Raw genomic sequence first — 56,190 nt, forward strand, 5'->3', positions numbered from 1 at the left:
CGGCCCGCGCTCCAGTGCTGCAGCATGGCGTCCAGCAGAGCCGCGCGGTCGCGGAAGCGGCGGTAAAAACCGCCCTTGGTGACGCCGAGGTTCTTGGCCAGCACCTCGACCCGTACGCCCTCGACGCCGGTCCGGGCGATTTCCTCAAAGCCGGCCTCGATCCAGCTCTCGTGGCGAACCTCGCCGGCGCGCGCCTCTCCGGTTCGCGCCGCTTCTTTGGCATTGCTCATGGTCCGGTCCCACCGAGTGTCGATACGGTACCGTATTGCTAACCTGGAGAGGGCCTGATACGCTACCGTATCAAGAAACAAAAGAGCGGGAGCAAACGATGGAAACGGACGCGACCTATCGCGGCACGGTCTATCCGTGGCAATGCGATCATGTCGGGCACATGAACATCATGTGGTATGTCGGCAAGTTCGACGAGGCGAACTGGAATCTGTTCGCCCGGCTCGGGCTGACAATGCGGCATCTCGAACCGGCGATGGCGTGACCATGCCGCGCTTCGAGCCGAAGAACCCGGATTATCGCGCGCTCGCCACCGCCATGTTCGAGCAGCAGCGCGCGATGAAGACGCTCGGCATTTCGATCGCGCGGCTGGAGCCGGGCGAGGTCGATCTCGCGATGGATTATGCGCTCGACCTCACCCAGCAGCACGGCTTCATCCACGCCGGGATCATCACGGCCGCGCTCGACAATGCCTGTGGCATCGCCGCCTTCACGCTGATGCCGCCGGGTGCGGGGATTCTCACCGTGGAATTCAAGACCAACTTGCTGGCGCCGGCGCGCGGCGAGCGGTTCGCGTTCCGCGCCAGCGTCGTCAAGCCCGGCCGCACGCTGACGGTGTGCGAGGCCCGCGCCTATGCGGCGGATGACGGCAAGGAGACGCTGATCGCGACCATGACCGGCACGCTGATGGCGCTGACCAGCCGCGAGGGCGCATCGCCAGAGAGGGGGCATGTCGCAGCCTGATCGGCTGATGCGCATTGCAGTGCAGCTTTGTGCTGCGGCCATGGCGATCTGCAGAAAATTCTTCTATGGTTGCGCCGTGCAACTGAGTCTTTCAACTTGATCATCTCCACGGCGCAAGGTGTGCTGGGACTGGCGTCGGGGATGCTGGTCGGCTTCTCGCTTGGCCTGGTCGGCGGCGGCGGCTCGATTCTGGCGGTGCCGCTGATGGTCTATGTGGTCGGCGTGGCAGAGCCCCATATGGCGATCGGCACCAGCGCGATTGCGGTGGCCGCCAACGCCGCGCTCAACCTGTCCAACCATTCGCGCGGCGGCACCGTGATCTGGTCCTGCGCGCTGATCTTCGCCGCGGCCGGCATGGCCGGCGCCTTCGGTGGCTCGATCCTCGGCAAGATGATGGACGGTCAGCGGCTATTGGCGCTGTTCGCGCTGGTGATGATCGTCATCGCGCTGTTGATGCTGAAGACGCGCTCGCGGATCGGCATGCCTGACGTCAAGGTCTCGATGGCGAACATGCCAGCTATCGTCGGCCTCGGCCTCGCCACCGGAACGGTGTCGGGATTCTTCGGCATCGGCGGCGGCTTCCTGATCGTACCGGCCCTGATGCTGGCGACCGGCATGCCGATCATGAACGCGGTGTCCTCCTCCCTGGTCGCGGTCACCGCATTCGGCCTGACCACGGCCGCCAGCTATGCCTGGTCCGGGCTGGTGTCGTGGGCATTGGCGGGACTGTTCGTGGCGGGCGGCCTCGCCGGCGGACTGGCCGGCACGCGTTCGGCGCGGCACCTCGCCGAGCGCCGCGGCGCGCTCAACATCGTGTTCGCCGTGGTCATTATTGCCGTGGCGCTCTATATGCTGGCGCGTAACATATCCCTATCTCAGCCGTAGACAGGAAATGCGGCCCTTGGCGAGACCCAGATGAAGCGATTGAATAATCCGGCCGGGACGATCCCAGGCCCGACGCGGCGCGAAGCGCTTGGCTTGCTCGGCGCGGGCGTGGCCCTGTTCGGCGCGGGCATGTCGCGTCCGGCGTTCGCGCAAGGCGACGACATCCTGACCGAAGCCCTGGTGCTCCGCGACCCCGACGCTCCCGCGACCGGCAATCTCGACGGCGACATCAACATCGTCGAATGGTTCGACTACAACTGCCCGTATTGTCGCAAGATCGCGCCCGAGATCCAGCAGGTGGTGCAGGACGACGGCAAGGTCCGCCTGGTGCTGAAGGACTGGCCGATCCTGGGCGACGTCTCAAAATACGCGGCGCGGGTGGCGCTCGCCGCTAAGTATCAGGACAAATACCTGCCGGCGCACGAGGCGATGATCGGCGTCAGTTCGAAATTGACCGAACCGCGCATCCGCGAACTGGTGGCAGGCGCCGGCATCGATATGGACCGTCTCAACCGCGACCTCACTTCGAATGCGAAGGCAATCGACACCATTCTCGCCCGCAACCACGATCAGGCGGTGGCCTTCGGATTCAAGGGAACGCCGTCCTTCATCGTCGGCAAGTTCCGCGTGCCGGGAATCCTGACCATGGCGGAATTCGAGATGGTGATTGCCGACGCGCGCAAGGCGAAGAAAAGCAATTAGCTAGAGCGCCAAAACGCCGTCGTTCGGGACGACGGCGTTCGAATGTTGCGATTGATCTCGCCAGGAGATTATCAAGCAATTATCGCGACGAGAGCTTGACCCAATCGTCGTGAGCGCGCGTTTTCAGCGCCTTCCAGTCCTCTGCCACGACATCCCAGTTGACGAGGGTGCGATTGGCCTGCGCGACCTGGCCGCTGGCGACGCTCGACGTCCGCATGGAATCGTAGACATAGACGCCGAAAACTAGCAGCAGCGCGCCCAAAATCATTCCGACAAACGTCCGCATGCGATACCTCCGTGACCGCTCACTAACGCGCAAGACGAGGGATGGTTCCCCGATCTAGGATCGCGCCTTCGGCGGCGCCGGGCGGGGAGCCGAGGCGGAAGGTGCCGCCCCCGTGGCTGTGCCGGTCGCCATCAGCTTGCGACGAGATTGTGTCGGCAGCATCATCGGTGGTCAGGCATGGCTGTTCAGCCATTGCAATATCTCTGCATTCATCTCGCGCGGATAGGTGTGGCTGAGATCGTCGAGCTCGCGATAGATGACGTTGGCACCAGCGGCCGACAGCGCTTGGGCTGTCTGCCGCGCCACCTGTACAGGAAACATCCAGTCGAGCCGGCCGTGCACGATGTGAACAGGCAGGCCACGTAGCCGTCGGCATCGGCCATTTCGGCCATCAGCGGATGAAACGTTGCCGAGACCGGCGCGAGGTGAGTGAAGGGCGAGGCGCTCTCGAATCCCGTGACATAGCAGAACGTGCCGCCGTCGCTCATCCCGGTCAGCAGCATCCGCCTGGGATCGACGTTCCAGCGTGAGCGTACGGCGTCCATGATGCGCATCAAATTCGGCGTGTCGGTATCGTCGCCCATCAGCGCCCAGGTCGAGCCGGTCGCGGTCGGGGCGACCAGGATCGCGCCGCGGCTGCGGGCATCGCGCAGCCAGCTCCACAGAAAGCCGCGGCCATTGCCGCTGCCGCCATGCAGCGCCATCACCAGCGGAAGCGCGCGGTCGGGGGTGTAATGTTCCGGCACGTAGGCGGAGAAGCCGCCGCGGCTGCCCGACTCGTTATGATCGTGAAAGACGCCGGTATTTGGATTGGCTGGCGCCGCCAGCCGCGCCGCGAGATCGTCGTCGTCGCGCAGCGACGGGTCGACGAAGAACTCGCTCACCGGCGGCAATTTTGTAGCCAGCGCATATAGTGCCTCCTGCGCACGCGGAGCGTAGCGAAGTGCGCGAAACACGCTAACGAGATCGCCATTGCCATTTTGCACGACGCGCAGAGCAGCGAACGCGGCGAGCGCCGCATCGCTCGCCGCGTCGAGGGAGGTCTTGATATCTGCGAACTCCGCCGGCCATTCTGCGAGCTTCGACCGAACCGCGCGCAAGGCCTCGTCAGGCTGGCCTGCGGCCTCCATCACGCGGTCGAAATCGGGCGGGTTCAGGTAGCGCGCGATAAAGCCGAGGGCTTCGAGCGACTGCAGCAGTGGCGGCAGCACGGCCACGATGTCGTCCACCACGGCCTCACTCATCACGCCATCCCTTATTGCAATGCAGCCTCAATCCAGTGAAGTCTTCATCTAGTGAAGTCTTGGCGCCTTCAATAGCGTGGCACGGTCGGTCGAAGCCAGCACCACGTCGAAGGTGAGGCCCTCGTGGTAGACCGTGAGCGGTACGTCGACGCCGGCGCTGCCGAGCGACCAGAGCTTGCGATAGAAGCCGGTCTGGCTGGTGATCTTGTCGCCATTGACAGCGAGAATGACGTCGCCGGTCTTCAGTTCGGCGAGTGCCGCGGGTCCCTTGCCGGCGATGCCGACCACCACGACGCGGTTGTCGATTTCGGTGGTGAACATGCCGAGCCACGGTCGCGCCGGCTTGTTGACGCGGCCGAATTTTCTGATGTCATCGAGTACCGGCTTCAACAGATCGATCGGCACGATCATGTTGACGTGCTCGGCCTTGCCGTCGCGCTCGCGTTCAAGCTGCAGCGAGCCAATGCCGATCAGTTCGCCGCGGCTCGAGATCAGCCCGGTGCCGCCCCAATTGGGATGCGCGGGATGGGTGAAGATCGCCTCATCCAGCAGATATTCCCAATAGCCCGCGAATTCCTGTTTTGCCGCGATCTGGCTGGCGACCGAGCGCGTGCGCCCGCCCGCGCCGCCGACCACGACGCGGTCGCCGATCGCAGCAGTGGCCGAAGAACCGAACGGCAGCGGATCGAGGTCAAGGTCGCCGAGCGCTTGCACCAGGCCGAAGCCGGACTCGAAATCGAAGCCGAGCGCGTGGCCTTCCACCACGCGGCCGTCGCTACGGTGCAGCCAGACGGCCTCCGCCTCGGTGATGAGGTAGCCGATCGTCAGCACCAGCCCGTCATCGATCACGACGCCATTGCCGGCGCGTTCGGTGCCGAGCGTCTCGGCGCTGAACGCATCGGGTGGAATGATCGAATGTAGCCCGACCACCGACGACAGGGCTTTGTCGAGGTCGAAGGCGTAATCGCCCGGGCGCGGCTGGTTTGCGGGCGGCACTCTCCATTCGGTCAAAGAAGGCATGGATGGTCTCCTGGCGAACCGGAGCGCGTTTCGGACGAAAGCGCGGGAAATTCATCACAGTCTATGCTGCAAACGGCCGTCTTGAAAGTGTCCCCCAAATGGGCCGGTATGCGACTTATAAGGCGGGCAGATTCACAATTGTTCCAGGGCCAGTTAAGGATCATTCCACATTTGCCCGCGCGCGGGCCGGCACAATCCGGAAATCGCGGTTCTCCTTCAACCAGCCGACGCGTTCGTCGCGCAGCAATGTGCGGCGGACCTTGCCGGAATCGTCGCGCAGGCCGACATCAACGGCCTCGAAACTTTCCGGGTGCTTGTAGCGGCTGAGCCGGTCGGCCAGGAACGCAGCCATGCCGTCGGCGATCGCCTTCGCGTCTGCGCCCCGGTCGAGTTCGAGGATAGCGTGCACGCGCTGCCCGAACTCGGGATCGGGCAGGCCGACCACGACGCAGGAGCGCACATCGGGATGCGCCGATACCGCAGCCTCGACTTCGGCCGGATAGATGTTGGCGCCGCCGCGCAGGATCATGTCGGCGAGCCGGTCGCCGAGATAGAGATAACCTTCTGCGTCGAGCCGGCCGATGTCGCCGAGCGATTCCCAGCCGTCAGGCCGGCGCTTCGGCTCGGCTCCGAGATAGTGATAGGTGGAGCCCGGGCCGTCATTGGGCAGGAAATAAATCTCGCCGGTCTCGCCCGGCGCTACATCGTTGCCGTCCTCGCCGATGATCCTTAAGCGACAGGTATCGCCGATCTTGCCGACCGAGCCGTGGTGTTCGAGCCATTCAACGCCCGATATGATCGTGGCGCCCTGTGCTTCGGTGCCGCCATAGAGTTCGTAGATGCGCTCGGGGCCCAGCCACTCGATCCATTTTTCCTTCAGCCATGGCGGCATCGGCGCGGCCATGTGAAACACGATCTGCAGGCTCGACAAGTCGTAGCAGTTGCGCACCTCCTCGGGCAGCGCCCAGATTCGGTGCATCATGGTGGGCACGAAATTGACCCACTGTACCCGGCTGGCCTCGATCAGGCGCAAGCATTCCTCGGCGTCGAATTTGACGAGGCCGGTGACGCGTCCGCCGTTGAACAGCGCGGTGTGCGAAACGATGAAGGGCGCGTTGTGGTAGAGCGGGCCAGGGTTGAGCACGGAAGCGCCGAGTGGCATGCCAAGCGCCGCCGGTCCGGCGGTATCGACCACGGCGGGCCGGTGATCGAGGATCACCTTGGGCCGCCCGGTCGAGCCGCCACTGGTCATCGCCTTCCAGTAGCGTGCTACCGGATTGGTTACCGGCTCGTCCGAAAAACCTTCGGGGACGAAATCGGCGGGCAGCGAATTCGGCGCATTCCAGTCCGCCTGGCCGCCGACCACCAGCGATGGCTTGAGGATATCGAGCACGGCTGCGGCCTCGCCGCGCGGCAGCCGCCAAGTCAGCGATGTCGGTGTCGCGCCGCACTTCCAAACCGCAAACGTAGTTTCGAAAAACACGTTGCTGTTGGGAAGTCCGATCGCGACGAAATCGCCGGGCTTGACGCCCTTGGCGGCGAAGGCGCGGGCGCGGCGGTTGGCGTTGCGTTCGAGCTGCTCCCAAGTGATGGCATCGGCGCCGTGACTAACCGCGATCGTATCCTTCGGCTTTCGTTCGGCATACCAGCGAGGCACGTCGGCGATAGGAATGAGCATGGGACGTTTCCGTTGGAGCGTTGATGTCGCTCTTGTGGTTGTGACGAGGCGGGCGCCTCAAAAAACTATCGTGACAGAATTGGACGGTTGAGTGAAGGCGCCGCTTGCGTTCCAAGATTGCGCGCGCCGCCTAGTCCTGCCCAACCGCTCCTCAAGGAATTCGACGGATCGGCGCGCGGCGCGAAAAGAAAAGGCCCCGCCTCGGCGGGGCCCTTCCAACGCAGGCGTCGGGCTTCTACGCGATGGGCTCACCAGTCGGAAATGCCATAACCGACTTCCGTGGTGTAGCCGTAGGGTCCGTAGTCGACAGGCACCGGCGCGCCAAACGCAGGGTTCGGCACATAGGCCCGACGGCTGACCACGACGGTGCGTGGCCGCACAATCGGCGGTGCCGCGACAACCGGCGCCGGTGCGACGTAGACGCTGCGGGGAGCCACTGCCACGGGATAGGGGTCGACGTATCTATCGACATAGATTGCCTGCGCGGATGCACTGGTGATGCCAAGGGCCAACGAGCCGGCGATCGCCATGCCGGCCATCGAGCAAATGCGCGACTTGTTTGTCATGTTCCGCAATCTCCTTTGCTGCTTGTTACGGCTTCCAACGAACCCACACCGCGCACGGGCGTTCCGGTGCTCACGAAGTTTTTTGGACGCAGGCTCCGTAATGACGCGCCCCCCCGCTCACGGACCGGCCAGGATCTCGGTATCCAGCGGGCTGTTGTGAGAAGCAAACCATTCGGCGCGAAGCACTGCACGGCGGCGACCGCGATCGTTGATTGGCAGCTTCAACGCCTCGATCAGGCCCTGAACCTCGCGGCGCGCGGGGAGACGAGATGTCTCCTCCCCGTCGGTGTCGGGCATAGTCTCGCTTAGCTCGTCCAGCGCGGTGAGCCCGCGGGGAAAAAGATCGCGATACATCGCCCGCTCCTGAAGGCCAGTCGCGGCCCGGAAACCTGCATTGAGAGCCAGTTCCTGCAAGCAGCCGCAAAGAACCGGGGCGGTAGATGATCGTTGCGCCGAAATGCGATTGCGCACGACCACCCAATCGATGAGGGCGCCGTCAACCGGCCGGCGATGCCGGCGTATCTCGCGCACCAACTCGCCGTAATGGCCGACCCCGGTGACCGTCAACGTAACCGGATCGAGTGTCGCCAGCACGTCGAGGTCGAGAAAACTGTCGTTCAGCGGCGTCACCAGGGTGTCCGTGATCGAATGGGCGAGCCGCATCAGGTAGCTGTCATGCGGGGGCGTATCGATCACGACGAAGTCATGGCGATCCTGCGCGGCGGCAACGGCCCGCTGGAAATCGGAGCATTCGGCGGCCTCGTTTTCAGCCACCATGGGGCCTTCGACGCGTGCGATGCAGAAATGCGTCGGCAGTTCCAGATCGACCTGGCTCCGCCGCGCCCAACCGCGCCGGCTCTCGATGTAGTGGGTGAGGGTCCGTTGCCGCCCGTCGAGGTCAATGGTTGCGACGCGCTGGCCGGCCTTCAGCAGCGCAACGGCAACATGCATCGCGATTGTGGTTTTACCCGAGCCGCCCTTCTCGTTTCCGACCACGACCACATGCGGCGACGGGCGCAATTGATATGTAGGCGCGGTAAGCACGGCTGCGCCTCCACGAACCGTCGGTTGCTTTTCAAGCCTGCTCAGGACGGGCGCTCTGCAAAGGCGCGGCAGTCCTGTGCGGCAGGCAACGACATAACAGACGCGTGGAGCCGTTTGTTCCTGGAACGCCTGCAACCCCCGCTGTCGTCAATCATTTTTTTGCAAGTCCCTTGAAGCGCAATTCTGACCCACCTAGGTCGCATGTGTCAGCCGTAGACTTCCGCCTGTCGCAGACTTCCGCCTGTCGACGGCTGTGATTTCCTGTCATCTCCACAAGCAGCCGAGGAGGAGCGCAATGAAATTCCGTCCGCTTCACGATCGGGTAGTCGTCAAGCGCATTGAGGCCGAGGAAAAGACTGCCGGAGGCATCATCATCCCCGATACCGCCAGGGAGAAGCCGCAACAGGGGGAGGTCGTGGCGGTCGGCCCCGGAGGGCGTGACGAGGCCGGCAAGCTCGTTCCGATCGACCTTCAGGTCGGCGATCGCGTGCTGTTCGGCAAATGGTCGGGCACCGAGGTCAAGATCGACGACACCGAGTATTTGATCATGAAAGAGAACGACATCATGGGCGTGCTGGTGGAGTCCGGCGCCAGTCGCAAGGCCGCTTGAAAGCCCGCCCGATGTAATGGGTAACCGATGAACAGTATCTTAGGAGCAAGACCATGGCTGCCAAGGAAGTCAAATTTTCGGTCGATGCCCGCGAGAAGATGCTGCGCGGCGTCGACATTCTTGCCAATGCGGTGAAAGTAACGCTCGGCCCGAAAGGCCGAAACGTCGTTCTCGAAAAGTCGTTCGGCGCGCCGCGCATCACCAAGGACGGTGTCACCGTCGCCAAGGAGATCGAGCTCGAAGACAAGTTCGAGAACATGGGCGCCCAGATGGTGCGCGAGGTGGCGTCCAAGACGTCCGATCGGGTTGGCGACGGCACCACCACGGCCACCGTGCTTGCCCAGGCGATCGTGAAGGAGGGAGCGAAGGCTGTCGCCGCAGGCGTGAATCCGATGGACCTCAAGCGGGGTATCGACCGCGCTATCGATGCCCTGATAGGCGATATCGAGAAGAACTCGAAAAAGATCACATCGAACGATGAGATCGCGCAGGTTGCAACCATTTCGGCCAACGGCGACGCCGAGATCGGCCGCTTCCTCGCCGACGCCATGAAGAAGGTCGGTAACGACGGTGTAATAACAGTCGAGGAGGCGAAGTCGCTGCAGACCGAGCTTGAAGTGGTGGAGGGCATGCAGTTCGACCGCGGCTACATCTCGCCCTACTTCATCACCAACGCCGAAAAGATGCGGGTCGAGCTCGAAGACCCCTACATTCTAATCCACGAAAAGAAGCTGTCGGGACTGCAGCCAATGCTGCCGCTGCTCGAATCCATCGTGCAGTCAGGCAAGCCGCTGCTCATCATTGCCGAGGACGTCGAGGGCGAGGCGCTCGCCACCCTCGTCGTAAACAGGCTGCGTGGCGGATTGAAAGTCGCGGCGGTGAAAGCGCCCGGCTTCGGCGATCGTCGCAAGGCGATGCTCCAGGATATCGCGATCCTTACCGGCGGCACCATGATTTCCGAGGATCTCGGTATCAAGCTGGAGAGCGTGACCATCAAAATGCTCGGCCACGCCAAGCATGTGAGGATCGATAAGGAAAATACCACGATCGTTAACGGCGGCGGCAAGAAGGCCGACATTGAAGCTCGCATTACCCAGATCAAGGCCGAGATCGAGGAGACCACCTCCGACTACGATCGTGAGAAACTCCAGGAGCGGCTTGCCAAGCTCGCGGGCGGTGTCGCGGTGATCCGTGTCGGTGGGGCGACCGAGGTGGAGGTAAAGGAGCGCAAGGACCGCGTCGACGACGCGCTGCATGCGACCCGCGCGGCAGTCGAGGAAGGCATTTTGCCCGGCGGCGGCGTTCCCCTGCTCCGCGCCGGCAAGGCGCTCGACAGGCTGAAACCAGCCAACGAGGACGAGCGCTATGGCGTCGAGATCGTCAAGAAAGCGCTTTCGTGGCCGACCCGCCAGATCGCGATCAACGCGGGCGAGGATGGTTCGCTCGTGATTGGACAGATCCTGGATAAGGATACGTACGCCTTCGGCTTTGATGCCCAGACCGGCGAGTTCGGCAACCTGATCTCAAAGGGGATTATCGATCCCACCAAGGTGGTGCGAACCGCGCTTGAGGACGCAGCATCGGTAGCTGGCCTACTCGTCACCACGGAGGCAATGGTTGCTGAACTTCCGAAGAAGAAGTCGCCGCCGACAACTCCGGGTGCGGGTGCGAGCATGGCCGATATGGATTACCAGATCTAACTCGGGAGTGATTGGCGCGTCTTCGACCGCGCCAATCATCGTTTCGTCGGCGATGGGTATCTCGCTCTACGAATTCTGAACCGCTCCGCCTATGGATCGGGGCTCGGCGTGCCTCCGATCAGGCGACCATCAACAACAGCCCGCGGCGGTCTGCTACGGATCGAGCTCGGTGTCCCAGTAAAGATAATCCAGCCAGCTATCGTGCAGATAGTTCGGCGGAAATAATCGCCCGTTGCGGTGCAACTGATGCACGGTCGGCGCGAACGGGTGTTGCCGCGGAAACATCTTTGCCTGCTGCGGGGTTAGATTGCCCTTGCGTAAGTTACATGGCGAACAGGCTGCGACGACGTTCTCCCAGGTGGTCTGGCCGCCCTTGCTGCGCGGAATGATGTGATCGAAGGTCAGGTCGTCATGCGCGTTGCAGTACTGGCAGACGAAGCGGTCGCGCAGGAAGACGTTGAAGCGGGTGAAGGCGGGATGCGTGGTCGGCTTGACGAAGGATTTGAGCGACACCACGCTGGGAAGCTGGATCTCGAAGCTCGGGCTGTGCACCGCGCGGTCGTAGTGCTCGACGATGTTGACGCGATCGAGAAACACCGCCTTGATCGCGTCCTGCCACGACCAGAGAGACAGCGGGTAATAGCTCAGCGGCCGGAAATCCGCGTTCAGCACCAATACCGGCCAACCGCCCTGCGAGACATGTGCGTTCAAGTAACGCTCCTGACCCCCATGTTAGCTGCGAAGCAGCGTGTGCCCTGCATACTACAGGCAGCGTGACGGGATTGTGAAGAGCGTTCCAAGGCTTATCCAGCAGCGGGAACGCGTGATTCTCTGCCGTGACCCTGGAAAAAGCCTCGGTTCCTGACCTCGCCAATGCCGGACATTCGCGGTCAATCCATCGTGATAGGCGGCCCGGGCCGGGCGATTCGCCTCCGGCGTGGGCTGTATGGCGCGACTATTCGGTGTGCGGCGGAGCTTCGACCGCCCAGCTCGGATCGGCACCGAACGGGTGATCCATGAAGAATACCCATGTGCCGTCAGGCATCCTGCGGTGAACCTCCATACCATGGTGATGCACCTCGGTGCGCTTGCCGTTTTCGTCGGTGCCCTTGATCAGCCACTGCGACCGCGTCATCGCGAAGTCGCCGGAAACCGTCGTGTGATGGGTCACGACGTCCATGTGCGGCTTCAATCCGACATAGGCCGCCATCGTCTTGCGGATGCCGTCGGCGCCGCGCGCGACGGTGCTGCCGCCATGGACCTCGTCGACCTGAACGATCGAGGCGTCGGGGTGGTACATCGCTGCCGCGGCGTCAACGTCCTGCGCATTGAACGCGCGTGCCAGCCAGAGATTGCAAAGTTCGGGGGACGGAGCACCCATTTCTTGGACTCCCATGTGTTGAAGGTTGTCGATGCGAGGAGGCCGTGGCCTCACGCTCCGGTGCAAGGCCGGATCGGTGTCACCTGAAGTTCCTCATCTCGCTTCCCGTTGCGGTAGGTAACGTTTGGCGCGGCGGAAAGCACGTTGGAGGTACGCCAGCGTCACTTGCGAAACTGCAAGCGGCGCTTACGTCTGCGCCATGGAGGACTGGAACGAGCCCCAACTCGTGTTGGCGGTGCATCGGGCAAGCAGCCTTACCGGCGCCGCCAAGGCGCTTGAGATCGATCACTCGACCGCGTTTCGGCGCTTGAATGCTCTGGAAACGCGGCTCGGCGTGCGTCTGTTCGAGCGTCTTCCCGGCGGAGCGTATCAAGCGACGCCGGCCGGCGAGCGGATGGCGGCAGCGGCCGAGCGGATGGAAGATGAGGCGCTCGCCATCGACCGCGACATTGCGGGGCGGGATCACCGTCCCTCCGGCCGCCTGCGCGTAACCTCCTCGGAAACGCTGGCGTATCGAAAGCTGACCAGCCATCTTGCCGCGTTCCGGCGAACCCATCCCGGCATCGTCGTCGAGCTCGTGGTCGACAACCGCGTCCTCAATCTCTCGCGCCGCGAGGCTGATATCGCGCTTCGTCCGATGCGGCCGAAGGAAGGCGATCTCTGGGGTCGCAAACTCGCCGACGTCGCGTGGACCGTTTACGGCGCAACCGGCTATCTCAAGGAAAGAGGCGGGGCCGTTTCATCCCCCGAAGACCTCGGCCGTCACGCCCTGATCGGATGGGAAGAAACCGCAGTTGGCATCATGGCGGCCGACTGGCTCAATCGAATGATGCCAGATGATGCCTTCGTCTACCGGACCAACAGCCTCGTCAATCAGTTCATCGCCGCGAAGGCCGGCATCGGTCTCGCGCTGCTTCCTTGCTATCTCGGTGACGACGATCGCGATCTCGCCCGCGCGCTGCCGAATGCGGTGCCGGATCTGGTTGGCGAATTGTGGATCGTGACACATGCTGATCTGAAGAAGACGGCGCGCGTGCGTGCCTTCTTCGATATCGTTGGAGAAGGCCTCGCGCGTGAGCACAGCCTGTTTGACGGGCGAGGCCGGTCCCGCGCCGCCGATCGCCAGTAGCGACGCACGTTGCGGTTCGCGCCCGTCCATAGCCTGATGACTCTTGGTTAGATCGATTTGGCCGCGGACTTGCTTCACCTCTCCCGCTTGCGGGGGAGGCGTAGGCCACCTTCAGTGGCCGTCCTCTGAGACGCCGAGGCAAAGCCTCGGCTATGCCGGAGCGCCGGGTGGGGACTCTCTCCACATGGGGAGTGTCAATTGTGGAGGCACCCCCACCCATAGCCGATGCTACGCATCGGCGTTCTTAAACCAAGGACGGCGGCCGTAGGCCGCCTACGCCTCCCCCGCAAGCGGGAGAGGGGGTGCAATCCCGTCGCGGCTGCAATCCGACCTAATCTCATCATGGTCTAGATCTTCTCCAGCTTCTGCAGGCAGCGCGTCACCCCGACCTCCGGCGGCATCGGTGTGTCCGGAAAGCTGGTCTTCCAGTCGGTGACGCCGACCTCGCCGATATAGATGTCGCCCTTGGAATCCAGTGCGATGCCGTGCGGGGCGAGAAATTTGCCGGCCTCCAGCCCCGGGCCGTTTTCGCCGCCGAGCCGAGCAATGCGCCTGCCTTTCGAATCCACGATCGAAAGCCGTGGACCGAGATTCGGTACCTTGCGGTTGACGGCCATGCCGGGGCCGAGCTCGCCGACGATGAAATTCGGCTGCTTGCCGCCGCAGCAGCACAGTGCGCACGGCCGGTGCAGATAGTTCCACTGCGTCTCGTATTTGCCGTTACCGTCGAACACCTGCACGCGGTGGTTCTCGCGGTCCGCGACATAGACCCAGCCGTCGGCGTCGGTGGCGATGTTGTGAACGATGTTGAACTGGCCGGGATCGGTGCCGGGCTCGCCCCAGGTCTTCAGGAGCGTGCCGTCAGGCGAATATTTGTGGACGCAGGCATTGCCGTAGCCATCGGAGACGTAGATCTCGCCCTGCGGCGACAGCGCCGTATGCGTGCAGCGATGAAACGGCTCGCCGCTCATGAACGGCGCGGGCTTGTTCGGGATGCCGATGGTCAGCAGCACCTTGCCGTCGGGGGAGCACTTGCGCACGGTGTGGTCGCCGTCGTCAGTGCAATAGAGATTGTCGTCGGCGTCGATGTGCAGGCCATGCGCGCGGTTGAACAGGCCTTCGCCCCAGCTCTTGATGAAATTCCCCTCGCGGTCCAGCACCACCATCGGATGGGCGCCGCGGTTGAAGACGTAGATGCGGTCCTTGCTGTCGACGGCGACCGAGGCGACGTCGGTCAGACTCCAGCCATCGGGCAGTTTCGCCCAGTTTTCGACGACGCGGTAACGGTGCTCGCCCGAGCCGAGAATGGCCGACATGCGCTTCTCCCCAATCCGATATTTTTGTTGGCCGGGAGTGTTGCAGAGACCTGCCCGAAGCACGAGGGGGATTTGCGCATGGCACGTTTCTTCCAGACTAGAGCCCGGTTCTGATCGAATCAGAACCGGGCTCCAGATTCTTGTTTTGACGCGTTTTCTTGACGCGAACCGGTGTCCACTTCGCTGGAAAACGCTCTAGCTTCCCATATCCTCCGCCGCGATGATCCGCTGGCGAAGCGCCAGGCGCACCAATTCGATGTCGGAGGCGACGCCGAGCTTGGCGCGGATCTGATAGCGCGTGTTGGCCGCGGTCTTCACGCTGATATGCAGCGTGTTTGCGATCTCATCCACGGACTTCTCCGCCAGCAGCATGCGCAGGATTTCGAATTCGCGTGGGCTCAGTGCGTCGACTGCCGAAGGCTCGTCGGCGAGCCGGTTGATGGCGAGTTCGTGGTCGATGTCGGGGCTGAGCGCGATGCGTCCGGCCATGACCTCGGCGATCGCGCGCAGCAGCGCGTCGGGCGGATTGCTTTTTGTGACAAAGCCACGTGCGCCCGCCTTGATCGCCTGGACCGCATAGGCCGCGCTCTGGTGCATCGTGAAGACCAGGATGCGCGCCGACTTGTCCCATTGCCGGATGCGCCTGATAGCCTCGACCCCGCCAATTCCCGGCATCGACAGGTCCATGATGACGAGGTCGGGCCTGGCTTCCTTGTAGACGCGATAGGCGTCGGCCCCATTGTCGGCTTCAGCGACGACTTGCAGGCGATCCTGCTTCTGCAGCAGCGAGCGATAGCCCTCGCGCACGATGGCATGGTCGTCCACCAGCATCACGCGCGTGCGGCCTGCGGTGTCCGCCAAATCTAAGGCTGCCATCTCTAAGACTCCACCCGCATCGTGGGAATGCGCGCGACAAGTCGGGCACCGCCCGCCTCTTGCCGCTCGAATTGCAAGGACCCTCCGAGCGAAACCACGCGCTCTTGCATGCCGAGAAGTCCCATGCCGGCTTTCGGCTTCAGGTTGGGGCTGGCCGCTTCGCCGTCGTCCTCGACGGTCAGGACGATCTCGGCGTCTCCGGCCTCGAGACGCAATTGCACGCACCTAGCCTGTGCATGCTTTGCTGCGTTGGTGATCGCTTCTTGCGCGATGCGATAAAGACTGGCGCTGACACCGGGCGGCAAATCGTCGGCCTTGCCACTGACGGCAATCTCGAATCGGGTGCGGCCCTTCTCAAAGCCATTCCAGCTCGCGACTAGGCTTTCGAGGCTGAGGGTGAGGCCGAGTTCCTCGACGTCGGGCGGCCGCAGACGCACCAGCGCGCCGCGCAAGGTTTCCATCATATGCGCCGTAGTACGCGAGATGCCCCGGCATTCCTCGTACAGTGGCGGGCATTGGCGCTCCGCGGTGTGAGCGGCGGCGGCAGCCTGCGCCGAGATGGCGGAAAGCGATTGGCCGAATTCATCGTGCAGCTCGCGCGCAAGATGGCGCCGCTCGTCGTCCTGCACTTCGATCAGTTTTCGCGTCAAGGCGTTGCGTTCGGCAAGCGTTGCCTGCAGCCGCTGTGCAAGGGTGTTGAAAACGCCGGAAATTGCCGACAATTCCGCAAGGTCGAAACGCGGCAGGCGCGCGGAAAGATCGTTCGCCGCCAGTTGCCGCAGTCCCGTGGCAATGGCCTGGGTAGGCCGCAGCGCCCGCGCCAGCGCGGCATAGACCGCGACACAAAGCCCGGCCAGCGCGAACGCCATGATGGAGAGCAGCCGGCTCACCTCGCGCCAACTCTGGCCGATCTGCGTGGCGGGGTCGACGGTTGCGACCGCCATGCCCCGAGCGCTGCCGGCAACGAGGACCGGCATCGAGACCGGTTCACCCGGACGAAAGACGGCGCGATAGAGGGAGGCGAAGCTTTCGGGCGCGGCCATTTCGTCTGCGGGCGCTCCGCTGCAGACCCCTTGCCGAAACGCGCCGGCATTGTCGCGGTAGGCAATGCAAAGGCCCGGCTCCATCAGCGCCGCGATTCCCTGCAGATCCGGCGTTGCGTTGATGGAGACGGAGAGCCATTGCGCCTGCGATTGCTGCAACGAGAGATCCCGGGCAACGATCTCGGCGATTCGGCTCGCTTTGGCCTTCGCGGCACGGTCGCTGTCGAACAAGGCGTAGGCCGCGACGGCGATGAAGCAAGCTGCCGCAAGCGCCGCGACGCGTAACGCCAGCCGCAGCTTCAGATCGATGGCGGGCATAGGCCTCGCCACGGAGTTGGATGCCTGTCGCAAGCTCCCTCCCATAGGCTTAGACTATAGAAGCAAATTTCCCCGGGAAGAAAGCGGGGCAAGCCAAGATCGGGTATTTCACCCGGCCGATGCAGGGAAAGCTGCCGTTTCGGCGGGGCAGCAGATCGGGCGAAATCGCGGGCGGGTAAGGCAGCTCCGCGTTAGCAGTTCCGAGGTGATCCATGCGCTCCATCGCCACCATCCTCGCTCCGGCCATTTTGCTGACCACGCTCGCGACGGCTGAGGCCGCTGAAACACCCGCGCCGCCTCCGATCAAAATTGCAGTCTTTCCCTTCGAACTGGAGGATTTCAGTGCCGGGGCCGCCTACGTCCCTCCTGATGACGTCGACCGCGAGCAATTGCGGCTTTCGACGGAGGAGGCCCGTCGGCTGATCGCGGCGTCCGGGCGCTACAAAATCGTCGATGTCAGCGCGGCGAACGACCCAGCGGCGAACGCAGGCAGGTTGCGGAATTGCGAGGGCTGCGAAGCCAGGATCGCCGCCGGCCTCGGTGCAGATCAGTCGATGATCGGGATCGTCACGCGAATCACCCGAACGGAATACGCGGTCACCTTCAAGATACGCGACGCCAGATCCGGGGCGATCGTCGCGGTCGAGCAGACGGATTTGCGCATGGGCGCCAATGTGGCCTGGAGCCGTGGGGCGCGGTGGCTGATCCAGAACCGTCTGCTGGATCGGGCGCAGGACAAGCCGCTCATCTTCGCAGTCGCCGAAATCGAATATATCGACACCTCGGGCGAGGTGATCGATCAAAGCGCCGACCATTTGCGGCGCCGGCGCACCTTCGAAGCCTCGCTACGTACCGATCTGGCGGCGAGCGGAAAGCTGCGAAGCGCCGATCTCGATTGTCCGGCAAACGCCTGTTCGGTCGGCGACCTCACCGTCGCTCAGTTGCTCGGCAAGGCGCAGGCGGCCGGCGCCGACCTTCTCCTGATCGGCAGCGTTCAAAAGATGAGCACGCTCGTGCAATGGGCGAAATTCGACATCATCGACGTGAAGGCGCGGAAGGTGGTATTCGAACGCCTCGTCAGCTTTCGCGGCGACAACGACGAAGCCTGGCGTCGCGCGGCAGCCTTCATCATCAGGCAAATCAGCGATCGCGAGGCGGAACTCACGCGCCTCGCGGCAACAGCCCTTCCTCGATCGCCTTGATCTGCAGCGCCAGATGTTTTGAGCCGATGCGGCATTGCGCGAGGCCGCCGGCGATGAACCACAGGCCGGGCTGACCGGTCCGCCTGTACATGTTGCGCAGTTCCTGCTCCTCGCCAAATCCCCAGATCGTGCCGACGCGCTTTTCCACCGCCTCGCCGAACAGTTTTCGCACCAGCTCTTCCTGGCGCTTGTAGCCAGTCGCCAGCACCACGAGATCGGCGGCGATGGTCTCGCCCTTCTTCATTTTCGCGCCTGCGGCCGTGAATGTGGCGAGATCGGCAAATTGCTTCAGCGCGATGTCGCCCTTGATGATCAGGTCGGAGCAGCCGACGTTGAAATAATAGCCGCCGCCGCGGGTGAGATATTTGAACTGCCAGCCGGTATTGTCCTCGCCGAAATCGAGCTTGAAGCCGACGCGTTCCAGCCCTTCGAGCAATTCCGTGTCGAGCGCCTTGGATTTCTCCGCGGTGATCGCATGGCTCTTGCGTGCCAGTTTGAGCGGCATCGAGGTCACGATCAGGTCGTTATCCTCTAGCGTGCCTTCGTTGTAAGGCGCGTAGACCAGTTGCGCCGACGGCTCGATGCTGACGACCAGCGTGGAGGAGCGCTGGAACAGCGTGACTTTTACGCCGCTGGAATGCAGGTCCTGCGCGATGTCGTGGCCGCTGTTGCCGGTGCCGATCACGATGGCGCGCTTGCCCCTCCAATTCTCACCGTCGTCATACTGGCTGGAATGCATCACCTTGCCGGCGAAATCCTTCAATCCCGGAATGTCAGGCACGCTCGGAATGCCGCTGACGCCGGTCGCCAGCACGACATGGTGTGGATGCATGCTGCGCTTAGCTCCGTCGGCGCAGCGCAGCGTCACCGTCCAGCGACCTTCCGTCTCGTCGTAGCTGCCGCCCTCGAACTCGGTCTCGGTCCAAAAATTCAGCTCCATGGCCTCGACATAGGCTTCGAACCAGTTGGCCAGCTTGTCCTTCGGAATATAGGTCGGCCAGTTCGGCGGGAAGGGCATGTAGGGAAGATGATTGACCTGCACCTGGTTGTGCAGCGTCAGCGCATGATAGCGCTTGCGCCAATTGTCGCCGATGCGCTTTTCGCGATCGACGATCAGCGTATCGACATTCAACTGCTTCAGCCGCGCGGCGATGGACAGCCCGGATTGCCCGCCTCCGATGACCAGCACGGTGGGATCATGATCCGAATATCCGGCTGAGGCCTTGCGCAGGTCGAGCCAGTTCGGCCCGCGAAAGTCCCGCGAATAGGCGTTGCCGCGCGGGCGATTCACGCCGAGCTGTTCCTCAAGGCCTTTCAACTCGCCAAGCTCGGTCAGCAGTGTCCAGGCCTTCAACCGGTTGCCATCGTCCGCATCTGATATCAGGCGGATGATGCCGTTGCCGCGCCCGACCCTGGTTTCGAACTTGAAGATCGCCTCGATTGCGCTGGTGCCGGCGCGCATCACCTTGCGCGGTGCAGCGCGACCGGGGGCGATCGCGAAGCCGCAGGGCTCAGCGCCACGGGCCAGCGGCGGCAGCGCCTTCAGGATGGTGTCTCTGCCGTTCAGGGTCTGGATGTTCCAGCTCAGTGCCAGCACGTCGCGCCAATAGCTGTCGGGATGGAACAACGTTTTCAACAGAGCGTCATCGGGTTTCCCGAGCGCTTCCTCGAATTGCGCAAGCCAAGTGTCGGCGGCAACCGAACTGTCGTCCGTTCTGTCGAGCATGGGCGTTTCCCATCACCGGCCGTCTTCGCGGCGTTTTCCTGTGGGCGAGCCTATACCTATTCCGGACGGCGCAGGAAGGGCGCAAGGAGATGCCGCCTATTCCGAGAGCGACAGGATCAGCCCCTGATCCGGCGGCACGCGGCCGTTGAGGGTGTCGAGATAGGCGCGTTGAACCGCCGCGGGCCCATGGTTCTCGGTCACCTTCATCCAACGTTCCAGGTTCGGGACGAAGCCAGACCATGCGGCGCCGAACCGGATGTCGACGCCGCCCGGTCCCCACTCCTTGGCGCGCTTGCGGATGTAGTCCGGCACGAAGAAGAATTGCGGCTTGGCGCCGGGTAGTGCCTGTGCCGAATCCGCGGGCGACGACTTGCGATGCGTCAGCCCAACGATTCCGCTGTATTTCATTTGGTCGCCGAAGTGCTGGTGCAGCGTTGCACGTAATGGAGTATTGCCGGCCATGTCGACATAGGCGACCGCAGAGTTCGTCGGCAGCGAGCTTACGTCCTCATAGGTCACGACCTCGTCGTAACAGCCGAGCGATTTGACGAAGGTCGTGTTGCCCGGCGAGGTCAAGCCGATCGTCTTGATGCCGTTGTCTCTCGCATGCAGGAGGTGCGCGAGCCCGTAGGCGGTCTTGCTGGAAGCCGACGACAGCACTACGCCTTTTGCGCCATAAAACTCGTTCTCGGCGAGAAAGTCATCAACCAGGAACGAGAGCATGAACAAGGGGCGCAGCAGCGCCTGATAGTCGCCCTGCCTGCCTGCGAAGGAGGGATCGCCGCTGACGCGCGCATAGGCATTATAGACCGGCGCCACGCCCTGCCGGTGCGCGGCGGCATCGCGTAAGGCTCGCTTGGAGACGTCGGCAGCCTCGATGACGAGATGCGTCGACATCGGGAAGTAGCCGAACAGTATTTCGCCTGCGGCAATGCCGGGATGCTTCGAGGCGATCACCTCGCCAAATCCCCATACCGGAACGTTGCCGAAACCTTCGGGCGCCGGAAACAACTGCCAATATTTTAGATGATCGCCCAGCACGGCATAAGTGATGTTGTTGGCGGTGAGGGCGAAGCGCGTCACCTTTACCAGTAGCGTCTCGTCAGGCAGCGCGGCCGCGTCGGGCAGTTGCGTCTCGATGGTCTTGCATTGCTGCAGATCGTTGCGGGCGACGACGAAGTCGGTGGATGGCATTGTTTCGATCCCTGCTTCACCTGGCAGCGATCTTTGCGCCGTCTAATGACCGTTTTGCAACAGCAATTATGTTTAAAACGCTGTTCGGATTTGGTTGCAGGAAGGCTATCCTCGTCATTGCGAGGAGCGGAGCGACGAAGCAATCCATCTATCCCCGCGGGGATAGATGGATTGCTTCGCTTCGCTCGCAATGACGTGGAGGGAGCGGAGGGTTAGCCCTCACCCAATCGCCCGCAGCTTACCCTCGGCATATAGATCGCGCAGCTTGCGCTTAAAAATCTTGCCGGTGGCTTCGCGCGGCATGGCGTCCATGAACTGGATGTCTTTGGGCACCTTGAAATTGGCGAGACGTCCGCGCAAAAATTCCTGCACGGCGGCCGGGGACAGCGCCGCATCCGCTTCCGGCTCGATGCACGCAAAAAGCCGCTCGCCGAATTCGTCGTCGGGAACGCCGAACACCGCGCAGTCGCGCACGCCGTCCATGCCGATCAGCGCGTTCTCGATCTCGGCGGGATAGATGTTGACGCCGCCCGAGATCACCATATCGCGCTTGCGGTCGCACAGGAACAAATAGCCGTCTGCGTCGAGATAGCCGACGTCGCCGACGCTGACGAGGCCGTCGCGGCCGGCCTCGGCGCGGGCCTCGGCCTTGCCGTGATAGTCGAAATCCGGCACGGACATTTGCCGCATGAAGATTTCGCCGGGCTCGCCAACGCCACACGGCTGGCCGTCGGGGCGGAAAATTTTCACGACACCGCCTTCGATGGCGCGGCCGACGGTGCCGGGCTTTGCCAGCGCCTCTTCGGCCGAATGCCACACCGGGATGCCGGTCTCGGTCGAGCCGAAATATTCGTTGATGACCGGTCCCCACCAACCGATCATGGCGCACTTGACCTGCGGCGGGCAGGGCGCCGCCCCATGCACGACGAAGCGTAGCGACGACAGATCGTAGCGGCGCTTGACGTCGTCCGGCAGCCGCAGCAGGCGCACGAACATCGTCGGCACCATGTGCATGTGGGTAACACGATGACGCTCGATCAGTTGCAGCATGTCCTCGGGATCGAAGCGCGGTTCGAGCACGATTGTGCAGCCGCTGCGGAATGCCAGCATGCCGTAAGAGTTCGGCGCCGAATGGTACATCGGCCCGTTCATCAGGATGACCTGCTCTTCGTTCGGTTTGACGCCATAGGCGATGCCGCCGACCCGCGCCGAAGCCGCAGCCTGTTCCGGCGTCATCGGCTTGCGGCGCACGCCCTTCGGCAGCCCGGTGGTGCCCGAGGTATAGAACATCGGCGCGCTGCCGATCGGCGATTCCTGCGAGGGCGCATGCGTGTCGCGCCAACGGTCCCAGTCGGTCATACCGTCGGGGACTTGCGTCAGTGCGGGCGCGACGTTGAAGGCGGCCGCGATTTCCGGCGGCGTAGCCACCACCAGGAGCCGCACGTCGGCGGGCAGGCCATCGCTGATCTGCGGCAGCAGGTCAGCATGGCAGACCAGGATTTTGGCGCCGCTGTCGGCGAGGATGTAGGCGACTTCCTCGGCCTTCAAATGCCAGTTGATCGGCACCACTGGGCTGCCCAGCGCCGCGGCGGCGCTGGAGACTTCGAAGAACGCAAAATCGTTGCGCAGCATCATGCCAACGGGCACGCCGCCGCTGACGCCGAGCGCCTTGAAGCCCGCCGCCGCCCGCGTGATGCGGGCGTGGATGTCAGGGTAGCTGATCTGGCGTTCGCCGCTGATGATCGATGTCAAATTATCCTCCCCGGCCGGCCGAAGCCCTCAGCCCTAGCCATCATCCAGAATTTCGTCGAAGCCGATCCAGCTTTTGCCGTCGAAGCGACGCAGCCTCAATTGCTGGAACGGCAGATAGTCGTCGGCATCGGTCGATACCGTGATGCCCGGCAGCAACAGCGGCAACGGCACCTCGCGCAGCGACGCCGCCTGTTTAATGATGTTCTCGCGGCTGAGATCGCCCTTGCAGGCCATCAGAACTTTCACCATGAGGTTGGCATAATGATAGCCGGCGGCGTAGTTCGAATTGGTCAAATCCGCATTCGGCAGATGCTGCTTCATGAAGGCGAAATATTCCTTCACGCCGGGGTCATTGGCCCATTGCGCGTCCAGCGTGTCCTTCACGTTGCTGGATGAGATCAGGCCGACGGCGTTCTCCAGGCCAGCCGGTTCCAGGAACGAGATCGATGAGGCTGAGGTCGGCACGAACAACAGCTCAGGCTTCCAGTTGATCTCGGCCACGCCCTTGATCATCTGCGAGGTGAATTTGCCGAGCACGACGCCGAACATCACGTTGGCGCCGGAGGCCTTCAGCGTCGCAAGTTGCGAGCTGATGGTCGGCGCGCTGGTTTCGTAAGTTGCTTCCGACACGATCATGGTCGCGGCCTTGTCTCCCAGGCCGCGCTTGAAGCCGGCGACGTAATCACGGCCGAAATCGTCGTTTTGCGAAAGGATGGCGATTTTGGCGTCAGGCTTGGTCCGCAGGATATGCTTGGCATAGACGACGCCTTCGGACTGGTAGGCCGCCATTCCCGGCATGGTCCAGCGGAAATTCTTCGGATCGGCCCATTTGGTCGCGCCGCTGAGCACGAAGAGTTGCGGCACCTTCTTGCCGTTGAGGTAGCGATGCACCGCGTTGTTGGTGGCGGTCCCGAGCGAACCGAACATCAGCAGCACTTCCTCCTGTTCGACGAGTTTTCGGGTCTGCTCGACCGTCTTGGGCGGCGAGTAGGCGTCGTCGAGGCTGATGAACTTGATCTTGCGGCCGTTGATGCCGCCTTCGGCATTGATCTTCTCGAAATAGGCCTCCTGCGCCCGGCCGATGATGCCGAAGCCGGATGCCGGGCCGCTGTAGGGCAGCGTCTGGCCGATGCGGATCTCGTCTTTGTCGCCCTCGGCGAGAGCGGCAGTAGTTGCCAACACCGCGAATGCGATCGTCACTAAAGGTCGCGACACCCTCATTGTTTCCGTCCCTCTGTTTTGTTTTATTTGATTGGCTGTTGAAACCGGCGCGTCTTAGGCGCGCGCTCGGCTGAGAAAGTCACTGCTTGCGTCGGCGAATTCGCACCTGAGGCGCTCCACCAGTTCGGCGACCGGCGGCGCATCCGCAATCTGGCCGATGCCCTGGCCGGAGCCCCAGATGTCGCGCCACGCCTTGGCCTTGGTGTTGCCGCCGGAGCCGAAATTCATCTTCGACTTGTCGCTTTGCGGCAGATTGGCGGGATCGAGCCCCGCGGCCACGATCGACGGGCCGAGATAATTGCCGTGCACGCCGGTGAACAGGTTGGAATAGACGATGTCATGGGCGGCGTGGTCGATCAGCGCGGCCTTGTAGGCCGGATCGGCATTGGCCTCCCGCGTCGCGATGAAGCGCGTGCCCATGTAGGCCATGTCGGCGCCAAGCGCGAGCGCGGACGCGATACCCCAGCCATCCGAGATCGCACCCGACAGCAGCACGGTGCCCTTGAACCACTGCTTCACTTCGCGCAGCAGCGCGAACGGCGACAGCGTGCCGGCATGGCCGCCGGCGCCGGCGCAGACCAGGATCAGGCCGTCGACGCCGTGCTCGGCCGCCTTCCGCGCATGCTTGACGTTGATCACGTCGTGGAACACGACGCCGCCATAGGAATGCGCGGCCTCGACGATTTCGATCGGCGGGCGCAGCGAGGTGATGATGATCGGGACCTGGTGCTTCACGCAGGCCTCCATGTCCTTCATCAGCCGGTCGTTGGACGAATGGCAGATCTGGTTGACCGCGTAGGGCGCGACCTTCTTCTCCGGATGCAGCGCCTTGTACTCGCCCAGCTCGTTCTCGATTCGGCTCAGCCATTCGTCGAGCTTTTCGACCGGTCGCGCGTTCAGCGCCGGAAACGAGCCGACGATGCCGGCCTTGCACTGGGCGATGACGAGCTCGGGCCCGGAGACGATGAACAAGGGGGAGCCGACCACCGGCAGTTCGAGCGAATTGGCAAGCGAAGCGGGCAACGGCATTCGGTCTCTCCCTTGCAACGCAAAGCCGGGACTTAAAATCCGGACTGCGTCGATGATGTTGATTGAGGGCGCCGTACCGCGGGCGGAGCCGCCGGCCGGGCGCTGTTGTTGCCGCCACTATAAGGCTGGACGGCAGCCGCCGTCCGTTCAATATTGAACAGATGTTTATCCAGCTATGAACAGGCCGATCTAAACCGCGGGGAGCACCGATGGACTGGGACCTGTGCAAGACCTTCGTCGCGGTGGCCGAGACCGGCAGCTTCGCGGCGGCCGCGCGCCGCTTGCGCTCCAGTCATCCGACGGTTGGGCGCAAGATCGCCGAACTCGAAGGTCAGCTCGGCATTCCCCTGTTCGCCCGGTCCAACGAAGGTCTGTCGCTGACTTCGCACGGGCAGAAATTTCGCGAGCATGTCGATGCGATGGCCGCGGCGGCGTTGCGCGCCGAAGCCGCGGTATCGGCGACCGGTGCGCAGGCGCGCGGCGTGGTCAAGCTGTCGATCGGCGCCACGCTCGCCTCACACTGGCTGATGCCGCGGCTCGGGCCGTTCCTGCGCCAGCACGACCATATTCAGCTCGAGATTATCACCCATCCGTATCCGGCGAGCGTCCGCCGCCGCGAGGCCGACGTCGTGCTGCGCCCCGTCGACAGCGGCGAGGAGAATTTGATCGGCCGCAAGATCGGCCGGCTCGGCACCGGCTTTTACGCCTCGCGCGATTATGCCGCACGGCGGCGCCTGCCTGAGCGGCGCGACGAATGGAAGGGCCACAGCGTCATCGGCTTCGCCGACCGGTTGTCGAACGAGCGGCTGGCGCGCTGGAGCGACGCGATCACGCGGCAGGGTTCAATGGTGATGCGCTGCTCCTCGCAAGGCGACATGCTCGCCGCCGCACGCGCCGGTCTTGGAATTTCGACGCTGTCCTGTTTCGTCGCCACCGCCTATCCGGAACTCGTCCGCGTCGCCCCGCAAAAACTCGTCAGCGTGGCCGATCTCTGGCTGCTCGCCCATCCCGATCTCGTCGACCTGCCCGCCGTGCGCGCCGTGATCGATTTCGTCACGGTTTCCGCGCGGGAGGATCGGGTGAGGTTGCGGGGATGAGTTTGTCGGGAAGCACGCCTTCCCGTTTCTTCAGCACGCGATAATAGCTCCACCACAGATGCGCCGCCGCGCCGCGCAGGGGACGCCACGGTTCGGCCAGCGGCGCCATCTGCTTGGCGGTCGGACGCGTTTTCAGGCCGAGTCCGATTTTGACCGCCTCCTGCACCGCGAGATCGCCGGCCGGCCAGGCGTCGCCGTGGCCAAGGCAGAACAACAGATAGATGTCGGCCGTCCACGGGCCGATGCCGGGCAGGGCGGTCAGCGTGTGGTGGGCGGCATCCGCATCCTCTTCCGCCAGCACTTCGAGATTGAGCCGCTCGGCAGCCAGTTCGCGCGCGATGTTCTTCAGCGTCTTGATCTTGGCGGCCGAAAGCCCGAGCCGGCCGAGGCGGTCGGCGCGGGTCTTGCGGATCACCTCGTGATCGAACGGATCAAACGCCGCCGTCAGCCGCGCCCAGATCGCTCCGGCGCTGGCGATAGACAATTGCTGGCCGCAGACGATTGCAGCTAACCCCGCGAACCCTGGCGCGCGCTGCCGCAGCGCCGGCATGCCTGTGAGATCAAAAATCGGCTTGAGCCTTGGGTCTTGTTTGACCAACACATGGACGGCGTCTTCGAGATCGGACTGGCTGTTGAGGTGGATGGTCATTTCGAATGCTGTCAACTCACTGTCATGCGCGGGCTTGCCGGCTTCGCTAAGCTTCGCCGGCCTGACGCTGGTGCGCCCGGCGAAGCATTGGCGTAGCCGGGACCCGCGCATCCATCATATATCGTAAAAGGTTCTTGAACGATGGATTGCCGGAGCAAGCCCGGCAATGACAGTGTTGATAACTGATGCCGCCACCCGTTTTCCGATTTGCCCCCAGCCCGAACGGCTACCTCCATCTCGGCCACGCCTATTCGGCGCTCCTGAATTTTGACCTCGCGCGCGAGCGCGGTGGGCGGTTTCTGCTGCGGATCGAGGATATCGATGCGACGCGTTGCCGGCCGGAATTCGAGGCGGCGATCTATGAAGACCTCGCCTGGCTCGGGATTTCCTGGGAAACGCCGGTGCGGCGGCAATCGGAACATTTTGCGCGCTATCGCGAAGCGGTTGAAAAATTGGCAGGCTTAGGCCTGATCTATCCGAGCTTCGAGAGCCGCGCGGAAATCGGCCGTCTGATCGCGCAACGCGAGGCCGGGGCGCCCTGGCCGCGCGATCCCGACGGCGCGCCGCTCTATCCGGGCGTCGCGAAATCGCTGCCGCCGGACCGGCGCCAAGAGTTGATCGCGCAAGGCGCGCCTTACGCGCTGCGGCTCGACATGCAGGCGGCGCTCGCGTGCACGAAGGAACTGGCCTGGCAGGAGGAGGGTGCAGGGCCCGGTGGCGAGACCGGCGTCGTCGCCGCGCGCCCTGAAGCGTGGGGCGACGTCATCCTGGCGCGCAAGGAGACGCCGACCAGCTATCATCTCTCGGTCGTGATCGACGACGCCCTGCAGGGCGTGACCGACGTGGTAAGGGGCAGGGACCTGTTCTGGTCGACGAGCGTCCACCTGCTGTTGCAACAGTTGCTCGGTATCCCGCAACCGGTGTATCGGCATCACCGCCTCATCGAGGATGCGTCGGGACTCAAGCTGTCGAAATCGACGCAAGCCACGGCCTTGCGCGAATTGCGAGGGCAAGGTGTCACCCCTGCGGGTATTCGCAGTCTCGTCGGCTTGTCCAACGATTCCTGTAGTACTACTGCCGGTTGTTGAAAACGTCTCCGTGACACCAGCCGCCATCGCGTGTCATGCTGGTCGCGGCAGAGGAAGGGGGACCATGGCGGCAAAGCGGCGCTCACCAGGCACCACGGGAACAGTCAAGAAGCGGCGAGCGAAAAAGCGCGTATCCGGCGCCGCGGTCAAAAAACGCGGCACGCGCAAGTCCGCCATCGCTGCGCCCGGCATGGTCGAGACCGCACTGGCGGCCTTTGCTCACGAGGTCCGCACGCCGCTGACCGGCATTCTCGCGATCAGCAATCTGCTCGCGACCTCGGACCTCGACGAACGCGAACGGCGCTGGGTCGACACCATCAAGGCGGGCGCGGAACATCTGGCGAGCCTTGCGACCCTGTTCGTCGACGCCGCGCGCAGCGGCGGTCCGGGCCTCGAGGTGCGGCAGGACTTCTTCGACCTGCAGACGCTTGCCCGCAATGCCGGCGATTCGCTGACCGGGCGCGCCGCGGCCAAGGGCCTGCAGTCGTCGGTCGATATTTCCGAAAAGCTTCCAGGGTTTGCGATCGGCGATCCCGTCCGCCTGCGCGCCGCACTGGAGAACCTGATCGACAATGCGGTAAAATTCACTGAACAGGGCAGCGTTGGGCTGCAGGTCACGCCTGTGCGGGGTCCGAAGGGCAAGGTCGCTGTTTCATTCGCGATCTCCGACAGCGGGATCGGCCTTGCGCTGAGCGAAATCAAGCGCCTGTTCCGGCCGTTCTCGCAGGCCAATGCCTCCATTGCATCGCGCTTCGGCGGCGCCGGGCTCGGGTTGTCGTCGGTCAAGCAACTGGCGCGTGCCATGGGCGGCGACATCACCGTGACGCAACGCCGCGGCGGCGGCACCACCTTTACCCTCAACGTCGTAATGTCGCCCGCAAAGGACGTCGTGACGGCGGCGCCCGGTGCCGATGGCGAGGTATCGATCAGTTCGCCTCGGCCATTGCGCCTGCTCAGCGTCGAGGACAATCCGTTCGGCCGTGTCGTGCTCAACACGATCCTGACCGAACTCGGTCATCAGACCGACTTCATCGGCCAGGGCGAGGCGGCGCCCGAGCGGCTCGCGCAAGGCGCATTCGATGCGGTGTTGATGGACATGGTCCTGCCGGGAATCGACGGGGTCGAGGCGATCAGACGCATTCGCGCGCTGGAGCCGCCGCTCGGGCGCATTCCGATCATCGGCATATCAGGCCGCAGCGAGGACGAGGCGGCGTCGCGCGCCGCCGGCGCCGAGATCTTTCTGGTCAAGCCTGTGAGCCCGCGCGCCCTGGCGACTGCGCTGCATGCAGCGACATCCCCTTCGGCAGTTGCGACTTCATGATGGCTGCGTTCAGTTCGCCGCCGAAGACGAAAATCGCCGAAATGAAATACAGAAACACCAGCGCGATGATGACCGAGGCAAGCCCCGCATACATCGTCACGTAATTGCTGGCGAAGCGCGCCAGATACTGGCCGAACACGACGCCCGAGATCAGCGATCCCACCATCGTAAAGACGATGCCCGGAAGGATCTGCAGAAAACTCCGCCGGCCGCAGGGCAGCCAGGCATGCAGCACAAACAGCGCCACTGTCATCGCCGTGATCGTGATGCCATAGCGGGCGAAGGTGAGAAGGCTTTCGTTGGACTCGACGAAGAACGGAATGTGGCGGCGCGCCGTCTCCAGGATCAGCGGACCGAGCACGATCAGGAACGCCATCAACAGCGACGTGACGGCGGCGACCAGCGTATAGCCGATCGATTCCAGCCGCAGCCAGTACCACGCCCGCGGCTCGACCACCGAATAGGCGCGGTTCAGCGCGACCCGCAGCGCCTCGACGCCGTTGGAGGCGAAATAGACCGCCAGCACCGCACCGACGGTCAGGATGTCGCCGCGCGTCGTCGTCAGCACGTCGTGGATTTCGCCTGACAGCGCGTCGGCGACCTGTTGCGGCCAGGTTTGCAGCAACAGTCCGACGGCCCCATCGGCCAGTTCCTTGGAGCCGAAAAAGCCAGCCAGCGACGTCAGCACGATCAGGAACGGAAATAGCGCCATCAACGTCGACAGCGCGATGTGGCTCGCGATCGCCCAGCCGTCATCGGCGAGGAACGTATAAAACGCCTCCATGACGACGAGGTAGACGTAGCGAATGAGCTTCACATCTCACCTCGATCGGGGTATCGCGGTCCGGTCCTAAAGCCGGGGCTAGCATCTGATATTATTGGGTTAAAAGCCAGATCGTCGAGCAATAGTGCGAGAGTTGTGATCGTGTGGAAGTCAGCGCCTCGCGGTGTTATGTACCGCCGATGATATCCTTTCTGAGTTCGATCGTCCTCCCCATCGCGCTTGCGGCCGTGGCTATCGTGCTGTTGCTCGGCCTCGTCAACATGATGCGGGGCGGCTCGCCGAACCGCTCGCAGAGCCTGATGCGGCTTCGGGTGCTGCTGCAGTTCATCGCCATCGTCATCACCATGGTCGTGGTGTGGGCGTTGGGTAGATAAGGATCAGGAAAGGGGAAGCGGCCATGGTCGTGCTCAACCGCATCTATACGAAGACCGGCGACGACGGCACCACGGCGCTCGGCAGCGGCGAACGCCGCCCGAAATACGATCTGCGCATTAGCGCCTACGGCACCGTAGATGAGACCAATGCCGCTATCGGCGTGGTGAGGCTGCATCTCGGCGATGCCCGCGAACTCGATGCAATGCTCGGCCGGATCCAGAACGATTTGTTCGATCTCGGCGCCGACCTTGCGGTGCCCCAGCGCGACGGCAAGGCCGAGCGGCTCCGGATGCTGTCGAGCCAGGTCGAGCGGCTCGAGCGCGACATCGATGCGCTGAACGATCATCTCGCGCCGCTGACCTCGTTCGTGTTGCCCGGCGGTACCCCCGCTGCCGCATACCTGCACCTCGCCCGTACCATATGCCGCAGGGCGGAACGGGTCATGGTGGAACTCGCCGCGGGGCCCGAGGAGCCGGTGAGCGCGGCTGCCATTCAGTATATGAACCGCCTGTCCGATTTCCTGTTCGTGGCCAGCCGCGCCATGAACGATAATGGGGCCGGAGACGTGTTGTGGGTGCCGGGTCAGAACCGTTAAGGTAGGCCTTGAAGGTAGGGCCTTCCGCGGCCGATTTTTGGCTTTCGCGCGTTGACCGCCGATAGCGGGACCTTTAGGTTCCGCGCCCAAGCTAATAACAAGCTGATCAAACCCCAGAATTCAAGCGAAAGAGGATCGATGAAGGTTCTTGTGCCGGTAAAGCGGGTGGTCGATTTCAACGTCAAGGTCCGCGTCAAGAGCGACGGAACGGGCGTGGAACTCGCTAACGTGAAGATGTCGATGAATCCGTTCGACGAAATCGCGGTCGAGGAAGCGTTGCGGCTGAAGGAAGCCGGCAAGGCGACCGAGGTGGTGGTGGTGTCGATTGGCCCGGCGCAGGCATCGGAGACGATCCGGACTGGTCTCGCCATGGGCGCCGACCGCGGCATCCTGGTCAAGGCCGAAGGCAATGTCGAGCCGCTGGCGGTCGCGAAGCTTCTCAAAGCCGTAGCGGATGCCGAGAAGCCCGGCCTCATCATTCTCGGCAAGCAGGCGATCGACGACGATTCGAACCAGACCGGCCAGATGCTGGCCGCCCTGCTCGGCTGGTCGCAGGCGACATTTGCCTCCAAGCTCGAAGTCGAAGGCGCAGACTTCAAGGTTACGCGCGAGGTCGACGGCGGCCTGCAGACCGTGAAGCTGAAGGGACCGGCGATCGTCACCACCGACCTGCGGCTGAACGAGCCGCGCTATGCGTCGCTGCCCAACATCATGAAGGCAAAGAAGAAGCCGATCGACGACAAGAGCGCCGCCGATTACGGCGTCGATCTCACGCCGCATCTCGAAGTGCTCAAGACATCGGAACCGCCCGGCCGCAAGGGTGGCGTCAAGGTCAAGGACGTCGCTGAGCTCGTTTCCAAACTCAAGACCGAAGCCGGGGTTCTCTGATGACGACGCTATTGATTGCCGAACACGACAACGCGTCGATCAAGGATGCCACCAACAAGACGCTGACGGCAGCCGCTGCGCTCGGCGCCGACGTGCACGTGCTGGTCGCCGGCGAGAACGCCAAGGGTGCGGCCGATGCCGCAGCCAAGCTTGCCGGCGTCAAGAAGGTGCTGCTCGCGGACAATGCCGCCTATGCCCATGATCTCGCCGAGCCGCTGGCCGCGCTGATCGTGTCGCTGGCCTCCGGTTACGATGCTCTCGTCGCGCCTGCGACCTCGCGCTTCAAGAACGTGATGCCGCGCGTCGCAGCTCTGCTCGACGTGATGCAGGTGTCCGAGATCATCAAGGTGGTTTCGCCCGATACCTTCGAGCGGCCGATCTATGCCGGCAACGCGATCCAGACGGTGAAGTCCAAGGACGCCAAGAAGGTCATCACGGTGCGGACTTCGACCTTTGCCGCGGCAGGTGAGGGCGGCAGTGCTCCGGTGGAGAACGCCGCCGCTGCGGCCGATCCGGGCCTCTCCAGCTTCATCGGCGAAGAGGTGGCGAAGAGCGACCGTCCGGAACTGACCTCGGCAAAGATCATCGTTTCCGGCGGCCGCGCCATGCAGAGCCGCGAGAACTTTGCCAAGTATATCGAGCCGCTCGCCGACAAGCTCGGCGCCGGCGTCGGCGCCTCGCGCGCCGCGGTCGATGCCGGCTATGCGCCCAACGACTGGCAGGTCGGCCAGACCGGCAAGGTGGTCGCTCCGGAACTATACGTCGCAATCGGCATCTCCGGCGCGATCCAGCATCTCGCCGGCATGAAGGATTCCAAGGTGATCGTTGCGATCAACAAGGATGAAGACGCGCCGATCTTCCAGGTCGCCGATTATGGCCTGGTCGCGGACCTCTACCAGGCGGTTCCTGAACTGACCGACGCGCTCGGCAAGCTCGGAAAGTAACGGAACACCGGCCGGGCGCGCAAACGTCCGGCTGGTGTTTACCTTAAGCGGATGCGGGCGAAGGGGATTAAGCTTCGCGTGAAGAATACGTGCCAATGGTGGGACTGAAACCTCGCGTCTGATGATATCGTAGCTGAGGTTTAGAGATGAACAGGCGCGATATGCGCGCCGTTCCGGTGGATGACAAAATGGCGGTGACAATCAAGAAGGTCGGCGTGATCGGCTCGGGCCAGATGGGCCACGGGATTGCGCATGTGGCGGCGCTCGCCGGCTTGGACGTGGTGCTCAACGACGTCTCCGACGAACGACTGAAATCGGCGATGGCGACCATCAACGGCCATTTGTCGCGCCAGGTTGCCAAGCAGATCATTACCGAGGACGCGCGCAAGAAGGCGCTGGAGCGGATTACCTCCACCGAGACGCTCGACGGGCTTTCGGATTGCGACCTCGTAATCGAGACCGCGGTCGAAAAGGAAGAGGTCAAGCGCAAGATCTTTCACGAACTCTGCGCGGTATTGAAGCCGGAAGCGATCGTCGCCACCAACTCCTCGTCGATCTCGATCACCCGGCTCGCCGCCTCGACCGACCGTCCCGAGCGCTTCATCGGCATTCACTTCATGAATCCGGTGCCGCAGATGGAACTGGTCGAGCTGATCCGCGGCATCGCCACCGACGATTTGACGTTCGACACCGCCAGGGAATTCGTCACGAAACTCGGCAAGCAGATCGCGGTGTCCGAGGATTTCCCGGCGTTCATCGTCAACCGCATCCTGCTGCCGATGATCAACGAGGCGATCTACACGCTCTATGAGGGTGTCGGCAACGTCGAGGCGATCGACGCCGCCATGAAGCTCGGCGCGCACCATCCGATGGGGCCGCTGGAACTGGCCGATTTCATCGGGCTCGATACCTGTCTGTCGATCATGCAGGTACTGCATGAGGGGCTGGCGGATTCGAAATACCGGCCGTGCCCGCTCTTGGTGAAATATGTTGAAGCCGGTTGGCTGGGGCGCAAAACCCAGCGCGGTTTCTACGACTACCGCGGCGACAAACCGGTCCCGACGCGCTGACGATCGAGAATTCGTACAGATTCGTCGGTTGCACTCAGCTCACTCCTCCACCGCTCAGTTTCGCCAAGCATTCATTAACCGGTGCCGGGATACGGTGCCCTCAGGTTTGAGGAGTGCTGCGTATGGATATGATGGCTATGGTTTCGAGCATGCTTGCGATGCAGGCGGCGGGCACGCAGCAGCAGATCCAGACCTCGATCATCAAGCAGAATGCGGACGCCGAGAAGGCCGCGGTTCAAACGCTGCTCGGCACGCCCTCGACCGCCAATCTCGCCCCCGGCGTCGGCGGCAACCTCAATATTGCGGCTTGACAGTCTTGTAGGGTGGGCCAAGGCGCGCCTGCGCCGTACCCACCATCGTTGCGCACGGACAGGGTTTTGGTGGGCACGCTTCGCTTTGCCTAGCGCCTAACTCCCCGCCTTCATCGGCTGCATCGCGGCCTTGATCAGCTTGATGGCGTCGTCACTGGCCCATTCGGCGGGACCGGCAAGGTTGGCGATCTCGCAGCCCTGGGCGTCCACTAGCAGCGAGGTCGGCATGCCCAGTGCCTTGCCTATGCTCTTAAGATCCTGAAAAACCTTGGCTTTCTGGTCGGCGAAATAGCCGAGCCGGGTCAGATTGGCCTCTTTCAGGAAGTTCTTCGGTTTCTCGGGGTCGCGGGTGTCAATGTTGATGGCGACCACCTCGAAATCCTTGCCGCCGAGCTTGGCCTGCAGGCTGTCGAGTGCCGGCATTTCCTTGCGACAAGGCACGCACCAGGTGGCCCACAGGTTCACCAGCACCGTCTTGCCGCGCCATTCCGACAGCTTTCTTGGCTTACCCTCGGCATCCTCGAAGGCGAGGTCGGGCAGCCGCAGCGGTGTCGTCGCCATGGTCAGCGCGGCCACCTCGCCATGCGCCAGTGGCGATATCTTGCGGGCCAGTTCGACGGCTGCCGCACAGGACGGATCGCCGCCCGTTCCGCGCTTGAAGCCGCCGAGCCCGTAAAACGCGCCCAATCCGACGACGCCCGCAGCCGCTACCGCGCCGATGGCGATCGGGATCCGGCGCCTCGTGGCGGGGCGGGGCGGGGACATTTCGGGCATATCGTTTGTCATCCTGTGTCAGATACGGCTATGCAGGGCTCAAGAATGCGATCGGGGTTACGGTCGAATTACGGTCGAAACCGGCGCGGCGTTTCGCGCTGCTACGACGATATAGATGGCAGGGCTTGGGAAGTCATGAGCAACAAGATGTGGGGCGGCCGGTTCAGCGAGCGCCCCGATGCGATCATGGAGGAAATCAACGTCTCGATCGACGTCGATCGTCACCTCTATGCCCAGGACATTGCCGCGTCCAAGGCCCACGCTGCAATGCTTGCCGCGCAAGGCATTATCACCGCGAGTGATGCGAAAAATATCGGCAAGGGTCTAGACACGATTTTGTCAGAGATCGGCAAGGGCTCGTTCGACTTCAAGCGCGCGCTCGAAGACATCCATATGAATGTCGAGAGCCGGCTTTCCGAATTGATAGGGCCCGCCGCGGGGCGGCTGCACACCGCTCGCTCGCGCAACGACCAGGTGGCGACCGATTTCCGGCTCTATGTCCGCGACACGATCGACGAGATGGATGCGGCGCTGGCCGCCTTCCAGCATGCTTTGGCTGCCCGCGCGCTGGAGCATGCCGCAACCGTGATGCCGGGCTTCACTCATCTGCAGACCGCCCAGCCCGTCACCTTCGGGCATCATCTGCTCGCCTATGTCGAGATGGCGGCGCGCGACCGCGGCCGTTTTGCCGACGCGCGCAAGCGGCTGAACGAATCGCCGCTCGGCGCCGCGGCGCTCGCCGGAACCTCGTTTCCGATCGATCGCGCTGCCACGGCCAAGGCGCTCGGCTTCGAACGCCCCATGGCCAATTCGCTGGATGCGGTATCGGACCGCGACTTCGTGCTCGAAACCCTATCGGCGGCGTCGATCGCGGCCGTGCATATGTCGCGCTTTGCCGAGGAGATCGTGATCTGGACCTCGCCGCTGGTGGGGCTGGTGCGGCTCTCCGACAAGTTCACCACCGGCTCCTCGATCATGCCGCAGAAGCGCAATCCGGACGCGGCCGAACTGGTGCGCGCCAAGACCGGCCGGGTGATCGGCGCGCTCAACGGGCTTTTGATCGTGATGAAGGGGCTGCCGCTCGCCTATCAAAAGGACATGCAGGAGGACAAGCAGGGCGCGATGGAGGCGTTTTCCGCGCTCTCGCTCGCGATTCGCGCCATGACCGGCATGGTGCTCGATCTCGTCCCCGACGAGGCGCGGATGAAGGCCGCGGCCGGCGAGGGCTACGCCACCGCCACCGATCTCGCCGACTGGCTGGTGCGGATGCTGAAAATGCCGTTCCGCGACGCCCATCATGTTACCGGGCGAATCGTGGCGCTCGCGTCGAAGCAGGGCGTGGCGCTGCACGAATTGCCGCTCAAGGTGATGCAGGAGGTCGAGCCTGACATCACCGCGGACGCCCTGCGCGTGCTGTCGGTGGAGGCCTCGGTCAAAAGCCGGACCAGTTATGGCGGCACCGCGCCGAAGAACGTGCTTTCGCAGGCCAAAGCCTGGCTGAAACGGCTGGAAAAAGAGCAAAAATCGGGCTGAGCGAAAATTTCGCTGCAGTTTCTTGGGTTTTTCCTTGGGTTTTTCTTGGGTTTCCGTGGCCGATCGGCACTCGCCAGACTGCGGTAACCTTTGTATGGTGCGGCGCGCATTGGGGATTTTCGTCGTGATCAGTAACTACCGCCCGTCATCGTCGGGATGGGCCATCATCGTGTTGAGTGTGACCGCGCTCGCACTCGGCGGCTGCGGACGCAAGGGCGGGCTCGATTTGCCGCCAAGTGCGCCGCCGCAGGCGCAGGCCACGTCGGATACCGAGGCCGAGCGCGCGGCGCAGCCCGGCGTCTTCAATTCGACCTATGGATCCGAGGCGGGCCCCAGCGCCCCCAAGGGCGGCAAGAAGAAATTCGTTCTCGATCCGCTGCTGGACTGAGCACGCCATGAATCACTTCGACTATCGCAACGGCGTGCTGCACGCCGAGGCCGTGAATCTGTCCGAACTCGCGGATGCCGTTGGCACGCCGTTCTATTGCTATTCGACCGCGACGCTGGAGCGCCACTACCGCGTCTTCACCGAGGCCTTTGCCGGCGAGAAGACGCTGGTCTGCTACGCCATGAAGGCCAATTCCAACCAGGCGGTGCTGCGCACGCTGGCGAAACTTGGTGCCGGCGCCGATGTCGTCTCCGGCGGCGAGTTGAAGCGGGCGCTGGCGGCGGGGATTCCGCCCGGCAAGATTCTGTTTTCCGGCGTCGGCAAGACCGAGATGGAACTGCGCGCGGCGCTCGCGGCCGATATCCTCTGCATCAACGTCGAGTCCGAACCCGAACTGGAACTGCTGTCGAAGCTCGCGGTCGAGACCGGCAAGACCGCGCGGATTTCGTTGCGGGTCAACCCTGACGTCGACGCCGGCACGCATGCCAAGATCGCCACCGGCAAGTCCGAGAACAAGTTCGGCATTCCCATTGCACGCGCACGCGAGGTCTATGCCCGTGCGGCCAGCTTACCGGGGATCGAGGTGACCGGCACCGATATGCACATCGGCAGCCAGATCACTGATCTCTCCAAGATGGAAACCGCGTTCCGGATTCTTTCCGAATTCGTGCAGACGCTGCGCGCCGACGGCCACACGATCTCGCATATCGATTTCGGCGGCGGGCTCGGCATCCCCTATCACGCCGACCGCGAGGCGCCGCCATTGCCGTCGGCCTATGCCGCGATGGTCAAGCGGGTGACGCACAATCTCGGTTGTACGCTGATGTTCGAGCCCGGGCGGATGATCGTCGGCAATGCCGGCATCCTCGTCTCCCGCGTCATCTATGTGAAGCCGGGCGAAGCCAAGAACTTCGTCATCATCGACGCCGCGATGAACGATCTGATCCGCCCGACGCTCTACGAAGCCCACCATGACATCCTCCCGGTTCGCGAGCCGGCCAAGGATGCGCGGACGATCACGGCCGACGTGGTCGGACCCGTCTGCGAGACCGGCGACTATCTCGCGCTCGATCGCAATTTGCCCGAGCCCAAGGCCGGCGATCTCCTGGCCATCATGACCGCCGGCGCCTATGGCGCGGTGCAATCCGGCTTCTACAATACGCGGCCTTTGGTGCCGGAAGTCCTGGTCAAGGACGACCAGTACGCCGTGGTCCGCCCCCGCATCGAGGTCGATGAACTGATCGCGATGGATAAGCCGGCGCCGTGGCTGTGATGACACTGGTGGCGCGACAACAACGATGTCGTCCCTGCGAACGCAGGGACCCATAACCACAGGCGTTAGTTGTTTCGCGACCTGCTCGTTATTTTTCTTTTCTAAGCAACACCGGCCGCGGAGTATGGATCCCTGCGTTCGCAGGGACGACGGCGGCGTCTATTTGGCCGCGTTACTTCTCTTCCCGCCACCGCCGACCACGACTCCCGCCGCCTTTTCGATCGGCTTGATCGCCGCGGTGAAATCCGACTCCGCGCCCTCGTCGCGGATGATGATCTCCCAGAGCCGGCCGACCGCTTCGGCGACTTCCATCGACAGTCCCAGCGATTTCATCTCCTCCAGCGCAAGTCGCACGTCCTTCACCATCAGTCCCGTGGCAAAGCCGAAATCGAAACTGCGCGGCAGCACCGAGCGCGGAAACTTGTCACGGCTTGCCGTGTTCAGCCCGGAACCTGCGTTGATGACGTCGATCATGACGGCTGGATCGAGCCCTGCCTTGACGCCCATCACAACCGCTTCCGACGTCGCCACCATCGCGGTCGCCGACAGGAAGTTGTTCGCCAGTTTCATCGTTTGCGCCGAGCCGGGCTTTTCGCCGATGAAAAACACTTTTCCGATCACGTCGAGCGCGGGTTTTGTCAACTCGTAATCGGCGCGCGGGCCGGAGACCATCACGGCCAGCGTTCCCTTCTCGGCGCCGCCGACGCCGCCGCTGACGGGGCTGTCGATCTGCACGATGTCATTCTTCGCCAGAAGACCGTGAATCCTGGCCGCCATCTGCGAGCCGACGGTAGAGAGATCGACGAAGCGTTTGACGCGCCTCCCTTCGATCACGCCACCTGCGCCGGTCGCCACGTCAAGCGACGCCTGCAGCGACGGCAGGCTCGCCAGCACCGTCTCGCAGCGGTCGGCGATATCCTTCGGCGACGATGCCGCCTGCGCGCCGAGCGCGCCGAGCTTGCCTATGGCTTCCTGCCGCGTATCGAACACGGTGAGTTGATGCTTGGCCTCGATCAGGCGGCGCGCCATCGGGAAGCCCATCTTCCCGAGGCCGATGAATCCGATTTCCATGGTGCTGCGCCTCAGCCCTTGTCCAATTCCGCGAACACCTCGCGCGCGATGCGAAAGCTGTCGACGCCGGCAGGGATGCCGGCATAGATCGAAACCTGCATGAAGATCTCGCGGATCTCGTCGCGGCTGACGCCGTTGGTCAGCGCGCCCTTGATGTGCGCCTTCAGTTCGTGCGGACGGTTCAGGATCGAGATCATGGCCAGATTGAGCATGCTGCGGGTCTTGCGCGGCAGTTCCTCGCGGCCCCACACCGCGCCCCAGCAATATTCGGTGACGAGTTCCTGGAACGGCTTGTTAAAACTATCGGCGCTCTTCAGCGCGTTGTCGACATAGGCCTCGCCGAGCACCGCTTTGCGAATTTCCAGCCCCTTGTCGTGTGTCTTCTGGTCCATGTCGCTTCCTCGTATTTTTACGGTTCGGCGCGAACGTTACGGGGCGGGACGCCCGCAGTCACGCCTTCGTGTAATGTTATGCGTATTTCCGGGTGTGGGTTACCCCGGGGACGGGTGCCTCATTGCCGCCGTTGTGCTAGGCTGACTTGTCGACAACCCGGAGAGATTGTTGAGCGGCGCCACCCCCGACCCCACGAAGCCAGCGCGCGAGCCGGACGCCGTCGCGCGGCTTCAACTGACGCAGGCTCTGCAACGGGCCCAATACGCGATTGCGTGGGAACGTACCTGGCCAGGGCTCGTCCGGTTTCTGAGCGTCATTGGGCTGTTCCTGGTGGTGTCCTGGGCCGGATTGTGGCTGGCGCTGCCGTTCCTTGCACGCGCGATCTGCCTTGGCCTGTTCGCCCTCGCGGCGCTGGCCGCATTGTTCCCGCTCGTGCGGTTTCGCTGGCCGAGCCGCGAAGAGGCGTTGAGCCGGCTCGACCGCGGCACCGGCATTCGCCATCGCCCGGCGACCGCGCTGACCGACACACTCTCGATCAGTGATCCGATCGCGCAGGCGCTGTGGCGGGAGCAGCGGGAGCGCACGCTGGCCTCGATCAAGCGGATCCGCGCCGGGCTGCCTTCGCCGCGGCTGGCGATCCACGACCCCTGGGCGCTGCGTGCGCTGGTCATGGTAATGCTGGCGGCCGCCTATGTCGCCGCCGGCGACGAGCGCCGGCTACGAATTGCTGCGGCATTCGACTGGAACGGCGTGCTGGCGCCGGCCAACGTCCGGGTCGATGCCTGGGTGACTCCGCCGCTCTATACCGGCAAGCCGCCGGTCATTCTGTCTGCCGCCAACAGGGATGCGGCTTCTCCCGATAGCGGGGCACCATTGCCGGTGCCTGCAGGCAGCACGCTGCTGGTGCGTTCCAGCGGCGGCAATATCGACGTCGTGGTCGGCGGCGGCGTGACCGAGGTCGCGCCCAGCGAGCAGGCGCCGAAGGGCACCAACGAACGGCATTTCAAGATCACGGGTGACGGCACCGCGCATGTCCGCGCGCCCTCCGGCCAGCCGCTGTGGCGCTTCGCGGCGACGCCCGACCGTGCCCCGACCATCTCGCTGGCGAAAGATCCGGAGCGTCAGGCCCGCGGCTCGCTGCAGACGTCCTACAAGCTCGAGGATGACTACGGCGTCACCGAAGCGCGCGCGCAATTCGCCGTCCGTGTTCCCGATTCCGGCAAGGAAGGTAACAAGGAAGGTAACAAGGAAGACAAGAGCAAGGAGGCCGAGAAGGCCGAGCCACGGCCGCTGTTCGAGCCGCCGCAGTTTGCGCTGGTGCTGCCGAATGCGCGCACGCGCAATGGCGTCGGCCAGACCGTGAAGGATCTCAGCGAGGATCCCTATGCCGGCGCCGATGTGACGCTGACGCTCACGGCCAAGGACGAGGCCGGCAATGAGGGCAGGAGCGAGCCGTTCAACATGCGGCTGCCGGAACGGCTGTTCACCAAGCCGCTCGCCCGCGCCCTGATCGAACAACGCCGCATTCTGGCGCTCGATGCCAATCAGAATTCGCAAGTTTATACCGCCCTCGATGCGCTGATGATCGCGCCGGAACTGTTCACGCCCGAAGCCGGTCACTATCTCGGTCTCTTCAGTGTTAAGCACCAACTGGAGGAGGCGCGCACCGACGCCGCGCTGCGCGAGGTCGTCGCCAGCATGTGGGCGCTTGCCGTCACCATCGAGGACGGCAACATCACCGACGTCGAGAAGGCGCTGCGTGCGGCGCAGGACGCGCTCAAGCAGGCGCTGGAGCGTGGCGCCACCGATGAGGAGATCAAGAAGCTGACGGATAATCTGCGCGCTGCGCTGGACAATTTCCTGCGCCAGCTCGCCGAGCAGTTCCGCAACAACCCGCAGCAACAGGCGCGCCCGCTCGATCCCAACACGAAAATGCTGAGCCAGCAGGATCTCAAGAACATGCTCGACCGGCTGGAGCGGATGTCGCGTTCCGGCGACAAGGATGCCGCCAAGCAGCTATTGGAACAACTACAGCAGATGCTGGAAAATCTGCAGATGGCGCAGCCCGGCCAGGGCGGCGACAACGAGATGGAGCAGGCGCTGAACGAACTCGGCGACATGATCCGCAAGCAGCAGCAATTGCGCGACAAGACCTACAAGCAGGGCCAGGATTCGCGGCGCGACCGCATGCGCGGCAAGCAGGGTGACAAGCAGGGCGATCAGGGCATGGGCGACCTGCAGCAGGACCAGCAGGGCCTGCGCGACCGCCTGAAAAAGTTGCAGGAAGAGCTCGCCAAGCGCGGCATGGGCCCGGGCCAGCGCGGCCAGCAGGGTCAGCGTGGCGACCAGCAGGGCCAGCAGGGTCAAGGCCAGCAGGGGCAAGGCGGCGAGCAAGGCGATGGCGAGGACGGGCTCGATCAGGCCGATTCGGCCATGGGCGATGCCACCGGCCGGCTCGGCGAGGGCAATGCCGATGGCGCGGTGGACTCGCAGGGCCGTGCGCTGGACGCGCTGCGCAAGGGCGCCCAGAGCCTTGCGGAAGCCATGCAGCAGGGTGACGGCGACCAGCCGGGCGACGGCCCCGGCAACCCCAGAGGCCGCCAGCAGGGCGCCGCCAACTCGACCGATCCGCTCGGACGGCCGATGCGCCATAACGAATTCACCGACGACTATTCGGTGAAGATCCCCGGCGAGATCGACGTGCAGCGGGTCCGCCGGATATTGGAAGAACTGCGCCGCCGTCTCGGCGATCCGGCCCGTCCGCAGATCGAACTGGATTACATCGAGCGGCTGTTGAAGGATTATTGAGGGGCTAGGCCTGCGCGGCCGCCCTCGCGCAAACTGTCATCACCCGCGAAGGCGAAGGCGGGTGATCCAGTATTCCAGTAACGTCAGCGCTAGAATCGAAAGGCCGCGGCGTACTGGGTTGCATGATGGCGTCGCCATCCTGTTGGATGGGGCGCCGGCGGCCCCTCGAGTACTGGTCAGGTCCTGCAAGACCGTGGGAATCTTAGGACCGCCGGCGTTACGGTCTGACACGCGCACGGTAGAGAGGGCCTGAGCCCGCATTGCAATCCGGCGTGCCGACCAGATGCATATTCTGTCGGAGAACAGCCACATGGACAAGATGGTGATCGGGGTGGACGTTGCCAAGGAGTGGATCGACATTGCGATCGCGGGTGACAGTCGGGTCAAGCGGATCGCGAACAGTGAGCGAGCGATTGACGCTTGGTTTATGCAGATCGGGGCCGGCTCGATCGGCCTGGTCGCGTTCGAGCCGACGGGCGGCTATGAGCGGCTTCTGCGACGGTGTCTCCGCCGCGCGAAGGTCGCCTTCAAGCAGGTGCACCCGAACGAAGTCGTCGCCTATCGCAGGCGGCGTGGCATCAAGGCCAAGACGGACCGCATCGACGCCAAATTGTTGGCCGACTTTGCCGCCGAGGAGCTCGCTCGCCGCGACATCGAGTCGGTTCCAGAGGCCGATGAGGTCTTACGTGAACTCGCATCGCGGCGCCGGCAGTTACAGGCTCTGCTGCATGCCGAGACCTGCCGCTGCGACGTGGCAGACAGCGCCATTGTGCGCAAGAGCCTGCGGGCGGTCATTGCCGCCCTTGAGCGTTCACTCGCTACGGTCGACAAGGCCATCGCCGAACGCATCGCAAGCTCCGCGCATGCCGAGACCAGCCGGCGGCTGCAAACCTTCTGCGGTGTCGGCCCCGCCATCGCGGAAACATTGATCGCGGACCTGCCGGAACTCGGACATCTGTCAGGCAAGAAAATCGCGGCCCTTTGCGGCCTTGCCCCGCACACGCGCGACAGCGGCAAGCAGCACGGGCATGCGTCCATTGGTCATGGCCGCTCCAGCGTGCGCAAAGTGCTCTTCAACGGCGCCCGCAGCGCGATCCAGCACAATCCGGTCATGAAGGCCTTCTACCGACATCTGGTCGATGACAATCATCGCCTGGGCAAGGTCGCGCTCACCGCCGTCATGCGCAAAATGCTGGTGACGCTCAACGCCATGATCCGTGACCGATCAGATTGGAGACACGCAGCCAGGCCTGCGGCATGAGCCTTCGATCATGGCAAGCCAACGCGGCAGCGAGCGCAGCCGGTCAAGGCCGGCATCGCCGCCGCGCAGCGGTCGCCTTGACCGGCGAGCACGATGCCGCACTCTCGCCCATGATCGACCTCTTGACGAACATCACGGTAGATCCCCCGCCTTCGCGGGGGACGACGACCGTGGATTAACCTACCCGTTCTTCCGCGCCGCCAGCGCATCGGCCACAGCCGTACGGATGTCGTGCACCGAAAACGGTTTCGTCACCACGTCGTGCACGATCGCATTGAGGCCGGAGGCGCGTTCGCGCTGGTCGGCGAAGCCCGTCATCAGCAGGATCTTCAGGTTGGGAAAATCCCCGCGCCGCCGTCAGCGCCAGCGCGATGCCGTCCATGACCGGCATCTGGATGTCGGTCAAGAGCAGGTCGAATAGGCCTTGCTCGCGCGTCAGGATATCGAGCGCGTCGGCGCCGTCCTCGGCGGTGACGGTCTCGTGGCCATCCATGGCGATGGCGCGCGCCACCAGCGAGCGCATGGAATCTTCGTCATCGGCAATCAGCACGCGTGGCATGAAGTCTTGATCTCTCGCCTTGCGGAAGCGCGGCCAGGTTCAGGCGTGGCCGGCCAGATCCCGCTTGTTGAAAAAGCGTACGTCAATATTACGGCCTTCGGGCGGCGGCGAAGCCAGCCGCGACTTGAAATAGGCGCGCTCGCCGGGCTTGAGCACCGGCTGTTCCAGTACCGCGTTCCAGGCGTAGATCTCGGCACCCTGCGCGTCGCGGACGGAGAAGCGCAGCCGCGGCAATTCGACCGGCTTTTTGGTCTCGCCGACGATCACGCCCTCGATGACCAGAACTGGCTTGCCGTCCACGGTCTCGTTGCTGATCTTGATGTCCTTGAACGCCAGCCCGCGCAGGTTCACTTCCAGCCCGACCATCTTGTAGAACGTCGCGGTTTGCGGTAGCAGCCGCACGATTTCGGTGCGCCAGATCATCAGCGCCAGTATCAGCGCGCCCATCGCGGCGCAGGCGGTCGGCAGGCCGACGGACGGGATGAACGGAATACGGGGCAGGGAGGGCAGCCGGAAAAGACGGGCCAGCCGCTCGCGGTGCGTGGTGATGGGGATATCCCCATGGTCTTCCGCATCGTGCCGGGCAATCGATGGCCAGTCGCTGTCGCCGCCTCTGTCGCCGCCTTGGCGCGACCCTTCGCCCTCGGCCGGCCAGCCTGCCGAAATCGAGGGACTGTCGACCACCGGGGTGTCCTGTTCCTCTTCCTCGCGCGCCATCGCCTCCCATTCGGCCGCGGCATCGCTTGCGGCCGGCTGGCTCGATTGCGCCGGAGTTGGCGGAGCACTTGGCAGCGGAGCACTTGGCATGGCTGCCGGCATGGCGGCCAGTTCGATCGCGTCCTCGGGCCGCGCCAGCCAGGTTTCCTTGCAGCGGGAGCAGCGGACGGTGCGCCCGCCGGTGCCCAAGGTGGTCGGATTGATGGCGTAAGATGTTGTACAATGGGGACAAACGATATGCATGGAGCCCATCTCACCAGTGTCTTCGCCCGGATGCTACATACCGACCGTTAACGAATCGGAAACCATAACGGCCGCAAAACCGTTTTGTCCGGTTGGCGCCCAAACCAGCGGGCCACGAGCCCAAAGTTCAGGTTCGGGTCCAGGTTCAGGTTCAAGTCCGGGGTTTCCGGCCACGGTCCACGCCGAGCGGAGCTCGGCCATGGTACATGTCGAGCGGAGCTGAGCTTGGTTCGGTTCGAAAATGTCGGTTTGCGCTACGGGCTCGGCCCGGAGATTTTGCGCGACCTTTCCTTCGTGATTCCCGCCCATTCCTTCCAGTTTCTCACCGGTCCCTCGGGCGCGGGCAAGACCTCGCTGCTGCGGCTGTTGTTTCTGTCGCTGCGGCCGACCCGCGGCCTCGTCAACCTGTTCGGCCAGGACGTCTCGCTGCTCGGCAAGGATCAGATTGCGGGTCTGCGCACGCGCATCGGTATCGTGCTGCAGGATTTTCGTCTGCTCGACCACATGACGACCTACGAGAACGTGGCGCTGCCGTTCCGTGTGATGGGCCGTGACGAATCCAGCTATCGCCGCGAGGTGATCGATCTCCTGAAGTGGGTCGGCCTCGGCGAGCGCATGGACGCGCTGCCGCCGATCCTGTCGGGCGGTGAGAAGCAGCGCGCGGCGATCGCGCGCGCGGTGATCTCGCGGCCGCAATTGCTGTTGGCGGACGAGCCGACCGGCAGCGTCGATCCGACGCTCGGCCGGCGCCTCTTGCGGCTGTTCATCGAATTGAACAGGCTGGGCACCGCGGTGATCATCGCGACCCATGACATCACGCTGATGGACCAGTACGAGGCGCGGCGGATGGTGCTGCACCAGGGACGGCTGCACATCTATGAGTAGGGCCGGTGACGAGCATGGGCCGTTGGTGGACCTCGGCAACGAACGTCCGCAGGTGCCGGCGCGGGCGCGTAACATGTCGCCGATCGTGCCGCGAGCGTCGATCTCCGGCCGTGCGCTGGTCGCCGTCGTCGCGATCATGACGTTCCTTGCTTCCATCACCACCGGCACCGTGCTGCTCGTCAGCGCATCGGCGGCGGAATGGCAGTCCGAAGTCGCCAGCGAAATCACCGTTCAGGTGCGCCCGCAGGCAGGGCGCGATCTCGAGCGCGACGCGGCCGCGGTGGTGGAGGCGATGCGGACGCAGCCCGGCATCGTCCAGGTCAAACCGTTCAGCAAGGATGAATCGGCCAGATTGCTGGAGCCGTGGCTCGGCAGCGGGCTGTCGATCGAGCAGTTGCCGGTGCCGCGCGTCGTCGTCGCGCGCGTCCAGCCCGGCACCACGCTCGACCTCGCGGCATTGCGCTCCAGGGTGACGCAAGTGGCGCCGTCGGCAAGCGTCGACGATCACCGCGCCTGGATCGAGCGCATGCGCTCGATGACCGGAGCTACCGTGTTTGCCGGCATCGGCATTCTCGCGCTGGTGATCGTGGCGACGATCATTTCGGTGTCGTTCGCCACCCGCGGCGCGATGGCGGCGAATCGCCCGATCGTCGAGGTGCTGCACTTCGTCGGCGCCGGCGACCGCTATATCGCCAACCATTTCCTGCGGCATTTTCTCCGGCTCGGGCTGGAGGGCGGGGTGATCGGCGGCGGCGCCGCGATGCTCGGTTTCGGCTTCTCCGAATCGATCGCCGGCTGGTTCTCGGGCACCCCTGTCGGCGATCAGTTCGCGGCGCTGCTCGGGACATTTTCGCTGCCGCCGTCCGGCTATCTGGCGCTGGCGGTACAGGCCGTGGCGATTGCCGCCATTACCGCCTGGGCGTCGCGGCGGACGCTGTTTGCGACGCTGGACGATATCGATTGATTCGGGCCATTGGTGTTTTCAAGTGAAGCAAGTCACGGACTTGACCCGCGGACCGGGACTCCACTTCGCGTGAAAACGTTCTAGAATTATCCGTGGGACGAGGGTTGCCGGACGATATGGATTTGCAGCACGACGATAGCACGCCGAGGGCGGGTGCCGCGCGGCCGCGCGGATGGCTGCGTGCGGTCATCGTCGGCTCAATGGCGATCCTGTTCGTCGCTGCGGCGGTAGGCTTCATCGCCTTTCTCTCGCAATTGCGCGGCGTCGAAATCAAGCCGGCGCGCAGCGCCGACGGGATCGTGGTCTTCACCGGCGGTTCGTCGCGGGTTTCGGATGCGATGGAATTGCTGGCCGGCGGCTACGGCAAGCGGCTATTGATTTCGGGTGTGCATCCGACCAACGCCGTGCGCGACATTTCCCGCTCGCTGCCCGACAACCAGTCGCTGCTCGGCTGTTGCGTCGATCTCGACCGCTCCGCGGTCAACACGCGCAGCAATGCCGCCGAGACGCGGCGCTGGGCGCAGGAGCGCGGCTTCAAGTCGCTGATCGTGGTGACGTCGAATTACCACATGCCGCGGGCCATTCTGGAATTGTCGCATGCGATGCCTGATGTCACGCTGATACCGTTCGCGGTGATCGGCGAAAAATGGCGCGACGAGCCGTGGTGGACCAGCGGCGCGACGCTGCGTCTGTTGCTGTCGGAATATGCGAAATATGTCGCCGCGGAGGTGCGCGTGCGCCTCGCCGGAGCGGGCATCGATCTCGTGCCGGAACCTTCCGATCAGCCTGCGCCCGCGCCGGGCCGGCCGGCGACGGCGCAAGTCAACTAGACTAGAGCGATTTTGCGGAACAGCAGTGCGTGTTGTTGATGAAATTGGGGACGTCTTTGGCTTGTTAAGAATATGAGGTCGATAGTGTGGACGCCGTGCTGGCGTTCGTAACCGGCGGAAACAGGTCGATCGGGGATTCCCATGTGGGACGACGTACTCCTTTACGTCATCATAGGCTTCGTCGCGCAAATGATCGATGGTGCGATCGGCATGGCCTACGGCGTAACGGCTACCTCTGTGCTCCTCGGCCTGGGCGTGCCTCCCGCCACCGCAAGCGCGTGTGTGCATGCGGCGGAGACATTCACCACCGGCGCCTCGGGTCTCGCCCATTGGCGCTTTGGCAATGTTGACCGCAAACTGCTCCTGCGTCTTGCCATTCCGGGAATGATTGGTGGGGCAATCGGCGCCTTTGCACTCTCCGAACTCCCCGGCGAAGCCTTGAAGCCTTTCATCAGCGCTTACCTCCTTCTGCTTGGCGCTTTTATCGTCTGGAAGGCGCTAGCGGCTCGCCCCATTGAGGCACCTACTCCGCGCGCAGTCGGCCCTCTGGGTTTGTTCGGCGGCGTCCTCGACGCCATTGGCGGAGGAGGATGGGGCCTGGTCGTGACCTCTACACTCCTTGGCCAAGGTGCGACGCCGCGCTACGCCATCGGCTCAGTCAACTTGGCCGAGTTTTTCGTCACTTTGACCATATCAACGACTTTCTTTCTCACCGTTGGCCTGAGCCTGTGGCCTATCATCGCCGGTCTTATCATCGGGGGAGTCATCGCGGCGCCGTTCGCAGCGCTTGCGACCAAACACATCCCGGATAAAGTCCTGATGCTTCTAGTCGGCTGCGTCGTAGTGCTCTTAAGCCTGCGCACAATCCTCATGGCACTCGCATCCGGTCCATAGGTCGGCTAAGGGGGCGGTCACTAACAGACGTGCGCGGCCCCGACCTTCGAGGTCCGCTTTGCCTCCAATGGCGGATGCGGGCTATCGCGGCACTGGGCTTCATTTCAGTCCGCTTATGAGCACACACCCGAGCTCAACGGTCGCTGTTCTCTGTGGGAAGAGGCGGTGGATGCTGGGTGTGCAGCATCGCCGCGAGCCGGTGCAGTTGCGAATCGCGAAAACCTTCCGCTTCGATGGCTTTCACGGTAGCCAAAACGTAATCGCGGTTGACGCCGGACTGGCCGTGCCCCTGCAGCACATGACGCAATTGCTCAGCCAGCGACAGCCGGCCGGCATATTGCACGTGGCCGCGATCGACCACGTAGACGAGTGCACTGACGCGCTGACGCGCATCGTTCTCCAGCCACACCGACCGCATCACCTCGCGGTAGACTGAAGTGACCTGCTCGCGCTCGCGCAAATAGGCGATGGTGGCCGCGCGGTGCTTCTCCGCGACGCGGAATGCGATGCCGCGGCAGGCGCCGCCGCGGTCGAGTCCGAGAACGAGGCCGGGCTTTTCCGGCGTGCCCCGATGGACGAAGGAAAAGACACAGAGCGCGCGGTGCTCGCCGATCAGCCGCGCCGGAACCCGTTCGATGAATTCGAAGCCCGGGCGCCACATCAGGGAGCCGTAGCCGAACACCCAGAGGTCGCCTTGCGAGAATTCCGTATCGTTGAACTCAATTGCGGACATGCCGGGTGCACCGCTACCAGAACGGCGCGACAAAGCGAAGTGGATTCAATGCCTTTTGTTGCGACGAGCGGATACTTACATTCGCCAAAATCGCTAGCCAAAGGACGCCGCATGCCTGACATGACCCCCGCGCCGCGCCGGCGCCCGCTGTGGCGCCTCTTCATCATGCCTGCGCTGCTCGTCATTGCCGCCGCGGCATGGAGCGCATTCTGGTTCTATGCCGCTTCCGAAGTCGGCGTGCGCGCGGATGCGTGGGCGCTGCAGGAGGCGAAAGCCGGTCGGGTCTATGCCTGCGGCAAGCGTTCGGTGGCCGGCTTCCCGTTCCGCTTCGAAGTCCGCTGCGACGACGCCAGCGTTTCGCTGGTCTCGCAGATCGCCGGCGCGCAGGTGCCGTTCACCGCGCGGCTCGGTGAGATCATGGTGATCGCGCAGATCTACCAGCCGAAACTCTTGATCGCCGAATTCAAGGCGCCGGCTACGCTCGCCGATCGCGGCCAGCCGCCGTCGATGAAGGTGAACTGGACCTTGGGCCGCAGCAGCGTGAGCGGATTGCCCGATGTGCCGCAGCGCGCTTCCATCGTGTTCGACAATCCCTCGATCGACCGCGTCAACGGACCGGTCGAGACCCCGCTCGCGCGCGCCCGCCATGTCGAGTTGCACGGCCGTCTTGCCGAAGGCTCGACGAAGGATCACCCCGTGATCGAAGCCGTACTGCAGATATCGGGCGGCAATGTGCAGGAGGTGCACCCGGTGCTGGCGCAGCCGTTCGACACCGACATCCAGACGAAGCTCACTGGTTTGAGGGATTTTACGCCGAAGCCGTGGCCCGAACGGTTCAGGGAGCTGCAGGCAGCGGGTGGCCATGTCGAGATCGTGCGGTCGCGGATTCAGCAGGGCGATCTGATCTCGTTGGCCGCGGGCACATTGAGCCTCAATGCGCAGGGTCGAATCGACGGCGAATTGCAGATGACGGTGGCGGGAATCGAGAAAGTAATTCCGGCGCTTGGCCTCGAGAAGATGCTGGAGGAGGGCGTGCCGCAGGCAACGCTGGATCGCGTCGCACCCGGCGTCAAGAGCCAGGACCTCAACAATCTATTCGGCGCGCTCGACAAGGCGATTCCGGGGCTCGGCAAGGTCGTCAAGCAGAACGCCAATGCCGGCGTCGCGGCCGGTATCAATTCGCTCGGCAAGGAGGCGGAGCTCGAGGGGCGGAAAGCGCGCGCCTTCCCGCTGCGCTTTGTTGATGGCGCGGTGTTTCTGGGCCCGCTGAAAGTGGGCCAGGTGCCGCCGCTGTTTTGATGACGGCGGTCGTGATCCGCCGTTGTGAATAGGCAAATCGATCTCGCATCCGCCGTCATCGTCCGCCTTGTGCGCAATTGCGCACTGGGGCGGACGATCCAGTATTCCAGAGGCGCTAGTGATTGAGTCGATAGGCCGCGGCGCACTGGATACCCCGCCTTCGCGGGGTATGACGACTTTGTGCAATCTCGTTATCGCTTCGCCGTGGAGAGCGGAGCGCAATCGCCTAAGCCGCGCCTCACTCCGTCTTCCTCAGTGGCGGATGCGGGCGACCGAAATCCGGCACGGCCCCCAACCCGCCTTCGGCCGGCCATAGTGTTGGCGTTGGCGGCAACCTGAGCTGGGTTGCGTTCTGACGAGGGCTAATGCGCCAAGAGAACGGGGCGTGCCGAAGCGTTCTTAAGGATGTGGCGCGTGGCCCCACCCAGAAGGATCTCGCGCAGGCGGCTGTGGGAATAGGCGCCCATGATCAGTAGGCCGGCTTCATGCTCTGCCCCCGCCGCGAGCAGCGTATCTCCCACCGAGCGCAATTCCGGTGCAACCACCTGCCCGGTCGCACCGATGCCATGACAGCGCAAATAGGCAAGCACTTCCGCCTGCGAGGCTTGGCGATTGCTGGCGTCCCGGTCAACGCTTATGACCTGCACTGATTTGGCGAGTTGCATGAACGGTATGGCAGCCGAGACCGCGTGCCAGCATTCCGGACTCTCGTCCCAGGCGATCATCACGCTGTCGGTCAGATCACTCTGCAGGCTAGCCGGCGCCAACAGTACGGGGCGACGGGTCCGCAGCAGCGATTGCTCTGCAATGGCCATGAGCGATTCCATCACGGTGGCGCTTGCGGCGACCATCAGGTCGAAGGCAGCGGCCCGTTGCACCGCGATTTCCACATACGATCCCTCGGCTTCGCGCCAGGATGCTGCGAGCGGGCTGCCGGGCTCGTCGCTCGCCGATAGCATCGGGATGCCGACTACCGCGCAGGCCTGCGCGAATACCTCACGCGCATCCCGCGCAGCTCGCTCCCGTTCCTCGGCGTGCCAGTTTACCGGGATGGCCGCCGTTCGTCCCATTTCGGTGACCGTTAGGCCGCCACGCGTGACCGGCGGCGGCGGCTCACTGATGAACAGTGCCTGGACGTGAGCCCCCAACGCCTTCGCGGCAGACAGGGCCGTTTCTATTTGACCGGTGTGACTGGCTGAGCCGGGAAGTGGAACCAGGATTCGCTTGATGCTCATGAGAGCCTCCTGCGATGCCGCCGTTTGCGACGACAGGCGGCACATGTGTGTGTTGAGCCGAAAGCAAAATCGCGCAATCCCGCTTGGTTCATAACTCCCAGAACACCCCAAGGTTCCGGAGATCAGCAGGCGTGCCGGTCCTGCTCCCTCTGTTTGAGGGGAAGGTTCATGCAAGCCGCGGGCGCTTAGCGTCGCGAGAACGCGAACGCATACTCAATTGTCGTCACCCGCGAAAGCGGGTGACCCAGTATTCCGGAGACAGCAATGATTGAATCGGGAAGCCGCGGCGTACTGGATACCCGCATTCGCGGGTATGACGACCTAGTGTGGAGCGGCCAACTCCGTCATTGCGAGGAGCGAGCGACGAAGCAATCCATTCCTCCGCAAGCGGCAAAAATGGATTGCTTCGCGGAGCCTGTCATCCGGCGGCGCTTCGCGTCGACCGGGTGGCTCGCAATGACGATGGAACGTCCGGCACGCATGCGCGAAGCCGCGCCCTTCTCACTCCGTCTTCTTCAGCGGTGGATGCGGGCGCCCGAAATCCGGCGCGGCGGAATCCTGGCCGATCTCGACGATGCCGCGGCGGATGGCGCGGGTGCGGGTGAAATGCTCGAACAGCGCCTCGCCGTCGCCGCGGCGGATGGCGCGGGTGAGTTTTGAAAGGTCCTCGTTGAAGGTGCCGAGCATTTCCAACACGGCCTCCTTGTTGTTCAAAAACACGTCGCGCCACATTGTCGGGTCGGACGCCGCGATGCGGGTGAAGTCGCGAAAGCCGCCGGCGGAGAATTTGATCACTTCCGACGACGTTACCTGCGCCAGCTCGTCCGCGGTGCCGACGATGGTGTAGGCGATCAGATGCGGCAAATGGCTGGTGATCGCCAGCACCAGGTCGTGATGATCCGGCGTCATGGTCTCGACCCTGGCGCCCATGCCGGCCCAGAACGCGCGCAGCGTTTCGACCGCCATGGGGTCAGTGCCCTCGGGCGGGGTGAGAATGCACCAGCGGTTGATGAACAGTTCGGCGAAGCCGGAATCAGGACCCGAATGCTCGGTGCCGGCGACCGGATGTGCTGGAACGAAATGAACATGGCCCGGCAGATGCGGCGCCATTTCGCGGACGATGGCGCCCTTGACCGAGCCGGCGTCGGAAACGATCGCGCCCGCTTTCAGGAACGGCGCGATCTCCTGCGTCACCGGCCCGCAGGCGCCGACGGGGATGCAGAGGATCACGAGGTCGGCGTCGTTAACGGCTTCCGCGTTGGTCTCCAGCACGCGATCGACGATGCCGAGCTCGGTAACTCGCGCACGGGTTTTCTCCGAACGCGCGGTGGTGACGATTTCGCTCGCGAGCCCCTGGACTCGCACCGCGCGCGCGATTGAGCCGCCGATCAGGCCGAAGCCGATCAGCGCGACGCGTCGGAAGATCGGTACCGTACTCACTTGGCCGCCATGAAGTCGCGCAAGGCATCGACGACGAGGCGGTTGGCCTCCTCGGTGCCGATGGTCATGCGTAGCGCATGCGGCAGGCCGTAATTGTTGAGTGCCCGCAGTACCAGGCCACGTTTGGTCAGGAACGCGTCCGCATCCGCCGAGGTCTTGCCCTTCTCGGTCGGGAAGTGAATCAGCACGAAGTTGGCGACGCTCGGCGTCACCTTCAGTCCGAGTTTGCCGATCTCCTCCGTCAGCCAGTTGCGCCACTCTTCGGTGAACGCCTTCGACTTCTGGACATGCGCGGTGTCCTCGATCGCGGCGACCGCCGCCAGCATCGCCGGCGTCGAGACGTTGAAGGGCCCGCGAATGCGGTTGACCGCGTCGATGATGTGCGCCGGACCGAACATCCAGCCGATCCGCAAAGCCGCCAGCCCGTGAATCTTGGAGAAGGTGTGCGTCATCACGGTGTTTTCGGTGGTGGCCACCAGCTCCAGGCCGAGCTCGTAATCGTTGCGCGACACATAGTCGGAGTACGCAGCGTCGAGCACCAGCAGCACATGCGGCGGCAGGCCAGCGCGCAATCGCTTGACCTCGTCGAACGGCACGTAGGTGCCGGTCGGGTTGTTCGGGTTGGCGAGCCACACCAGTTTCGTGCGCGGCGTCACGCGCGCGAGAATGGCATCGACGTCGGCGGTAAAATTGGTCTCGGGCGCGACAACGTTCTTGGCGCCGTTCGCCATCGTCGCGATCGGATAGACCAGGAAGCCGTGGGCGGTCGAGATCGCCTCATCGCCCTGGCTGAGATAGGTGTGCGCCAAAAGGTTGAGGATTTCGTCCGAGCCGGCGCCGCAGATGATGCGGTTGGGATCGAGCCCGTAGGCGCGCCCAATCGCTTCGCGCAGCACCCGTGAGGTTCCTTCCGGATAGTCCTCCAGATGATCAGCCACGTGCTTGTAGACTTCGATTGCCTTCGGCGACGGCCCGAACGGGGTCTCGTTGGCCGACAGCTTGAACACCTTGCGGCCCGGCTCCGGCACCGGGCTCTTGCCGGGCGTGTAGGGCGCAATATCGAGAATGCCGGGATTCGGCACGGGGCGGTTCATCTTCAACTCCGGAATTTCGGACGGCGTTTAAGGCTTCGCCGACCCGTTCGGGGGCACCGTATAGCGTGTTGCGTGGCTGCCGACGAGAGCCGATGAGCGCACCGAGGCGCCGGCCTGGATCAGGGCGGTCTTGATCTTTTCGAACCCGGCGCCGGCATCCGACACCAAAAGCGCCGCGCCGTCGAAAGCGGTATCGGGCACGGCGACGATTTCGGCGAGCGGGGCGAGCGCGCGGGCGATATCGGCGTTCCACCCCGAGACGCGGACGCTCCACATCTGCACCTCCGTCACCATGGCATCATCGGCCACGCGCGAGATCACGAACACCGGCAGCGCGGCCGGATGATCGGCGCGCTCGAGGAACGGCAGCCGGGCAATGATTTTTGGCGCGCCTTCGGCTTCCAGCGCGCTCCACCACGGCGTGCGGCTCGAGACCGCCGAGACCAGCGCCAGATCGCCCTTGGATTTCGCCACGGCTTCAACCGCGGCCTGTGCGCTGAAATGGCCGACATAGGGCACGACAAAGCCGAAGTGAAACCGCGCCGAATCCCGCATCGCGGGCTCGCCGACCGAGACGTCCGCATGCACCGAGAACGGCGCCTGGACGTAAGTAAAGGTCGAGATGATGACGCGCCAGATGCTCTCGATGGTATCGAGCGGCAGGATGCCGCGATGGCGCTCGACCAGGCTGCGCATCATGCTGGCCTCGCGCGCGGGCCGGAACGCCGACCCCACCTCCTGGGTCTGCTTCACCTGGATCAGGCGGTCGATGATGTCGCCGCGCGCCATCAAGAGGCGATGGACCTGCTCGTCGATCGCGTCGATCTCCTTGCGCAATTCCTGCAGCGAGGGCGGAGCCGGGGGAGCCTTGGACATGTTAAAACCTTCAGCGCCGGATCGGTCTGAAATCACCACCCAGCAAGGTGCATTGATTAGAAAAGACGGCCGTCGAAAGCAAAGAGAAACGTCAGATCCGCCATGATCGGTGCAGGGTTAACCATGCGGCTGCCTTGACGAGGGACCTGCTTCGGACTAGCTTTGTTCCATTCCGTGGTCATTTGAGCCGGCCGGCTTGCAGCCACGTTAAACAACTCGCTAAACAGGCCGGGGACAGATTGATCCCGGCCGAACCTTTCGTTCAGGCCGGGTTTTTTGCGGCCTGATTTCTGTCTGTAAGGACCTCCGCGAGGAGGAAGGTCGGGATGACACAATTGCAGTCGGTATCCAGCCCGTCGATTCACAGCGAGGACCGCGCCCACGAGGCCGATCATCCGACCTCGCCGGTGGCCCAATTCGGCATCGAGCAGCCCTTGAAGCTCGATTGCGGCATCGATCTCGCGCCATTCCAGATCGCGTACCAGACCTATGGCGAACTGAACGCCGACCGCTCCAACGCGATCCTGATCTGTCACGCGCTGACGCTGGATCAGCATGTCGCCAACGTGCATCCTCTGACCGGCAAGGCCGGCTGGTGGGAAATCATGGTCGGTCCAGGGCGGCCGCTCGATACCGACAGATATTTCATCCTCTGTTCGAACGTGATCGGCGGTTGCATGGGATCGACCGGTCCGGCCTCGACCAACCCGGCGACCGGCAAGGCGTGGGGACTGGATTTTCCGATCATCACGATTCCCGACATGGTCCGCGCGCAGGCCATGTTGCTCGACCGGCTGGGCATCCAAACATTGTTATGCGTGATCGGCGGATCGATGGGCGGCATGCAGGTGCTGCAATGGACGGCAGCCTATCCGGAACGGGTGTTTTCGGCGCTACCGGTCGC

54 protein-coding genes, 3 pseudogenes and 1 riboswitch (2 of these 58 running past the window's edge) are annotated in these 56,190 nt (G+C 63.7%); of the genes and pseudogenes, 28 read left to right on the plus strand and 29 right to left on the minus strand.

Features of this window, described 5'->3' with window-relative positions:
• Window positions 1–230 carry the beginning of a TetR/AcrR family transcriptional regulator gene (locus V1273_RS04660; protein WP_334366486.1) on the minus strand. It extends 367 nt beyond the left edge of the window, so the window shows 230 of its 597 coding nt (coding positions 1–230); its start codon is at window positions 228–230; its stop codon lies off the left edge, out of view.
• Between the two features lie 98 nt (window positions 231–328).
• Between V1273_RS04660 and V1273_RS04665 the strand changes: the two are divergent.
• The 4 genes and pseudogenes from V1273_RS04665 to V1273_RS04680 form a co-directional block, all read left to right on the plus strand.
• Window positions 329–475 (plus strand): annotated as a pseudogene (locus V1273_RS04665) (thioesterase); the annotation flags it as partial.
• A 20-nt stretch (window positions 476–495) separates the two neighbouring features.
• Entirely contained in the window at window positions 496–972 is a 477-nt protein-coding gene (locus tag V1273_RS04670) for a PaaI family thioesterase (RefSeq protein ID WP_334369142.1), read from the plus strand.
• 99 nt (window positions 973–1,071) lie between these two features.
• Window positions 1,072–1,857, plus strand: a complete 786-nt coding sequence (locus tag V1273_RS04675; RefSeq protein WP_334369143.1) for a sulfite exporter TauE/SafE family protein — start codon at window positions 1,072–1,074, stop codon at window positions 1,855–1,857.
• 30 nt (window positions 1,858–1,887) lie between these two features.
• Window positions 1,888–2,559 carry a DsbA family protein gene (locus V1273_RS04680; protein ID WP_334366487.1) on the plus strand — a complete coding sequence of 224 codons (672 nt, stop codon included), beginning with the start codon at window positions 1,888–1,890 and terminating at the stop codon, window positions 2,557–2,559.
• Between the two features lie 79 nt (window positions 2,560–2,638).
• On the opposite strand, the gene V1273_RS04685 is transcribed toward V1273_RS04680, so the two are convergent.
• The 6 genes and pseudogenes from V1273_RS04685 to V1273_RS04710 form a co-directional block, all read right to left on the minus strand.
• Window positions 2,639–2,845 carry a hypothetical protein gene (locus V1273_RS04685; protein WP_334366488.1) on the minus strand — a complete coding sequence of 69 codons (207 nt, stop codon included), beginning with the start codon at window positions 2,843–2,845 and terminating at the stop codon, window positions 2,639–2,641.
• A gap of 171 nt (window positions 2,846–3,016) precedes the next feature.
• A pseudogene (locus tag V1273_RS04690) lies at window positions 3,017–4,089 on the minus strand (phospholipase).
• 48 nt (window positions 4,090–4,137) lie between these two features.
• Entirely contained in the window at window positions 4,138–5,109 is a 972-nt protein-coding gene (locus tag V1273_RS04695; protein WP_334366490.1) for a S1C family serine protease, read from the minus strand.
• Window positions 5,110–5,269: 160 nt separating this feature from the next.
• Complete coding sequence (locus tag V1273_RS04700; protein ID WP_334366491.1) at window positions 5,270–6,787, minus strand: AMP-binding protein; 1,518 nt, start codon at window positions 6,785–6,787, stop codon at window positions 5,270–5,272.
• A 248-nt stretch (window positions 6,788–7,035) separates the two neighbouring features.
• Window positions 7,036–7,353: a hypothetical protein gene (locus tag V1273_RS04705; protein ID WP_334408871.1), complete on the minus strand. Its 318-nt coding sequence runs from the start codon at window positions 7,351–7,353 to the stop codon at window positions 7,036–7,038.
• 117 nt (window positions 7,354–7,470) lie between these two features.
• Complete coding sequence (locus tag V1273_RS04710; RefSeq protein ID WP_334369144.1) at window positions 7,471–8,397, minus strand: division plane positioning ATPase MipZ; 927 nt, start codon at window positions 8,395–8,397, stop codon at window positions 7,471–7,473.
• 295 nt (window positions 8,398–8,692) lie between these two features.
• Here V1273_RS04710 and groES point away from each other — a divergent pair, with 295 nt between their 5' ends.
• Together groES and groL are read left to right on the plus strand one after the other, a co-directional pair.
• Window positions 8,693–9,007: a co-chaperone GroES gene (gene groES, locus V1273_RS04715; protein WP_334366493.1), complete on the plus strand. Its 315-nt coding sequence runs from the start codon at window positions 8,693–8,695 to the stop codon at window positions 9,005–9,007.
• A gap of 53 nt (window positions 9,008–9,060) precedes the next feature.
• Window positions 9,061–10,707, plus strand: a complete 1,647-nt coding sequence (groL, locus tag V1273_RS04720) for a chaperonin GroEL (RefSeq protein ID WP_334383796.1) — start codon at window positions 9,061–9,063, stop codon at window positions 10,705–10,707.
• 153 nt (window positions 10,708–10,860) lie between these two features.
• Here groL and V1273_RS04725 read toward each other — a convergent pair whose 3' ends face one another.
• Together V1273_RS04725 and V1273_RS04730 are read right to left on the minus strand one after the other, a co-directional pair.
• On the minus strand, window positions 10,861–11,418 hold the full coding sequence (locus V1273_RS04725) for an HNH endonuclease (protein ID WP_057842830.1): 558 nt from the start codon (window positions 11,416–11,418) through the stop codon (window positions 10,861–10,863).
• 244 nt (window positions 11,419–11,662) lie between these two features.
• Window positions 11,663–12,088 carry a YybH family protein gene (locus V1273_RS04730; RefSeq protein WP_334366495.1) on the minus strand — a complete coding sequence of 142 codons (426 nt, stop codon included), beginning with the start codon at window positions 12,086–12,088 and terminating at the stop codon, window positions 11,663–11,665.
• 199 nt (window positions 12,089–12,287) lie between these two features.
• Here V1273_RS04730 and V1273_RS04735 point away from each other — a divergent pair, with 199 nt between their 5' ends.
• Window positions 12,288–13,217 carry a LysR family transcriptional regulator gene (locus V1273_RS04735; protein WP_334366496.1) on the plus strand — a complete coding sequence of 310 codons (930 nt, stop codon included), beginning with the start codon at window positions 12,288–12,290 and terminating at the stop codon, window positions 13,215–13,217.
• Between the two features lie 347 nt (window positions 13,218–13,564).
• Here V1273_RS04735 and V1273_RS04740 read toward each other — a convergent pair whose 3' ends face one another.
• From V1273_RS04740 to V1273_RS04750, 3 genes are all read right to left on the minus strand, one after another.
• Window positions 13,565–14,533, minus strand: coding sequence for a peptidyl-alpha-hydroxyglycine alpha-amidating lyase family protein (locus tag V1273_RS04740; RefSeq protein WP_334408873.1), 969 nt, complete (start codon window positions 14,531–14,533; stop codon window positions 13,565–13,567).
• 195 nt (window positions 14,534–14,728) lie between these two features.
• Window positions 14,729–15,409: a response regulator transcription factor gene (locus V1273_RS04745; RefSeq protein ID WP_334366498.1), complete on the minus strand. Its 681-nt coding sequence runs from the start codon at window positions 15,407–15,409 to the stop codon at window positions 14,729–14,731.
• A 2-nt stretch (window positions 15,410–15,411) separates the two neighbouring features.
• Window positions 15,412–16,770, minus strand: coding sequence for a sensor histidine kinase (locus V1273_RS04750; RefSeq protein WP_334408875.1), 1,359 nt, complete (start codon window positions 16,768–16,770; stop codon window positions 15,412–15,414).
• 212 nt (window positions 16,771–16,982) lie between these two features.
• Here V1273_RS04750 and V1273_RS04755 point away from each other — a divergent pair, with 212 nt between their 5' ends.
• Complete coding sequence (locus V1273_RS04755) at window positions 16,983–17,972, plus strand: DUF2380 domain-containing protein (protein ID WP_334408876.1); 990 nt, start codon at window positions 16,983–16,985, stop codon at window positions 17,970–17,972.
• On the opposite strand, the gene V1273_RS04760 is transcribed toward V1273_RS04755, so the two are convergent.
• The 5 genes from V1273_RS04760 to V1273_RS04780 form a co-directional block, all read right to left on the minus strand.
• Window positions 17,932–19,698 carry a flavin-containing monooxygenase gene (locus V1273_RS04760; RefSeq protein ID WP_334408878.1) on the minus strand — a complete coding sequence of 589 codons (1,767 nt, stop codon included), beginning with the start codon at window positions 19,696–19,698 and terminating at the stop codon, window positions 17,932–17,934. The genes V1273_RS04755 and V1273_RS04760 overlap by 41 nt on opposite strands.
• Before the next feature lie 96 nt (window positions 19,699–19,794).
• A complete protein-coding gene (locus V1273_RS04765; RefSeq protein ID WP_334408880.1) occupies window positions 19,795–20,892 on the minus strand; it encodes a DUF2855 family protein in 1,098 nt (365 codons plus the stop codon).
• Between the two features lie 219 nt (window positions 20,893–21,111).
• The gene (locus V1273_RS04770) at window positions 21,112–22,644 is read right to left on the minus strand and encodes an acyl-CoA synthetase (RefSeq protein WP_334408881.1); all 1,533 of its coding nucleotides are present in this window, start codon (window positions 22,642–22,644) and stop codon (window positions 21,112–21,114) included.
• A gap of 33 nt (window positions 22,645–22,677) precedes the next feature.
• Complete coding sequence (locus V1273_RS04775; protein WP_334408882.1) at window positions 22,678–23,865, minus strand: ABC transporter substrate-binding protein; 1,188 nt, start codon at window positions 23,863–23,865, stop codon at window positions 22,678–22,680.
• Window positions 23,866–23,919: 54 nt separating this feature from the next.
• The gene (locus V1273_RS04780; protein WP_334408883.1) at window positions 23,920–24,894 is read right to left on the minus strand and encodes an NAD(P)H-dependent flavin oxidoreductase; all 975 of its coding nucleotides are present in this window, start codon (window positions 24,892–24,894) and stop codon (window positions 23,920–23,922) included.
• Between the two features lie 209 nt (window positions 24,895–25,103).
• Here V1273_RS04780 and V1273_RS04785 point away from each other — a divergent pair, with 209 nt between their 5' ends.
• Window positions 25,104–25,991, plus strand: a complete 888-nt coding sequence (locus tag V1273_RS04785; RefSeq protein ID WP_334408884.1) for a LysR family transcriptional regulator — start codon at window positions 25,104–25,106, stop codon at window positions 25,989–25,991.
• Here V1273_RS04785 and V1273_RS04790 read toward each other — a convergent pair.
• Window positions 25,948–26,640, minus strand: a complete 693-nt coding sequence (locus V1273_RS04790; protein WP_334412171.1) for a DNA-3-methyladenine glycosylase family protein — start codon at window positions 26,638–26,640, stop codon at window positions 25,948–25,950. The genes V1273_RS04785 and V1273_RS04790 overlap by 44 nt on opposite strands.
• Before the next feature lie 185 nt (window positions 26,641–26,825).
• Between V1273_RS04790 and gluQRS the strand changes: the two genes are divergently transcribed.
• Both gluQRS and V1273_RS04800 read left to right on the plus strand, forming a co-directional pair.
• Window positions 26,826–27,728 (plus strand): tRNA glutamyl-Q(34) synthetase GluQRS, encoded by a 903-nt coding sequence (gene gluQRS, locus V1273_RS04795; RefSeq protein ID WP_334366507.1) that lies wholly within the window; start codon window positions 26,826–26,828, stop codon window positions 27,726–27,728.
• A 64-nt stretch (window positions 27,729–27,792) separates the two neighbouring features.
• Window positions 27,793–29,049: an ATP-binding protein gene (locus V1273_RS04800; protein WP_334383784.1), complete on the plus strand. Its 1,257-nt coding sequence runs from the start codon at window positions 27,793–27,795 to the stop codon at window positions 29,047–29,049.
• Here the strand turns inward: V1273_RS04800 and V1273_RS04805 are convergent.
• Complete coding sequence (locus V1273_RS04805; RefSeq protein ID WP_334366509.1) at window positions 28,973–29,866, minus strand: YihY/virulence factor BrkB family protein; 894 nt, start codon at window positions 29,864–29,866, stop codon at window positions 28,973–28,975. The genes V1273_RS04800 and V1273_RS04805 overlap by 77 nt on opposite strands.
• A 146-nt stretch (window positions 29,867–30,012) precedes the next feature.
• Between V1273_RS04805 and V1273_RS04810 the strand changes: the two genes are divergently transcribed.
• The 6 genes from V1273_RS04810 to V1273_RS04835 all read left to right on the plus strand — a co-directional run bounded on the left by V1273_RS04810 (window position 30,013) and on the right by V1273_RS04835 (window position 34,016).
• Entirely contained in the window at window positions 30,013–30,207 is a 195-nt protein-coding gene (locus V1273_RS04810) for a twin transmembrane helix small protein (protein ID WP_334366510.1), read from the plus strand.
• Window positions 30,208–30,230: 23 nt separating this feature from the next.
• Entirely contained in the window at window positions 30,231–30,803 is a 573-nt protein-coding gene (locus V1273_RS04815) for a cob(I)yrinic acid a,c-diamide adenosyltransferase (RefSeq protein ID WP_334408885.1), read from the plus strand.
• A 138-nt stretch (window positions 30,804–30,941) separates the two neighbouring features.
• Window positions 30,942–31,691: an electron transfer flavoprotein subunit beta/FixA family protein gene (locus V1273_RS04820; protein WP_334366512.1), complete on the plus strand. Its 750-nt coding sequence runs from the start codon at window positions 30,942–30,944 to the stop codon at window positions 31,689–31,691.
• A complete protein-coding gene (locus tag V1273_RS04825) occupies window positions 31,691–32,635 on the plus strand; it encodes an electron transfer flavoprotein subunit alpha/FixB family protein (protein WP_065745934.1) in 945 nt (314 codons plus the stop codon). The genes V1273_RS04820 and V1273_RS04825 overlap by 1 nt, the downstream gene beginning before the upstream one ends.
• A gap of 188 nt (window positions 32,636–32,823) precedes the next feature.
• Complete coding sequence (locus tag V1273_RS04830; protein ID WP_334366514.1) at window positions 32,824–33,705, plus strand: 3-hydroxybutyryl-CoA dehydrogenase; 882 nt, start codon at window positions 32,824–32,826, stop codon at window positions 33,703–33,705.
• A gap of 122 nt (window positions 33,706–33,827) precedes the next feature.
• Window positions 33,828–34,016 carry a putative motility protein gene (locus V1273_RS04835; RefSeq protein WP_028348190.1) on the plus strand — a complete coding sequence of 63 codons (189 nt, stop codon included), beginning with the start codon at window positions 33,828–33,830 and terminating at the stop codon, window positions 34,014–34,016.
• Window positions 34,017–34,112: 96 nt separating this feature from the next.
• Here the strand turns inward: V1273_RS04835 and tlpA are convergent, their stop codons facing one another.
• On the minus strand, window positions 34,113–34,790 hold the full coding sequence (gene tlpA, locus V1273_RS04840) for a thiol:disulfide interchange protein TlpA (protein WP_442893707.1): 678 nt from the start codon (window positions 34,788–34,790) through the stop codon (window positions 34,113–34,115).
• 135 nt (window positions 34,791–34,925) lie between these two features.
• Here tlpA and argH point away from each other — a divergent pair, with 135 nt between their 5' ends.
• From argH to lysA, 3 genes are all read left to right on the plus strand, one after another.
• A complete protein-coding gene (gene argH, locus V1273_RS04845) occupies window positions 34,926–36,323 on the plus strand; it encodes an argininosuccinate lyase (RefSeq protein WP_334408886.1) in 1,398 nt (465 codons plus the stop codon).
• Window positions 36,324–36,447: 124 nt separating this feature from the next.
• Window positions 36,448–36,711 (plus strand): LPS translocon maturation chaperone LptM, encoded by a 264-nt coding sequence (lptM, locus tag V1273_RS04850; RefSeq protein WP_334366517.1) that lies wholly within the window; start codon window positions 36,448–36,450, stop codon window positions 36,709–36,711.
• A gap of 7 nt (window positions 36,712–36,718) precedes the next feature.
• Entirely contained in the window at window positions 36,719–37,984 is a 1,266-nt protein-coding gene (gene lysA, locus V1273_RS04855; RefSeq protein ID WP_334408887.1) for a diaminopimelate decarboxylase, read from the plus strand.
• Between the two features lie 159 nt (window positions 37,985–38,143).
• On the opposite strand, the gene V1273_RS04860 is transcribed toward lysA, so the two are convergent.
• Together V1273_RS04860 and V1273_RS04865 are read right to left on the minus strand one after the other, a co-directional pair.
• The gene (locus V1273_RS04860) at window positions 38,144–39,055 is read right to left on the minus strand and encodes an NAD(P)-dependent oxidoreductase (protein WP_334408888.1); all 912 of its coding nucleotides are present in this window, start codon (window positions 39,053–39,055) and stop codon (window positions 38,144–38,146) included.
• 11 nt (window positions 39,056–39,066) lie between these two features.
• A complete protein-coding gene (locus V1273_RS04865) occupies window positions 39,067–39,447 on the minus strand; it encodes a carboxymuconolactone decarboxylase family protein (protein WP_065743820.1) in 381 nt (126 codons plus the stop codon).
• A 169-nt stretch (window positions 39,448–39,616) separates the two neighbouring features.
• Here V1273_RS04865 and V1273_RS04870 point away from each other — a divergent pair, with 169 nt between their 5' ends.
• Both V1273_RS04870 and V1273_RS04875 read left to right on the plus strand, forming a co-directional pair.
• The gene (locus tag V1273_RS04870) at window positions 39,617–42,256 is read left to right on the plus strand and encodes a TIGR02302 family protein (RefSeq protein ID WP_334408889.1); all 2,640 of its coding nucleotides are present in this window, start codon (window positions 39,617–39,619) and stop codon (window positions 42,254–42,256) included.
• 283 nt (window positions 42,257–42,539) lie between these two features.
• Window positions 42,540–43,517, plus strand: a complete 978-nt coding sequence (locus tag V1273_RS04875; protein ID WP_334408422.1) for an IS110 family transposase — start codon at window positions 42,540–42,542, stop codon at window positions 43,515–43,517.
• Window positions 43,518–43,697: 180 nt separating this feature from the next.
• On the opposite strand, the pseudogene V1273_RS04880 reads toward V1273_RS04875, so the two are convergent.
• Both V1273_RS04880 and V1273_RS04885 read right to left on the minus strand, forming a co-directional pair.
• Window positions 43,698–44,076 (minus strand): annotated as a pseudogene (locus V1273_RS04880) (response regulator).
• A 39-nt stretch (window positions 44,077–44,115) separates the two neighbouring features.
• A complete protein-coding gene (locus V1273_RS04885; protein ID WP_334408891.1) occupies window positions 44,116–45,036 on the minus strand; it encodes an MJ0042-type zinc finger domain-containing protein in 921 nt (306 codons plus the stop codon).
• A gap of 225 nt (window positions 45,037–45,261) precedes the next feature.
• Between V1273_RS04885 and ftsE the strand changes: the two genes are divergently transcribed.
• The 4 genes from ftsE (at window position 45,262) to V1273_RS04905 (ending at window position 48,609) form a co-directional block, all read left to right on the plus strand.
• On the plus strand, window positions 45,262–45,921 hold the full coding sequence (gene ftsE, locus V1273_RS04890; protein WP_028348200.1) for a cell division ATP-binding protein FtsE: 660 nt from the start codon (window positions 45,262–45,264) through the stop codon (window positions 45,919–45,921).
• Complete coding sequence (locus V1273_RS04895) at window positions 45,914–46,885, plus strand: cell division protein FtsX (RefSeq protein WP_334366522.1); 972 nt, start codon at window positions 45,914–45,916, stop codon at window positions 46,883–46,885. The genes ftsE and V1273_RS04895 overlap by 8 nt, the downstream gene beginning before the upstream one ends.
• A gap of 116 nt (window positions 46,886–47,001) precedes the next feature.
• Entirely contained in the window at window positions 47,002–47,715 is a 714-nt protein-coding gene (locus V1273_RS04900) for a YdcF family protein (RefSeq protein WP_334369147.1), read from the plus strand.
• Between the two features lie 141 nt (window positions 47,716–47,856).
• A complete protein-coding gene (locus tag V1273_RS04905) occupies window positions 47,857–48,609 on the plus strand; it encodes a sulfite exporter TauE/SafE family protein (RefSeq protein ID WP_334366523.1) in 753 nt (250 codons plus the stop codon).
• Between the two features lie 133 nt (window positions 48,610–48,742).
• On the opposite strand, the gene V1273_RS04910 is transcribed toward V1273_RS04905, so the two are convergent.
• Entirely contained in the window at window positions 48,743–49,342 is a 600-nt protein-coding gene (locus V1273_RS04910; protein ID WP_334366524.1) for a gamma-glutamylcyclotransferase, read from the minus strand.
• Between the two features lie 111 nt (window positions 49,343–49,453).
• On the opposite strand from V1273_RS04910, the gene V1273_RS04915 reads away from it, so the two are divergent.
• Entirely contained in the window at window positions 49,454–50,641 is a 1,188-nt protein-coding gene (locus V1273_RS04915; protein ID WP_334366525.1) for a DUF2125 domain-containing protein, read from the plus strand.
• Window positions 50,642–51,003: 362 nt separating this feature from the next.
• Here V1273_RS04915 and V1273_RS04920 read toward each other — a convergent pair whose 3' ends face one another.
• The 4 genes from V1273_RS04920 to V1273_RS04935 form a co-directional block, all read right to left on the minus strand.
• Window positions 51,004–51,876 carry a universal stress protein gene (locus V1273_RS04920; RefSeq protein ID WP_334408893.1) on the minus strand — a complete coding sequence of 291 codons (873 nt, stop codon included), beginning with the start codon at window positions 51,874–51,876 and terminating at the stop codon, window positions 51,004–51,006.
• Between the two features lie 501 nt (window positions 51,877–52,377).
• Window positions 52,378–53,316 carry a prephenate/arogenate dehydrogenase family protein gene (locus V1273_RS04925; RefSeq protein WP_334408894.1) on the minus strand — a complete coding sequence of 313 codons (939 nt, stop codon included), beginning with the start codon at window positions 53,314–53,316 and terminating at the stop codon, window positions 52,378–52,380.
• Window positions 53,313–54,410 (minus strand): histidinol-phosphate transaminase, encoded by a 1,098-nt coding sequence (gene hisC, locus V1273_RS04930; protein ID WP_334366528.1) that lies wholly within the window; start codon window positions 54,408–54,410, stop codon window positions 53,313–53,315. Before hisC ends, V1273_RS04925 begins: the two co-directional genes overlap by 4 nt.
• Window positions 54,411–54,437: 27 nt before the next feature.
• Window positions 54,438–55,286 (minus strand): chorismate mutase, encoded by an 849-nt coding sequence (locus V1273_RS04935; protein ID WP_334366529.1) that lies wholly within the window; start codon window positions 55,284–55,286, stop codon window positions 54,438–54,440.
• Between the two features lie 164 nt (window positions 55,287–55,450).
• A riboswitch (SAM riboswitch) is annotated at window positions 55,451–55,530 on the plus strand.
• A gap of 82 nt (window positions 55,531–55,612) precedes the next feature.
• On the opposite strand from V1273_RS04935, the gene metX reads away from it, so the two are divergent.
• Window positions 55,613–56,190: the 5' end (the start) of a homoserine O-acetyltransferase MetX gene (gene metX, locus V1273_RS04940; protein ID WP_334408895.1), read on the plus strand. The gene runs 685 nt beyond the window's last position; the window shows 578 of its 1,263 coding nt (coding positions 1–578); it begins with the start codon at window positions 55,613–55,615; the stop codon falls past the right edge of the window.

This window comes from Bradyrhizobium sp. AZCC 1721 (genome assembly GCF_036924715.1).
Taxonomy (GTDB): domain Bacteria; phylum Pseudomonadota; class Alphaproteobacteria; order Rhizobiales; family Xanthobacteraceae; genus Bradyrhizobium.

Bases quoted from the DNA above. Each gene is read 5' to 3' on its own strand.
- V1273_RS04670 (WP_334369142.1), top strand. From the start codon at position 496: ATGCCGCGCTTCGAGCCGAAGAACCCGGATTATCGCGCGCTCGCCACC.
- V1273_RS04680 (WP_334366487.1), top strand. From the start codon at position 1,888: ATGAAGCGATTGAATAATCCGGCCGGGACGATCCCAGGCCCGACGCGG.
- V1273_RS04685 (WP_334366488.1), bottom strand. From the start codon at position 2,845: ATGCGGACGTTTGTCGGAATGATTTTGGGCGCGCTGCTGCTAGTTTTC.
- V1273_RS04695 (WP_334366490.1), bottom strand. From the start codon at position 5,109: ATGCCTTCTTTGACCGAATGGAGAGTGCCGCCCGCAAACCAGCCGCGC.
- V1273_RS04700 (WP_334366491.1), bottom strand. From the start codon at position 6,787: ATGCTCATTCCTATCGCCGACGTGCCTCGCTGGTATGCCGAACGAAAG.
- V1273_RS04705 (WP_334408871.1), bottom strand. From the start codon at position 7,353: ATGACAAACAAGTCGCGCATTTGCTCGATGGCCGGCATGGCGATCGCC.
- groES (WP_334366493.1), top strand. From the start codon at position 8,693: ATGAAATTCCGTCCGCTTCACGATCGGGTAGTCGTCAAGCGCATTGAG.
- groL (WP_334383796.1), top strand. From the start codon at position 9,061: ATGGCTGCCAAGGAAGTCAAATTTTCGGTCGATGCCCGCGAGAAGATG.
- V1273_RS04730 (WP_334366495.1), bottom strand. From the start codon at position 12,088: ATGGGTGCTCCGTCCCCCGAACTTTGCAATCTCTGGCTGGCACGCGCG.
- V1273_RS04735 (WP_334366496.1), top strand. From the start codon at position 12,288: ATGGAGGACTGGAACGAGCCCCAACTCGTGTTGGCGGTGCATCGGGCA.
- V1273_RS04740 (WP_334408873.1), bottom strand. From the start codon at position 14,533: ATGTCGGCCATTCTCGGCTCGGGCGAGCACCGTTACCGCGTCGTCGAA.
- V1273_RS04745 (WP_334366498.1), bottom strand. From the start codon at position 15,409: ATGGCAGCCTTAGATTTGGCGGACACCGCAGGCCGCACGCGCGTGATG.
- V1273_RS04750 (WP_334408875.1), bottom strand. From the start codon at position 16,770: ATGCCCGCCATCGATCTGAAGCTGCGGCTGGCGTTACGCGTCGCGGCG.
- V1273_RS04755 (WP_334408876.1), top strand. From the start codon at position 16,983: ATGCGCTCCATCGCCACCATCCTCGCTCCGGCCATTTTGCTGACCACG.
- V1273_RS04760 (WP_334408878.1), bottom strand. From the start codon at position 19,698: ATGCTCGACAGAACGGACGACAGTTCGGTTGCCGCCGACACTTGGCTT.
- V1273_RS04765 (WP_334408880.1), bottom strand. From the start codon at position 20,892: ATGCCATCCACCGACTTCGTCGTCGCCCGCAACGATCTGCAGCAATGC.
- V1273_RS04775 (WP_334408882.1), bottom strand. From the start codon at position 23,865: ATGAGGGTGTCGCGACCTTTAGTGACGATCGCATTCGCGGTGTTGGCA.
- V1273_RS04780 (WP_334408883.1), bottom strand. From the start codon at position 24,894: ATGCCGTTGCCCGCTTCGCTTGCCAATTCGCTCGAACTGCCGGTGGTC.
- V1273_RS04785 (WP_334408884.1), top strand. From the start codon at position 25,104: ATGGACTGGGACCTGTGCAAGACCTTCGTCGCGGTGGCCGAGACCGGC.
- V1273_RS04790 (WP_334412171.1), bottom strand. From the start codon at position 26,640: ATGACCATCCACCTCAACAGCCAGTCCGATCTCGAAGACGCCGTCCAT.
- gluQRS (WP_334366507.1), top strand. From the start codon at position 26,826: ATGCCGCCACCCGTTTTCCGATTTGCCCCCAGCCCGAACGGCTACCTC.
- V1273_RS04800 (WP_334383784.1), top strand. From the start codon at position 27,793: ATGGCGGCAAAGCGGCGCTCACCAGGCACCACGGGAACAGTCAAGAAG.
- V1273_RS04810 (WP_334366510.1), top strand. From the start codon at position 30,013: ATGATATCCTTTCTGAGTTCGATCGTCCTCCCCATCGCGCTTGCGGCC.
- V1273_RS04815 (WP_334408885.1), top strand. From the start codon at position 30,231: ATGGTCGTGCTCAACCGCATCTATACGAAGACCGGCGACGACGGCACC.
- V1273_RS04820 (WP_334366512.1), top strand. From the start codon at position 30,942: ATGAAGGTTCTTGTGCCGGTAAAGCGGGTGGTCGATTTCAACGTCAAG.
- V1273_RS04825 (WP_065745934.1), top strand. From the start codon at position 31,691: ATGACGACGCTATTGATTGCCGAACACGACAACGCGTCGATCAAGGAT.
- V1273_RS04830 (WP_334366514.1), top strand. From the start codon at position 32,824: ATGGCGGTGACAATCAAGAAGGTCGGCGTGATCGGCTCGGGCCAGATG.
- V1273_RS04835 (WP_028348190.1), top strand. From the start codon at position 33,828: ATGGATATGATGGCTATGGTTTCGAGCATGCTTGCGATGCAGGCGGCG.
- tlpA (WP_442893707.1), bottom strand. From the start codon at position 34,790: ATGCCCGAAATGTCCCCGCCCCGCCCCGCCACGAGGCGCCGGATCCCG.
- argH (WP_334408886.1), top strand. From the start codon at position 34,926: ATGAGCAACAAGATGTGGGGCGGCCGGTTCAGCGAGCGCCCCGATGCG.
- lysA (WP_334408887.1), top strand. From the start codon at position 36,719: ATGAATCACTTCGACTATCGCAACGGCGTGCTGCACGCCGAGGCCGTG.
- V1273_RS04860 (WP_334408888.1), bottom strand. From the start codon at position 39,055: ATGGAAATCGGATTCATCGGCCTCGGGAAGATGGGCTTCCCGATGGCG.
- V1273_RS04865 (WP_065743820.1), bottom strand. From the start codon at position 39,447: ATGGACCAGAAGACACACGACAAGGGGCTGGAAATTCGCAAAGCGGTG.
- V1273_RS04875 (WP_334408422.1), top strand. From the start codon at position 42,540: ATGCATATTCTGTCGGAGAACAGCCACATGGACAAGATGGTGATCGGG.
- V1273_RS04885 (WP_334408891.1), bottom strand. From the start codon at position 45,036: ATGCATATCGTTTGTCCCCATTGTACAACATCTTACGCCATCAATCCG.
- V1273_RS04895 (WP_334366522.1), top strand. From the start codon at position 45,914: ATGAGTAGGGCCGGTGACGAGCATGGGCCGTTGGTGGACCTCGGCAAC.
- V1273_RS04900 (WP_334369147.1), top strand. From the start codon at position 47,002: ATGGATTTGCAGCACGACGATAGCACGCCGAGGGCGGGTGCCGCGCGG.
- V1273_RS04905 (WP_334366523.1), top strand. From the start codon at position 47,857: ATGTGGGACGACGTACTCCTTTACGTCATCATAGGCTTCGTCGCGCAA.
- V1273_RS04910 (WP_334366524.1), bottom strand. From the start codon at position 49,342: ATGTCCGCAATTGAGTTCAACGATACGGAATTCTCGCAAGGCGACCTC.
- V1273_RS04915 (WP_334366525.1), top strand. From the start codon at position 49,454: ATGCCTGACATGACCCCCGCGCCGCGCCGGCGCCCGCTGTGGCGCCTC.
- V1273_RS04920 (WP_334408893.1), bottom strand. From the start codon at position 51,876: ATGAGCATCAAGCGAATCCTGGTTCCACTTCCCGGCTCAGCCAGTCAC.
- hisC (WP_334366528.1), bottom strand. From the start codon at position 54,410: ATGAACCGCCCCGTGCCGAATCCCGGCATTCTCGATATTGCGCCCTAC.
- V1273_RS04935 (WP_334366529.1), bottom strand. From the start codon at position 55,286: ATGTCCAAGGCTCCCCCGGCTCCGCCCTCGCTGCAGGAATTGCGCAAG.